This window comes from Aeromonas sp. 1805, from assembly GCF_013085525.1.
GTDB lineage: Bacteria > Pseudomonadota > Gammaproteobacteria > Enterobacterales > Aeromonadaceae > Aeromonas > Aeromonas hydrophila.
The window spans coordinates 1,069,441-1,122,500 of record NZ_CP038515.1 but is presented as its reverse complement, the minus strand read 5'-3'; the positions used below and the strand labels follow the sequence as shown (position 1 = coordinate 1,122,500).

Annotated in this window: 58 protein-coding genes, 2 rRNA genes, 1 other RNA gene and 1 riboswitch (2 of these 62 only partly in view); of the genes, 37 read left to right on the top strand and 24 right to left on the bottom strand. The window is 59.6% G+C overall.

Annotated elements, in window-relative coordinates; translation table 11 throughout:
- The 4 genes from E5E96_RS05410 to E5E96_RS05395 all read left to right on the top strand — a co-directional run.
- Nucleotides 1–1,433, top strand: a 23S ribosomal RNA gene (locus E5E96_RS05410); it begins 1,456 nt to the left of the window's first position.
- An 83-nt stretch (nt 1,434–1,516) separates the two neighbouring features.
- Nucleotides 1,517–1,631 (top strand): 5S ribosomal RNA (rrf, locus tag E5E96_RS05405).
- Between the two features lie 294 nt (nt 1,632–1,925).
- Nucleotides 1,926–2,243: a PTS system regulator TmaR gene (gene tmaR / locus E5E96_RS05400; protein WP_016352207.1), complete on the top strand. Its 318-nt coding sequence runs from the start codon at nt 1,926–1,928 to the stop codon at nt 2,241–2,243.
- Nucleotides 2,244–2,459: 216 nt separating this feature from the next.
- Nucleotides 2,460–5,543: a transglycosylase domain-containing protein gene (locus E5E96_RS05395; protein WP_171281687.1), complete on the top strand. Its 3,084-nt coding sequence runs from the start codon at nt 2,460–2,462 to the stop codon at nt 5,541–5,543.
- Between the two features lie 85 nt (nt 5,544–5,628).
- Here E5E96_RS05395 and yjgA read toward each other — a convergent pair whose 3' ends face one another.
- Entirely contained in the window at nt 5,629–6,153 is a 525-nt protein-coding gene (gene yjgA, locus E5E96_RS05390) for a ribosome biogenesis factor YjgA (protein WP_010635921.1), read from the bottom strand.
- 113 nt (nt 6,154–6,266) lie between these two features.
- On the opposite strand from yjgA, the gene pmbA reads away from it, so the two are divergent.
- Nucleotides 6,267–7,610 carry a metalloprotease PmbA gene (pmbA, locus tag E5E96_RS05385; RefSeq protein ID WP_135318854.1) on the top strand — a complete coding sequence of 448 codons (1,344 nt, stop codon included), beginning with the start codon at nt 6,267–6,269 and terminating at the stop codon, nt 7,608–7,610.
- 85 nt (nt 7,611–7,695) lie between these two features.
- Here pmbA and murA read toward each other — a convergent pair whose 3' ends face one another.
- From murA to mlaF, 7 genes are read right to left on the bottom strand one after another with little or no spacing between them, the layout of a single operon-like run.
- Nucleotides 7,696–8,952 carry a UDP-N-acetylglucosamine 1-carboxyvinyltransferase gene (gene murA / locus E5E96_RS05380; protein ID WP_011707623.1) on the bottom strand — a complete coding sequence of 419 codons (1,257 nt, stop codon included), beginning with the start codon at nt 8,950–8,952 and terminating at the stop codon, nt 7,696–7,698.
- 17 nt (nt 8,953–8,969) lie between these two features.
- On the bottom strand, nt 8,970–9,227 hold the full coding sequence (ibaG, locus tag E5E96_RS05375) for a BolA family iron metabolism protein IbaG (RefSeq protein ID WP_005306001.1): 258 nt from the start codon (nt 9,225–9,227) through the stop codon (nt 8,970–8,972).
- The gene (locus tag E5E96_RS05370; protein ID WP_017409366.1) at nt 9,227–9,499 is read right to left on the bottom strand and encodes a lipid asymmetry maintenance protein MlaB; all 273 of its coding nucleotides are present in this window, start codon (nt 9,497–9,499) and stop codon (nt 9,227–9,229) included. The genes ibaG and E5E96_RS05370 overlap by 1 nt, the downstream gene beginning before the upstream one ends.
- Entirely contained in the window at nt 9,496–10,128 is a 633-nt protein-coding gene (gene mlaC / locus E5E96_RS05365; protein WP_011707621.1) for a phospholipid-binding protein MlaC, read from the bottom strand. The genes E5E96_RS05370 and mlaC overlap by 4 nt, the downstream gene beginning before the upstream one ends.
- Before the next feature lie 9 nt (nt 10,129–10,137).
- Nucleotides 10,138–10,629 (bottom strand): outer membrane lipid asymmetry maintenance protein MlaD, encoded by a 492-nt coding sequence (mlaD, locus tag E5E96_RS05360; RefSeq protein WP_011707620.1) that lies wholly within the window; start codon nt 10,627–10,629, stop codon nt 10,138–10,140.
- A gap of 7 nt (nt 10,630–10,636) precedes the next feature.
- Nucleotides 10,637–11,416 (bottom strand): lipid asymmetry maintenance ABC transporter permease subunit MlaE, encoded by a 780-nt coding sequence (gene mlaE, locus E5E96_RS05355; protein WP_011707619.1) that lies wholly within the window; start codon nt 11,414–11,416, stop codon nt 10,637–10,639.
- Nucleotides 11,416–12,216 carry a phospholipid ABC transporter ATP-binding protein MlaF gene (mlaF, locus tag E5E96_RS05350; RefSeq protein WP_011707618.1) on the bottom strand — a complete coding sequence of 267 codons (801 nt, stop codon included), beginning with the start codon at nt 12,214–12,216 and terminating at the stop codon, nt 11,416–11,418. Before mlaF ends, mlaE begins: the two co-directional genes overlap by 1 nt.
- Nucleotides 12,217–12,423: 207 nt before the next feature.
- On the opposite strand from mlaF, the gene E5E96_RS05345 reads away from it, so the two are divergent.
- From E5E96_RS05345 to npr, 10 genes are all read left to right on the top strand, one after another.
- Nucleotides 12,424–13,419: a KpsF/GutQ family sugar-phosphate isomerase gene (locus tag E5E96_RS05345; protein ID WP_017409369.1), complete on the top strand. Its 996-nt coding sequence runs from the start codon at nt 12,424–12,426 to the stop codon at nt 13,417–13,419.
- The gene (gene kdsC, locus E5E96_RS05340; RefSeq protein WP_168754623.1) at nt 13,419–13,973 is read left to right on the top strand and encodes a 3-deoxy-manno-octulosonate-8-phosphatase KdsC; all 555 of its coding nucleotides are present in this window, start codon (nt 13,419–13,421) and stop codon (nt 13,971–13,973) included. The genes E5E96_RS05345 and kdsC overlap by 1 nt, the downstream gene beginning before the upstream one ends.
- Nucleotides 13,970–14,530, top strand: coding sequence for an LPS export ABC transporter periplasmic protein LptC (gene lptC / locus E5E96_RS05335; RefSeq protein ID WP_171281686.1), 561 nt, complete (start codon nt 13,970–13,972; stop codon nt 14,528–14,530). Before kdsC ends, lptC begins: the two co-directional genes overlap by 4 nt.
- Nucleotides 14,517–15,044, top strand: coding sequence for a lipopolysaccharide transport periplasmic protein LptA (lptA, locus tag E5E96_RS05330; protein WP_016352198.1), 528 nt, complete (start codon nt 14,517–14,519; stop codon nt 15,042–15,044). Before lptC ends, lptA begins: the two co-directional genes overlap by 14 nt.
- A 3-nt stretch (nt 15,045–15,047) precedes the next feature.
- Nucleotides 15,048–15,773, top strand: a complete 726-nt coding sequence (gene lptB, locus E5E96_RS05325; RefSeq protein WP_011707613.1) for an LPS export ABC transporter ATP-binding protein — start codon at nt 15,048–15,050, stop codon at nt 15,771–15,773.
- A gap of 65 nt (nt 15,774–15,838) precedes the next feature.
- Nucleotides 15,839–17,278 (top strand): RNA polymerase factor sigma-54, encoded by a 1,440-nt coding sequence (locus E5E96_RS05320; RefSeq protein WP_011707612.1) that lies wholly within the window; start codon nt 15,839–15,841, stop codon nt 17,276–17,278.
- Nucleotides 17,279–17,299: 21 nt separating this feature from the next.
- Entirely contained in the window at nt 17,300–17,587 is a 288-nt protein-coding gene (gene hpf, locus E5E96_RS05315) for a ribosome hibernation promoting factor (RefSeq protein WP_005305957.1), read from the top strand.
- 2 nt (nt 17,588–17,589) lie between these two features.
- Nucleotides 17,590–18,036, top strand: a complete 447-nt coding sequence (gene ptsN, locus E5E96_RS05310; RefSeq protein WP_005305951.1) for a PTS IIA-like nitrogen regulatory protein PtsN — start codon at nt 17,590–17,592, stop codon at nt 18,034–18,036.
- A gap of 42 nt (nt 18,037–18,078) precedes the next feature.
- Complete coding sequence (gene rapZ / locus E5E96_RS05305) at nt 18,079–18,945, top strand: RNase adapter RapZ (RefSeq protein WP_011707611.1); 867 nt, start codon at nt 18,079–18,081, stop codon at nt 18,943–18,945.
- A gap of 20 nt (nt 18,946–18,965) precedes the next feature.
- Nucleotides 18,966–19,238: a PTS phosphocarrier protein NPr gene (gene npr / locus E5E96_RS05300; protein ID WP_005305943.1), complete on the top strand. Its 273-nt coding sequence runs from the start codon at nt 18,966–18,968 to the stop codon at nt 19,236–19,238.
- A 15-nt stretch (nt 19,239–19,253) separates the two neighbouring features.
- Here npr and E5E96_RS05295 read toward each other — a convergent pair whose 3' ends face one another.
- The 12 genes from E5E96_RS05295 to E5E96_RS05240 form a co-directional block, all read right to left on the bottom strand.
- A complete protein-coding gene (locus E5E96_RS05295) occupies nt 19,254–21,158 on the bottom strand; it encodes a transcription antiterminator (RefSeq protein ID WP_171281685.1) in 1,905 nt (634 codons plus the stop codon).
- A gap of 104 nt (nt 21,159–21,262) precedes the next feature.
- On the bottom strand, nt 21,263–22,003 hold the full coding sequence (locus E5E96_RS05290) for a KDGP aldolase family protein (protein WP_171281684.1): 741 nt from the start codon (nt 22,001–22,003) through the stop codon (nt 21,263–21,265).
- The gene (locus tag E5E96_RS05285; protein WP_171281683.1) at nt 22,003–23,118 is read right to left on the bottom strand and encodes a DgaE family pyridoxal phosphate-dependent ammonia lyase; all 1,116 of its coding nucleotides are present in this window, start codon (nt 23,116–23,118) and stop codon (nt 22,003–22,005) included. The genes E5E96_RS05290 and E5E96_RS05285 overlap by 1 nt, the downstream gene beginning before the upstream one ends.
- A complete protein-coding gene (locus E5E96_RS05280) occupies nt 23,102–24,241 on the bottom strand; it encodes an amidohydrolase/deacetylase family metallohydrolase (protein WP_171281682.1) in 1,140 nt (379 codons plus the stop codon). Before E5E96_RS05280 ends, E5E96_RS05285 begins: the two co-directional genes overlap by 17 nt.
- A 43-nt stretch (nt 24,242–24,284) precedes the next feature.
- Nucleotides 24,285–24,935, bottom strand: coding sequence for a DUF4310 family protein (locus E5E96_RS05275; RefSeq protein WP_011707606.1), 651 nt, complete (start codon nt 24,933–24,935; stop codon nt 24,285–24,287).
- A gap of 11 nt (nt 24,936–24,946) precedes the next feature.
- Entirely contained in the window at nt 24,947–25,723 is a 777-nt protein-coding gene (locus E5E96_RS05270; RefSeq protein ID WP_016352193.1) for a DUF4311 domain-containing protein, read from the bottom strand.
- A gap of 40 nt (nt 25,724–25,763) precedes the next feature.
- Nucleotides 25,764–26,060, bottom strand: coding sequence for a DUF4312 family protein (locus E5E96_RS05265; RefSeq protein ID WP_017409376.1), 297 nt, complete (start codon nt 26,058–26,060; stop codon nt 25,764–25,766).
- On the bottom strand, nt 26,060–26,425 hold the full coding sequence (locus E5E96_RS05260) for a glycine-rich SFCGS family protein (RefSeq protein ID WP_102987861.1): 366 nt from the start codon (nt 26,423–26,425) through the stop codon (nt 26,060–26,062). Before E5E96_RS05260 ends, E5E96_RS05265 begins: the two co-directional genes overlap by 1 nt.
- Nucleotides 26,426–26,788 carry a transcriptional regulator gene (locus E5E96_RS05255; RefSeq protein WP_017409378.1) on the bottom strand — a complete coding sequence of 121 codons (363 nt, stop codon included), beginning with the start codon at nt 26,786–26,788 and terminating at the stop codon, nt 26,426–26,428.
- Between the two features lie 308 nt (nt 26,789–27,096).
- A complete protein-coding gene (gene degS, locus E5E96_RS05250; RefSeq protein WP_043160650.1) occupies nt 27,097–28,218 on the bottom strand; it encodes an outer membrane-stress sensor serine endopeptidase DegS in 1,122 nt (373 codons plus the stop codon).
- A gap of 89 nt (nt 28,219–28,307) precedes the next feature.
- Entirely contained in the window at nt 28,308–29,669 is a 1,362-nt protein-coding gene (locus tag E5E96_RS05245) for a Do family serine endopeptidase (protein ID WP_011707600.1), read from the bottom strand.
- 81 nt (nt 29,670–29,750) lie between these two features.
- The gene (locus tag E5E96_RS05240; RefSeq protein ID WP_139388349.1) at nt 29,751–30,131 is read right to left on the bottom strand and encodes a YhcB family protein; all 381 of its coding nucleotides are present in this window, start codon (nt 30,129–30,131) and stop codon (nt 29,751–29,753) included.
- A 140-nt stretch (nt 30,132–30,271) separates the two neighbouring features.
- Here E5E96_RS05240 and zapE point away from each other — a divergent pair, with 140 nt between their 5' ends.
- The 8 genes from zapE (at nt 30,272) to E5E96_RS05200 (ending at nt 36,445) form a co-directional block, all read left to right on the top strand.
- Complete coding sequence (zapE, locus tag E5E96_RS05235; protein ID WP_029304681.1) at nt 30,272–31,366, top strand: cell division protein ZapE; 1,095 nt, start codon at nt 30,272–30,274, stop codon at nt 31,364–31,366.
- A 266-nt stretch (nt 31,367–31,632) separates the two neighbouring features.
- The gene (gene rplM / locus E5E96_RS05230) at nt 31,633–32,061 is read left to right on the top strand and encodes a 50S ribosomal protein L13 (protein WP_005336289.1); all 429 of its coding nucleotides are present in this window, start codon (nt 31,633–31,635) and stop codon (nt 32,059–32,061) included.
- A gap of 15 nt (nt 32,062–32,076) precedes the next feature.
- Complete coding sequence (rpsI, locus tag E5E96_RS05225) at nt 32,077–32,469, top strand: 30S ribosomal protein S9 (RefSeq protein ID WP_005336286.1); 393 nt, start codon at nt 32,077–32,079, stop codon at nt 32,467–32,469.
- Between the two features lie 295 nt (nt 32,470–32,764).
- On the top strand, nt 32,765–33,355 hold the full coding sequence (petA, locus tag E5E96_RS05220) for a ubiquinol-cytochrome c reductase iron-sulfur subunit (RefSeq protein WP_011707597.1): 591 nt from the start codon (nt 32,765–32,767) through the stop codon (nt 33,353–33,355).
- 2 nt (nt 33,356–33,357) lie between these two features.
- Nucleotides 33,358–34,575, top strand: a complete 1,218-nt coding sequence (locus tag E5E96_RS05215; protein WP_011707596.1) for a cytochrome bc complex cytochrome b subunit — start codon at nt 33,358–33,360, stop codon at nt 34,573–34,575.
- Nucleotides 34,572–35,306: a cytochrome c1 gene (locus E5E96_RS05210; protein ID WP_158196548.1), complete on the top strand. Its 735-nt coding sequence runs from the start codon at nt 34,572–34,574 to the stop codon at nt 35,304–35,306. Before E5E96_RS05215 ends, E5E96_RS05210 begins: the two co-directional genes overlap by 4 nt.
- Nucleotides 35,307–35,393: 87 nt before the next feature.
- Nucleotides 35,394–36,023 carry a stringent starvation protein SspA gene (sspA, locus tag E5E96_RS05205; protein ID WP_171281681.1) on the top strand — a complete coding sequence of 210 codons (630 nt, stop codon included), beginning with the start codon at nt 35,394–35,396 and terminating at the stop codon, nt 36,021–36,023.
- A complete protein-coding gene (locus E5E96_RS05200) occupies nt 36,020–36,445 on the top strand; it encodes a ClpXP protease specificity-enhancing factor (protein WP_171281680.1) in 426 nt (141 codons plus the stop codon). The genes sspA and E5E96_RS05200 overlap by 4 nt, the downstream gene beginning before the upstream one ends.
- 52 nt (nt 36,446–36,497) lie before the next feature.
- On the opposite strand, the gene dolP is transcribed toward E5E96_RS05200, so the two are convergent.
- Genes dolP through E5E96_RS05180 form a run of 4 tightly spaced genes read right to left on the bottom strand, consistent with a single transcriptional unit; the run spans nt 36,498 to nt 39,781 of the window.
- Nucleotides 36,498–37,076 carry a division/outer membrane stress-associated lipid-binding lipoprotein gene (dolP, locus tag E5E96_RS05195; RefSeq protein WP_024945441.1) on the bottom strand — a complete coding sequence of 193 codons (579 nt, stop codon included), beginning with the start codon at nt 37,074–37,076 and terminating at the stop codon, nt 36,498–36,500.
- A gap of 4 nt (nt 37,077–37,080) precedes the next feature.
- A complete protein-coding gene (locus E5E96_RS05190; protein ID WP_005305871.1) occupies nt 37,081–37,671 on the bottom strand; it encodes an SIS domain-containing protein in 591 nt (196 codons plus the stop codon).
- 9 nt (nt 37,672–37,680) lie between these two features.
- Complete coding sequence (locus E5E96_RS05185) at nt 37,681–38,073, bottom strand: YraN family protein (protein WP_073351968.1); 393 nt, start codon at nt 38,071–38,073, stop codon at nt 37,681–37,683.
- Complete coding sequence (locus tag E5E96_RS05180; protein WP_016352185.1) at nt 37,994–39,781, bottom strand: penicillin-binding protein activator; 1,788 nt, start codon at nt 39,779–39,781, stop codon at nt 37,994–37,996. Before E5E96_RS05180 ends, E5E96_RS05185 begins: the two co-directional genes overlap by 80 nt.
- Before the next feature lie 199 nt (nt 39,782–39,980).
- Between E5E96_RS05180 and rsmI the strand changes: the two genes are divergently transcribed.
- The 14 genes from rsmI to lfiH form a co-directional block, all read left to right on the top strand.
- On the top strand, nt 39,981–40,814 hold the full coding sequence (rsmI, locus tag E5E96_RS05175; RefSeq protein ID WP_171281679.1) for a 16S rRNA (cytidine(1402)-2'-O)-methyltransferase: 834 nt from the start codon (nt 39,981–39,983) through the stop codon (nt 40,812–40,814).
- Between the two features lie 114 nt (nt 40,815–40,928).
- An RNA gene (gene rnpB / locus E5E96_RS05170) (RNase P RNA component class A) lies at nt 40,929–41,315 on the top strand.
- A gap of 227 nt (nt 41,316–41,542) precedes the next feature.
- On the top strand, nt 41,543–42,418 hold the full coding sequence (gene lfiM / locus E5E96_RS05165) for a lateral flagellar motor switch protein LfiM (protein ID WP_171281678.1): 876 nt from the start codon (nt 41,543–41,545) through the stop codon (nt 42,416–42,418).
- Between the two features lie 7 nt (nt 42,419–42,425).
- Complete coding sequence (gene lfiN / locus E5E96_RS05160; RefSeq protein ID WP_017409386.1) at nt 42,426–42,803, top strand: lateral flagellar motor switch protein LfiN; 378 nt, start codon at nt 42,426–42,428, stop codon at nt 42,801–42,803.
- Nucleotides 42,803–43,537, top strand: a complete 735-nt coding sequence (gene fliP / locus E5E96_RS05155) for a flagellar type III secretion system pore protein FliP (protein WP_171281677.1) — start codon at nt 42,803–42,805, stop codon at nt 43,535–43,537. The genes lfiN and fliP overlap by 1 nt, the downstream gene beginning before the upstream one ends.
- Before the next feature lies 1 nt (nt 43,538).
- Nucleotides 43,539–43,808, top strand: coding sequence for a flagellar biosynthetic protein FliQ (locus E5E96_RS05150; RefSeq protein ID WP_146061452.1), 270 nt, complete (start codon nt 43,539–43,541; stop codon nt 43,806–43,808).
- Nucleotides 43,805–44,587 (top strand): lateral flagellar biosynthetic protein LfiR, encoded by a 783-nt coding sequence (gene lfiR / locus E5E96_RS05145; protein WP_017409389.1) that lies wholly within the window; start codon nt 43,805–43,807, stop codon nt 44,585–44,587. The genes E5E96_RS05150 and lfiR overlap by 4 nt, the downstream gene beginning before the upstream one ends.
- Nucleotides 44,584–45,720 (top strand): flagellar biosynthesis protein FlhB, encoded by a 1,137-nt coding sequence (flhB, locus tag E5E96_RS05140; RefSeq protein ID WP_171281676.1) that lies wholly within the window; start codon nt 44,584–44,586, stop codon nt 45,718–45,720. The genes lfiR and flhB overlap by 4 nt, the downstream gene beginning before the upstream one ends.
- Nucleotides 45,721–45,723: 3 nt before the next feature.
- Complete coding sequence (gene lfhA, locus E5E96_RS05135; RefSeq protein WP_029304685.1) at nt 45,724–47,799, top strand: lateral flagellar biosynthesis protein LfhA; 2,076 nt, start codon at nt 45,724–45,726, stop codon at nt 47,797–47,799.
- Nucleotides 47,800–47,995: 196 nt separating this feature from the next.
- Nucleotides 47,996–48,083, top strand: a riboswitch (cyclic di-GMP riboswitch).
- Between the two features lie 138 nt (nt 48,084–48,221).
- The gene (lafK, locus tag E5E96_RS05130; protein ID WP_171281675.1) at nt 48,222–49,598 is read left to right on the top strand and encodes a lateral flagellar response regulator transcription factor LafK; all 1,377 of its coding nucleotides are present in this window, start codon (nt 48,222–48,224) and stop codon (nt 49,596–49,598) included.
- 12 nt (nt 49,599–49,610) lie between these two features.
- Nucleotides 49,611–49,937 (top strand): lateral flagellar hook-basal body complex protein LfiE, encoded by a 327-nt coding sequence (gene lfiE / locus E5E96_RS05125; RefSeq protein WP_017409393.1) that lies wholly within the window; start codon nt 49,611–49,613, stop codon nt 49,935–49,937.
- Between the two features lie 17 nt (nt 49,938–49,954).
- Nucleotides 49,955–51,697 (top strand): lateral flagellar M-ring protein FliFL, encoded by a 1,743-nt coding sequence (gene fliFL, locus E5E96_RS05120; RefSeq protein ID WP_171283205.1) that lies wholly within the window; start codon nt 49,955–49,957, stop codon nt 51,695–51,697.
- On the top strand, nt 51,684–52,712 hold the full coding sequence (gene fliGL, locus E5E96_RS05115) for a lateral flagellar motor switch protein FliGL (RefSeq protein WP_017409395.1): 1,029 nt from the start codon (nt 51,684–51,686) through the stop codon (nt 52,710–52,712). Before fliFL ends, fliGL begins: the two co-directional genes overlap by 14 nt.
- Nucleotides 52,713–52,724: 12 nt before the next feature.
- Nucleotides 52,725–53,060, top strand: the beginning of a protein-coding gene (lfiH, locus tag E5E96_RS05110) for a lateral flagellar assembly protein FliH (protein WP_043163919.1). 357 nt of this gene lie beyond the right edge of the window; the window shows 336 of its 693 coding nt (coding positions 1–336); its start codon is at nt 52,725–52,727; its stop codon lies beyond the right edge, outside the window.

Sequence of the window (53,060 nt, the reverse complement as noted above, 5' to 3'; positions counted from 1 at the left end):
GTGCGTAGGTGGTGTTTCTAGGCAAATCCGGAGACACAACACTGAGACACGAGACGAACGCACTACGGTGCGGAAGCCATTGATGCCCTGCTTCCAGGAAAAGCCTCTAAGCTTCAGATTACAAGTCATCGTACCCCAAACCGACACAGGTGGTCGGGTAGAGAATACCAAGGCGCTTGAGAGAACTCGGGTGAAGGAACTAGGCAAAATAGAACCGTAACTTCGGGAGAAGGTTCGCTCTTGACAGTGAAGTCCCTTGCGGATGGAGCAGTTGGGAGTCGCAGTGACCAGATGGCTGGGACTGTTTATCAAAAACACAGCACTCTGCAAACACGAAAGTGGACGTATAGGGTGTGACACCTGCCCGGTGCCGGAAGGTTAATTGATGGGGTTAGCGCAAGCGAAGCTCTTGATCGAAGCCCCGGTAAACGGCGGCCGTAACTATAACGGTCCTAAGGTAGCGAAATTCCTTGTCGGGTAAGTTCCGACCTGCACGAATGGTGTAACCATGGCCATGCTGTCTCCACCCGAGACTCAGTGAAATCGAATTCGCCGTGAAGATGCGGTGTACCCGCGGCTAGACGGAAAGACCCCGTGAACCTTTACTACAGCTTGGCACTGAACATTGAACCTACATGTGTAGGATAGGTGGGAGGCTTTGAAGGCGTGACGCCAGTTGCGCTGGAGCCGTCCTTGAAATACCACCCTTGTATGTTTGATGTTCTAACGCAGGCCCGTGAATCCGGGTCGCGGACAGTGCCTGGTGGGTAGTTTGACTGGGGCGGTCTCCTCCCAAAGAGTAACGGAGGAGCACGAAGGTTGGCTAATCCTGGTCGGACATCAGGAGGTTAGTGCAATGGCATAAGCCAGCTTAACTGCGAGACGGACAGGTCGAGCAGGTACGAAAGTAGGTCATAGTGATCCGGTGGTTCTGAATGGAAGGGCCATCGCTCAACGGATAAAAGGTACTCCGGGGATAACAGGCTGATACCGCCCAAGAGTTCATATCGACGGCGGTGTTTGGCACCTCGATGTCGGCTCATCACATCCTGGGGCTGAAGTCGGTCCCAAGGGTATGGCTGTTCGCCATTTAAAGTGGTACGCGAGCTGGGTTCAGAACGTCGTGAGACAGTTCGGTCCCTATCTGCCGTGGGCGTTGGATGATTGAAGGGAGTTGCTCCTAGTACGAGAGGACCGGAGTGAACGAACCTCTGGTGTTCGGGTTGTCACGCCAGTGGCACTGCCCGGTAGCTAAGTTCGGAATCGATAACCGCTGAAAGCATCTAAGCGGGAAGCGAGCCCTGAGATGAGTCATCCCTGACCCCTTGAGGGTCCTAAAGGGCCGTTGGAGACCACAACGTTGATAGGTGGGGTGTGTAAGCGCGGCGACGTGTTGAGCTAACCCATACTAATTACCCGTGAGGCTTAACCATACAACACCCAAGAAGTGTTCTAAGGCTTGTAGCAGATACCGAGAACGAACAACAAAATCAGCTTTCTTAGATTGAAGAATTTGCCTGGCGGCCATAGCGCCGTGGAACCACCTGAACCCATGCCGAACTCAGAAGTGAAACGCGGTAGCGCCGATGGTAGTGTGGCATTCGCCATGCGAGAGTAGGACACTGCCAGGCACCCAACACGAGAAACCCCGCTCAGACGAGCGGGGTTTTTTATTGCCTGAAATTCGTCTTATCTCACCCCTGATATGCGCCTTCGGATGGAGAGTCTGCACTGCTTTCCACCCTGTTGTTCACTCGGCTCTCTCGTGCCGAAACCCGGCGTCAGCCCTGCAATTAGGGTTGTATCTGCCTCATAACTCGGTAGAGTAAAGGCATCTTGGGTTGGCCCGTACTCTCTCATGCAGGTTTCTTTAGTACGGATGCAACTTGGCCTGCTTTTATCAACCTTACGTCAGTGGTATCGATATGGAACAAGTAAACAAGTCCACCTTCAGCGATGTACTGGAATATGTGCGTATGTCCCGTCGTCAGAACAAGCTCAAGCGTGAAATTGCGGACAACGAGAAGAAGGTCCGTGACAACCAGAAGCGGGTGCTGCTGCTCGACAACCTGAGCGACTACATCAAACCGGGTATGAGCATCGATGAGGTGCAAGCCATCATCGCCAACATGCGGGCTGATTATGAAGAGCGTGTGGACGACCACATCATCAAGAATGCCGAGCTGTCCAAAGAGCGTAAAGAGCTGAGCACCAAACTCAAGGCAATGAGCTCCAGCAAATAAGCCTGCTCACTGTCTTCTCAAAACACCGGCCATAGGCCGGTGTTTTGCTTTCAGTCATCAGCTCGGATCTCTCACCGCGCTGCAACAATCGGCTCCCCTTTTTATGATCGCCCTGTTACCATCACTACAAAGCGGTCAATAGTTTTCAAGCCATTGACTTGAAACGACTAAGCTTGAGTGAAACACAATAAATTGCGCAACCATGGTGGGGCTGATATGGGCGCATCAGAACAGACGGATTTGAACAAAGTGGCATCTCAGGATTCATCTGTCCCAAGCGCGGACGGCAAGTACAAGCGCAAGCGTCGTTCCTGGTGGCGCTGGTTGTTCTGCTTTTTCTTTTTGCTGTGCCTGGCTGCGGTGATTGCTCTGGTCGGTTATGAGATGCAGACTTCCCGCCTGCAGTCGCAGGAGATCTCCCGCTATGCGGCCAAGCTGACCTATCAGGTCGAACCGGGCCCCAGCAAGCAGATTGCCTTCCCCGAAGACGGTCCCTTCGACAAGCGACTCGGTTATGTGCTGTTGCCCATGATGCAGGAGCGCTTGCTGCAACGGGGTTATCAGGTCAGCGAGCAGGTACATTTCTCCGACGCCTTGTATGACTACGCCAGTCGCGGCTTTTTCGTGCCTTATACCGAGAAGGTGCAAGCCGGCCTGACCCTGCACGACTGTCGGGCGGAACCCTTCTATCAATTCAAGTATCCGACCCACTATTACCCGGATTTTGCCTCCATCCCGCCGCTGGTGATCCAGTCGCTCCTGTTCATCGAGAACCGCGACCTGCTCAGCAATGAGCAGCCGCTGGCCAACCCTGCCGTGGATTGGCCCCGTTTTGCCAAGGCGGCCATGTCCCAGGTCGGCAAGGCGCTCGATATGCAGGATCAATCGGCCGGCGGCAGTACGCTGGCGACTCAGGTCGAGAAGTATCGCCACTCGCCGGATGGCCTGACGCTGTCCCCCACCGAGAAGATCCGCCAGATGGCATCCGCCAGTGTGCGGGCCTACCGGCTGGGACCCAAGACGCTGGAGGCGCGCAAGCTGGTAGCCTGGGCCTATCTCAACTCGGTCCCGCTCTCTGCGGCTCCCGGCTATGGGGAGGTGCACGGCCTGGGGGATGGTCTCTGGGTATGGTTTGGGGCCAATGTGGACGAGGTAAACCGGCTGCTGGACCCTGCGCGCAACCAGGATGCCTCGCTGGCGGAGCAGGGCCTGGCGCTGCGCCAAGTGGTTTCGCTGATGATTGCCCATCGCCGTCCCTCCTACTATCTGGCGCAGGGGCGCGATGCACTGGCGACCCTGACCGACAGCTATCTGCGGCTGTTCGTACAGGAGGGGATGATCACGCCGCCGCTGATGGAAGCCGCGCTGAAGGCCAAGATCTCGTTCCGTGATTTCCTGCAGTCCCCGGCGGTGACCAAGGTCAACAACAACAAGGGCCTGCAAGTTGCCCGCACCCGTCTCAGCCGTCAGCTCGGGGTGCAGCTCTACGATCTGGACCGGCTCGATCTGACGGCCGACACCAGCCTCAACATGCCGCTGCAAAACGAGGTCTCTCGCTACCTGCAGCAGCTGGCCGATCCGACGTTTGCAGCCCAGGTTGGGTTGTTTGGTGAGCGCCTGCTCTCGCCGGAGAAGACAGGAGACGTGAAGTACAGCTTCACGCTGTTCGAGAAGTCCCCGCAGGGCTTCAAGGTGCGGGTGCAGACCGACAACACGGATCAGCCGTTCGACATCAACGAGGGCAGCAAGCTGGAGCTGGGGTCAACCGCCAAGCTGCGGGTGCTGACTACCTACCTGGAGATCGTCTCCGAGCTGCACGACAACTACGCGGACATGTCGACCGAGAGCCTGCGCAAGATAGAGGTATCGGAGCAGGACAACATCAGCCGCTGGGCCGTCTCTTACCTGATGACCGCCAAGGACAAGAGCCTGCCCCCCATGCTGGAGGCGGCGCTCGATCGCAAATACTCCGCCAGCCCGAACGAGGGATTCTTCACTGGCGGTGGCATGCACACCTTCAACAACTTCCGGCGTGAGGACAATGGCCGCATCCCGGCCATTCGCGACGCGCTGCGCGAGTCCATCAACCTGCCGTTCGTGCGTCTGATGCGTGACATCGTCCGCTACAGCCTCTACCGGGAGGGCAACCGTGCCCAGTTGCTCAAGGATGACAAGGATCCGCGCCGTACCGAGTATCTGGCCAAGTTTGCGGATAAAGAGGGGCAGACCTATCTGCTGCGCTTCTGGCGCAAGTACCGTGGCAAGACTGCGGATGAACAGCTCGATACCTTCCTGGATGGTCTCAAGCCCAGCGCCGTGCGCCTGGCAGCCGTACACCGCTACCTGATGCCGGATGCGTCGCAGGAGACTTTCGCTGCCTTCCTGGCGAAGCGCCTGCCGCGGGAGAAGCTGAGCGATCGTCGTATCGAGCAGCTCTATACCAGCTATGGTCCCGGCAAGTATTCGCTGCCGGATCAAGGCTATATCGCCCGGGTGCACCCGCTGGAGCTGTGGCTGCTCTCCTATCTCAAGGAGTTCGACAAGGCGACCTTCGCCGATGCCGTCGAGGCGAGCCGGGACGAGCGGCAGGAGGTCTACAGCTGGCTGTTCAAGACCCGCCACCGTAGCGCCCGCGACAGCCGGATCCGCACCATGCTGGAGGTCGAGGCCTTCCTCGACATCCATCAACGCTGGGCCAGACTGGGCTACCCGTTCGATCATCTGGTGCCATCGCTGGCAACGGCCCTGGGCAGCTCGGGCGATCGCCCTGCTGCGTTGGCCGAGCTGATGGGGATCATCCAGAACGGCGGCATTCGTGCGCCGACCCTGCGCATCGAGCATCTGTCGTTTGCCAAGGGCACGCCGTTCGAAACCGAGTTCCAACCGGCGCAGACCGAGGGGACCCGGGTACTGCCGGTCGAGGTGGCCACCGCGCTGCGCAACGCACTGTCGAAGGTAGTGGAAGGGGGCACGGCCAGACGCATTGCCGGTGCCTTCGCCCTGCCGGACGGTACCGTGCTGCAGATGGGAGGCAAGACGGGGACGGGCGACAACCGGATTGAAACGGTCGGCCGCTACGGCAACGTGACCAGCTCGCTGGCTCGCAACCGGACCGCCACCTTCGTCTTCTATCTGGGAGAGGATCACTTCGGCACCCTGACGGCCTATGTGCCGGGTAGCCAGTCCGACAAGTTCCGCTTCACCTCGGCCCTGCCGGTGCAGGTGCTCAAGGGGATGGCTCCGCTGCTGATGCCGTATTTGCAGCCTGGCACTCATACCCAGTGCATGGCGGGCAGCTGACAGTTGCAGCGACACGAAAACGGGGCCATATCGGCCCCGTTTTATTTGTACTGTTCATCGCCGGTCGGCGAAGGTGAGTCATCACTTACAGCAGATCTTCGATCTCGCCGCGCAGATACTGGTACATCTCGCGATAGGCCACCGGCGGCTTGTTCAGCTCCCGCTCCTTGTTGGCGGTGCGGATCAGCTGGCGCAGCTTCTGGCGGTCCAGTTCGTGGAACTGGGACATCAGCTCGTTGAGGGCGCTGTCACCTTCATTGATCAGCCGCTCACGCCACTGTTCCAGCCGGTGCAGGCGGGCGTTCACGGTGGAGTGGCGATTCTTGATGATGGAGAGCGCCTCGACGATGGGCTCCACATCGCGGCTGCGCATCAACCGGCCGATGAACTGCAGGTGGCGACGGAAAGACTCGTCTTTCTTCGGCTTGAGCTTGCGGCCCAGCTCGACCGCTTCGGCCAGCTCTTCATCCAGCGGGATCTTCTCCAGCTCGCTGTGGCTGAGGGAGACGATCTCTTCCCCCATCTTCTGCAAGGCTTCGGCATCGCGCTTGAGCTGGCTTTTGCTGGGGCCCCAGTCTTCCCACTCGTTGTCGTCTTGATATTGACTCATCGGTCTCTTGATTCCTGTCATTCACGTTTGGTGGATATGTTACCAGCTTCTCCCGCTGGGCGCAGGGGTCTGATATGCTTAGCCCCTTTCCTTCCTTCATACAGATGTGAGTTATGGATCAGCAAGACCAAATCCGCCAGGATCAAGCCCATCTTGAAGCCGTAGTTGCCGAGGCCCTGGAGATTGCCAAGGGACTGGGCGCCGGGCTTGCCGAAGTCTCCATCAGCAAGCAGACCGGGTTGTCGGTGAACACCCGGGGTTGTGAACTGGAAAGCATCGAATTCAACAAGGACGGGGCGCTCGGCATCGCCGTCTATCGCGATGGCTGCAAGGGTTCCTCCTCCACCACGGATCTGAGCCCGTCGGCCATTCGTGCCGCCGTCGAAGCGGCCATGGAGATTGCCCGCCACACCTCGCCGGATGCTTGCGCCGGTCTGGCGGATGCCGAGCTGCTGGCCTGGGACGCCCCGGATCTGCAACTGTGTCATCCGATCGAGCTGGATCCGCAGCGCGGCATCGAACTGGCCATCGAGTGTGAGCGACTGGCGCTGGGCCGCGATGCCCGCATCAAGCACTCCGACGGCGCCGGTTTCTCCAGTCACCTCGGCATCAAGGTGTATGGCAACAGCCATGGCTTCGTCAAAGGCTACGCAGCATCGCGCAACTCCCTGAGCTGCGTGCTGATCGGCGAGCAGGACGGCGACATGCAGCGCGATTACGGCTACTCCTCCAGCCGTACCCTGGACGGGCTCTGGAGCCCGCAGCGCATCGCCGACGAGGCGGTGGAGCGCACCCTCTCTCGCCTGGGGGCCCGCAAGATCAGCACTCGCCACGCTCCCGTGCTGTTCCATCCCGATACGGCGGCCGGTCTGTGGGGTCATCTGGTGATGGCCATCAGCGGTGGCAATCTCTACCGCAAGTCGAGCTTTCTGCTGGACAAGCTGGGCAAGCAGATCCTGCCCGAGTGGCTCACCATCCAGGAGTTCCCCCACCTGCTGGGGGGGCTCGCCAGCACCCCGTTCGATGGCGAAGGCGTGCTGACCCGCGACATGGACATAGTGCGCAATGGCGAGCTGATGAGCTGGCTGCTTACCTCCTACTCCGCCCGCAAGCTGGGGCTCACCACCACGGGCCACGCCGGCGGCATCCACAACTGGCAGGTCTCCAGCACCGGTCAGGATTTCAATGGCATGCTCAAGGAGATGGGCACCGGCCTGCTGGTGACCGAGCTGATGGGGCAGGGGGTCAACATCGTCAATGGCGACTACTCCCGCGGTGCTGCCGGTTTCTGGGTGGAGAACGGCGAGATAGCCTATCCGGTCGAAGAGATCACCATCGCCGGCAATCTGGCCGAGATGTTCAGCCATATCGTGGCGGTGGGCAGCGACGAAGATGAGCGCTCCAGCCTCAAGACCGGCTCGGTGCTGGTCGAGAGCATGAAGCTGGCCGGCCACTGATCCCGGCATCAGCGGATTGCAGCCATGAAAAAGGCCCCACGCAGTGCGAGGGGCCTTTTTGTATCGGCGTGCTCAGGGGCGGCAATCAGCCCTTGATGCGCTCGATGCGACCGCCGAGGCCTTGCAGCTTGTGTTCGATGTCTTCGTAGCCACGGTCGATGTGGTAGATGCGATCGACGATGGTGGAGCCTTCGGCGACGAAGCCGGCCAGCACCAGACTGGCGGAGGCGCGCAGGTCGGTCGCCATCACCTGGGCACCTTTGAGCTGCTGGGTGTCGCGGCAGATGGCCACATTGCCCTGCAGTTCGATGTCGGCGCCCATCCGCACCAGCTCGGGTACGTGCATGAAGCGGTTCTCGAAGATGGTCTCGGTGACCATGCCGGTGCCCTTGGCCACCGCGTTCAGCACGGTGAACTGGGCCTGCATGTCGGTCGGGAAGGCCGGGTAGGGGGCGGTCTTGATGGTGACCGGCTTGAGGGTACGACCGGTCATGTCGAGGGTGATCCAGTCTTCCCCTTTCTCAATCAGGGCGCCAGCCTCTTCCAGCTTGACCAGTACCGCTTCCAGCAGGGTCGGGTCGGTCTTGCGGCAGGTGATCTTGCCGCCGGTGACCGCTGCGCCCACCAGGAAGGTACCGGTTTCGATACGGTCGGGCTGGACGCTGTAGCTGCCGCCATGCAGACGCTCGACACCGTCGATGGTCAGGGTGTCGGTGCCCGCACCCTGGATCTTGGCGCCCAGCGCGTTGAGGAAGTTGGCCAGATCGACCACTTCCGGCTCGCGCGCGGCGTTTTCGATCACGGTGCGGCCATCAGCCAGGGTGGCGGCCATCATCAGGTTTTCGGTACCGGTGACGGAGACCATGTCCATCAGGATGTGGGCACCTTTCAGGCGGCCGTCGACACGAGCCTTGATGTAACCATCCTCGATGGCAATCTTGGCACCCATCAGCTCCAGACCGTGCACGTGCAGGTTGACCGGACGGGCACCGATGGCGCAACCGCCGGGCAGGGAGACGTCAGCCGCGCCAAAACGGGCAGCCAGCGGGCCCAGCGCCAGGATGGAGGCGCGCATGGTCTTCACCAGCTCGTAGGGGGCGACATGGTTGTTCACCGCACCGGTCAGCACGGTGACGTTGCCGTTCACCTTGGTGGTGGCGCCCAGCATCTCCAGCAGCTTGATGGTGGTGCCCACGTCTTTCAGACGCGGCACGTTGGAGAGGTGGATCTCCTCATCACACAGCAGGGTGGCGAACAGGATCGGCAGAGCGGCGTTCTTGGCGCCAGAGATGGTCACTTCGCCGTTGAGAGTACAACGACCATCGATCTTGAATTTGTCCATTTACGTTTGATACCAAATCAGGAGGGCAGTAGGAATTTACGTTCGCGTTTCCACTCGGCATCGGTAAAAGCCTTGATGGAGAGTGCGTGAATGGCGTTGCTGGCGATCTTGTCCATCAGTGGGGCATAGATGGCCTGTTGCTTCTTGACCCGGCTCATGCCGTCAAACATGTCGCCGACGGCGATCACTTGGTAGTGACTGCCGTCCCCTTTGACATGGACTTCGGACAATGGCAGAGCCTCGAGGAGTATCGCTTCAATTTCAGAGACTTGCATTATGCGTCCTCAGTTGTGAGCGGGGTTGACTGAAACAATCCGGCCACCCCGTAGAGGTTGGCCAGGGTATAAAAATCAGTGGAGGCGCCCACCAGTTGCGGTGTGGCGCCTCGTGCCAGAGCGGCTTTGGCCCATTTGACCAGCAGGGCAAGCCCTGCCGAATCCAGGGTGCTGACATCGCTAAGCTCGATCTGGTCTTCTTGCCACCAGTCGGCTCGCCGTTGCCACAACTCAACGACCTGGGCCGCCTGCAGCTCGCCGCTCAGTCTCATTTCTTGAGTACCAGCGGCTTGGCATTGTGGGCGCGCAGCTGGGCGATCACCGCATCGATGCCGTTCTGGCGGATGAGGCCGCCCAGCTCGTTCTGCTTGGCAGAGAGCAGGCTGATCCCTTCGGCGACCATGTCGAAGGCTTTCCATTCGCCGGTCTTGTTGTTCTTGCGCAGCTTGAACTCGAGGAAGATGTCCGGCTTGCCGGCCTCTTTCACGCTGACGTTGACGGCGGTGATGTTGCTGTCACCGGCGGCCTTGCCCGGCTCGACCTTGACGGTCTGCTTGTCGAAGTGGGCCAGGGCGTCGGCGTAGGAACTCACCATGTACTCGGTGAACACCTCGACGAAGGCGTCACGTTGGGCCGGGGTAGTCTGCTTGATCTGGTTGCCGAGCACCTTGTAGGCGGCGAAGCGGTTGTCCACGTAGGGCAGCAGCTCTTCGCGGATGATTACCCTCAGGTGGTCCGGATTGCTCTTCACCTGGGCCTGATCGGCCTTCAGGCGGGCGAAGGTCTGCTTGGCCGCCTGATCCACCAGGGCATAGGGATCGGTGGCATCGGTGGCTTGCGCGGTCAGGGAAAACAGCATGCTGGTCATCAGGCCCAGCAGCAGGGCGATCTTCTTGAACATGGTTACTCCTTACTTGCTGTCTGATTTGGTGTCGGAAGACTGGCTGTAGAGGAACTTGCCAATCAGGTCTTCCAGCACAATGGCGGATTTGGTGTCTTCAATCATGTCGCCATCCTTGAGCATGCTGGTGCCCATCTCCTCATCGGTAAAGCCGGGCATCAGGCCTATATATTGCTCGCCGAGCAGCCCCGAAGTCAGGATGGAGAGGGTACTGGTCTCGGAGAACTCACCGGCGCTCTTCTGCATCTGCAGAGAGACGATCGGCACCTGGCTCTTGGCGTCCAGAGTGATGTCGCTGACCCGACCGACCACCACGCCGCCCACCTTGACCGGTGAGCGCACTTTCAGGCCGCCGATATTATCGAAATGGGCGCGCAGGGTATAGGTTTCTCCTTCCGGTTTGAAACTCAAACCTGCCACTTGCAGTGCCAACGCCAGAATGGCACCGATGCCGGCCAGCATGAAAGCGCCAACCAGGAATTCTACTTTGCTGAACTTCATCTTTACCTTATCCAAACATGACTGCGGTGAGTATAAAATCCAGGCCGAGCACGGCCAGGGAGGAGTGGACCACGGTACGGGTCGTGGCCTGACTAATCCCGGCCGAGGTCGGCTTGGCATCATAACCGTTAAAGAGCGCAATCCAGGTGACCACCAGGGCAAAGATCAGGCTCTTGATGGCGCCCTGCATGATGTCATCCTGCCAGTCGACGGAGGCCTGCATGGCGGACCAGAAGCTGCCTTCATCCACCCCCAGCCAGTCCACACCGACCAGCTTGCCGCCGAAGATGCCGATCAGGCTGAACATGAAGGCCAGCAGCGGCATGCTGATGACCCCGGCCCAGAAGCGCGGCGCGACCACCCGGCGCAGCGGATCCACCGCCATCATCTCCAGGCTGGAGAGCTGTTCGGTGGCCTTCATCAGGCCGATCTCGGCGGTGAGGGCCGAGCCGGCGCGGCCGGCAAACAGCAGCGCGGTCACCACGGGGCCCAGCTCCCGCAGCAGAGAGAGGGAGACCAGCGGCCCCAGACTCTGCTCGGCACCGAAGTCTTTCAGTACGTTGTAGCCCTGCAACGAGAGCACCATGCCGATGAACAGGCCCGACACCAGAATGATGGCGACCGACTGCACCCCGACCACATACAACTGCTGCACCAGCAGCGGAAAGTGCTTGCGCGGTGCGGGTTTGCCCGCCAACGCGTGAAACAACATGATGGTGGCGCGGCCGATGGCGCTGATGAATCGCACCCCGCTTCGCCCCAGTTTGCTTACCTGGCTTGTCAACATCAGAGATCCTGTAGCAGGTCGCCTGCCGGAAAATGAAACGGAACAGGACCGTCGGGCAATCCTTTCAGGAACTGCTCGACCTCGGGATTGTGCTCCTCGCGCAGCTGTGCTGGCGTGCCGTGCGCCACCACCTTGCGGTTGGCGATGATATAGGCGTAGTCGGCAATGCTGAGCACCTCTTTCACGTCGTGGGTGACGATGACGGAGGTGATGCCGAGGGCATCGTTCATATCCTTGATGAGCTTCACCAGCACCGCCATGGTGATGGGGTCCTGGCCGACGAACGGCTCGTCATACATGATGAGGTCCGGATCCAGCGCGATGGAACGGGCCAGCGCCGCGCGCCGGGCCATGCCGCCGGAGAGCTCGGACGGCATCAGTCTTGCCGCGCCGCGCAGGCCCACCGCCTGCAGCTTCATCATGACGATGGTGTGTATCAGCTCCTCGGGCAGGCCGGAGTGCTCGCGCAGCGGGAAGGCCACGTTGTCGTACACCGTCATGCCGGTAAACAGGGCGCCGCTCTGGAACAGCATGCTCATCCGCTTGCGCACCTCGTACAGGCGCGAGCGGGAGAGGGTGGGGATATCTTCCCCATCAAACAGGATATGACCGGATTCGGGCTTGAGCTGGCCGCCGATCAACCGCAGCAAGGTGGTCTTGCCGATGCCGCTGGGGCCCATGACCGCAGTGACCTTGCCACGGGGAATGGTCAGGTTTATCCCGTCGTATAACAGCCGATCTCCGTGACTGAAGGTCAGGTCGGAGATGGTGATCAGGTCATCGTTCAAACAATTGTCCATCCGGTGTAAATGAAGAGCGAATTTTATGGGCTAGTCTAGGTCTAAGCAACAGCAAGGAACAACTATTGAACAGCCTGCCTGTCCAGACGCGCGACAGTTTTTTGTAACCAATTGTCTCTCTTTTCAGGTCGGGAAGTATCCGATTCGCTTATCTCGACAGACTTTTTTATAATCCCGCAGCAAATTTCAGCCCGGAGCTGTGCCTTTATGTCTGTAAAGTCTGAAAAAGTGTCTGAACTGTTCGATTTTCGTCGCAGCGCCCGTACCGTGCTGGACATCGAGAAACAAGCGATTGATGGACTCTACCAGTACCTGAACGATGCCTTCGATCAGGCGTGCGAGATGATACTGCGCTGCAGTGGCAAGATAGTGGTCACCGGCATGGGCAAGTCAGGTCATGTCGGAAGCAAGATTGCGGCCACCCTGGCCAGCACCGGCACTCCCGCCTTCTTCCTCCATCCGGGTGAAGCCAGCCACGGCGATCTGGGGATGATCTCCGGCGGCGATCTCATCATCGCCATCTCCAACTCCGGCGAGAGCGACGAGATCCTGGCCCTGTTGCCGGTCCTCAAGCGCCGCGGCATCCCGCTCATCTGCATGACCGGCAACCCGGCCTCCACCATGGCGAAAGAAGCCAATGTGCACCTGTGCATCAAGGTAGAGAAAGAAGCCTGCCCGCTGGGGCTGGCGCCTACGTCCAGTACCACAGCGACCCTGGTGATGGGCGATGCGCTGGCGGTGGCCCTGCTGGAAGCCCGCGGCTTTACCGCCGACGATTTTGCCCTCTCTCACCCGGGCGGTTCCCTTGGCAAGCGACTGCTGCTGCGGGTCGGTGATCTGATGCACAGCGGTGAGCTGTTGCCCCAGGTGGGGATAGATGCCACCATCAGCCAGGCACTGCTGGAAGTGAGCCGCAAGGGGCTCGGCATGACGGCCGTTGCCGATGCCGATGGCCGCCTGGCCGGCCTGTTCACCGATGGCGACCTGCGCCGCATTCTGGACCTGCAGGTGGATATCCACCACACCCCGATCAGCCGCGTGATGACGGTCAACTGTGTTACCGTGGGACCAGAGATGATGGCAGCCGAGGCCGTCAAACTGATGGAAACCAGAAAGATCAACGGATTACTGGTTGTGGATGGCGACAAGCGCCCGCTGGGTGCCTTCAACATGCATGACCTGCTGAAAGCCGGAGTAATTTGATGCAAAACGTACCGACCCTCTATGGTCCGGTGACGCGCAGCCAGTTTGAGAAGGCGGCGCAGATCCGCCTGCTGGTGTGCGATGTGGACGGGGTGCTCTCCAACGGCCTCATCTACATGGGAAATGACGGCGAAGAGCTGAAGACCTTCTGTACCCGCGACGGTGCCGGCATGCGGGCGCTGCTCAACGCCGGGATCGAGATTGCCATCATCACCGGGCGCAACTCCCGCATCGTCAGCGATCGGATGAAGAGCCTGGGGGTGCAGCATCTGGTGCAGGGGGCGGATCAGAAGCTGCCTCACTTCGAGGCGCTGCTGGCCAAGCTGGCACTGACCCCCGAGCAGGCGGCCTATATCGGCGATGACACCATCGATCTGCCGGTGATGCAGGTCTGTGGTCTCGGCATCGCCGTGGCCGATGCCCATCCGCTGGTGCTGGCGCGGGCCGACATGGTGACCCGGCTGGCCGGCGGTGTTGGCGCGGTGCGCGAGGTGTGCGATCTCATTTTGCAGGCCCAGGGGCTGGGTGACTATCAGCCAGAGGCCTCGGTATGAGCAGACAGACCCTGTTGTTCGCCCTGCTGTTCCTGGTTGCGTTGACCGCCTGGCAGCTCGGCGACATCGAACTGGCGCCGGAGCCGACCACCAAGGTGGAGAATTATCAGCCGGACTTCACCGCCAAGAATCTGGTGACGACCCGCTTCGATGTCGAAGGCCGTCGCACCGAGCGGCTGGAGTCCCGCTACGCGGAGTACTACCAGATCCTCGAGCAGGCCACCTTTGACAAGCCGGTGGTCTATATGTTCGACAAGCAGGGCGAGCCCGAGTGGAAGGTTACTGCCGATACCGGCGTGCTCAACACCGATGACAACGTGATCCTGCGGGACAAGGTGCATCTGGACGGCTTGTTGCCCACCTCTTTCATCTCCACGCTGGATACCCCCTATCTGGAGCTGGATCTGGTGACCCAGAACGTGAGAAGCAATCAGCAGGTCAGCATAGTGGGTAAGGATTTCCAGACCGAGGGCGTCGGCCTGAAGGGTCATCTGGAACGCAAATATTTTGAATTACTGGATCAGGGCCATGCCATCTATTTCAATGAAAAACGCTAATCTGGCCCTCGCGGCCCTGCTGCTGTGCGGCACCGTGAGCGCCAAAGAGTCCGACTTTGCCGAGAAGGTCTATGTGGATGCGGTCAAGCAGGTGGCCGAGATGCAGGACAACCGCATCACCTTCGAACAGGATGTGACCATCACTCAGGGCACCATCAAGATCAAGGCGGACAAGGTGGTGGTGATCCGCTCCGGCGAGAAGGGTGCCGAGGTGATGACGGCCTATGGCAAGCCCGCCACCTTCTTCCAGATCCTGGACAACGGCAAGCCGGTCAATGCCCATGGCAACAGCATCCGCTATGAGCTGAAGAACCGGCTGGTGACCATCACCGGCAACGGTCAGCTCAAGCAGGAAGACAGCCAGGTCAATGGCGACCTGATCCGTTACGACATCGTCAAACAGAAGATGATTGCCGAGAGCAAGACCCCGAACCAGCGGGTCAAGACGGTGTTCCTGCCGGATCAGGTAGAGAATTTCGACAAGCCGGCCGATCAGAAGAAGCAGGGAAAATAAACCATGGCAGTGTTGAAAGCAGCCGGCCTGCAAAAAAGTTACAAGCGCCGCATGGTAGTGAGCGATGTGAGTCTGGAAGTGGGGACCGGCCAGATCGTCGGGCTGTTAGGTCCGAACGGAGCCGGCAAGACCACCTCCTTCTACATGATCGTGGGGCTGGTGCAGAGCGATGCCGGCCTCATCACCATCGATGATCAGGACATCAGCCTGCAGCCCATGCATATCCGTGCCCGCAACGGTATCGGCTATCTGCCGCAGGAGGCCTCCATCTTCCGTCGCCTGTCGGTGTTCGACAACCTGATGGGGGTCATGCAGACCCGCAAGGGGCTGAGTCGCGAAGAGCGGGAGGACAAGGTCCAGCAACTGCTGGAAGAGTTCAACATCACCCATATCCGTGACAGCCTGGGTCAGAGCCTGTCGGGCGGGGAGCGGCGCCGGGTCGAGATCGCCCGGGCACTGGCTGCCGAGCCGCGTTTTATCCTGCTGGATGAACCCTTTGCCGGGGTCGACCCCATTTCTGTGATAGACATCAAGAAGATCATCCAGCATCTCAAAGATAGAGGCCTGGGCGTCTTGATCACCGACCACAACGTCAGAGAGACTCTGGACGTATGTGAGAAGGCCTATATCGTCAGCCACGGCAAGATGATTGCCGAAGGTGCACCGGCCGACATACTGGCCGACGAACAGGTCAAGCGCGTCTATTTGGGCGATCAATTCAGTCTATAGTAAGGGGGCATCTCTTCATTTCCTGTGACGACTGCCTCGCTGAACATAAGGATATCCCGACGTAGATGAAGCCGACATTACAGTTGCGTCTCGGCCAGTCCCTGACCATGACGCCGCAATTACAACAAGCGATTCGTCTGCTCCAGCTCTCCACTCTGGAACTCCAGCAGGAAATTCAGCAAGCGCTCGACAACAACCCCTTGCTGGAGCAAGAGGAAAATGATGTGCAGGAGACCAGCCCGGAAGAGCCGGTCGATGCCAGCCAACTCGACTCCAGCGATGCCATGTCCCAGGACAACATGCCGGACGAACTGCCGGTAGATACCACCTGGGAAGAGGTCTACTCGGCCGGCACGGCCCAGAGTGCGGGCCCGATCCACGATGGTGAAGACAGCATCTATCAGGGCGAAACCACCGAAAACCTGCAGGATTACCTGCTATGGCAGATGCGCCTGACCCCGTTCAGCGACGTGGATGCCGCCATCGCCCTCGCCATCATTGATGCCATCGACGAATCCGGTTATCTGACGGTGTCGCTGGAGGATATTCAGACTGCGGTAAGCAGCGAGGATGTCGAGGTGGAGCTCGATGAGGTGGAGGCGGTGCTCAAGCGGGTGCAGCATTTCGACCCGGTCGGCATCGCCGCCCGCTCGGTACAGGAGTGCCTGCTGATCCAGCTGGGCCAATACTCCCCGGACCTGCCCTGGCTCAACGAGGCCAAGGAGGTGATCCTCGAGCACATGGACTTGCTCGGCAATCGCGACTACCGCACCCTGGCACGCAAGACCCGGCTCAAGGAGAGCGACCTCAAGGAGGTGCTGGATTTGATCCAGCAGCTGGAGCCGAGACCCGGCAACGGCGTCATTCAGAGCGAATCCCAGTACGTGATCCCGGATGTTTCCGTGGTCAAGAAGGGCAACAAGTGGGTGGTCGAGCTCAATCCGGACTCGGCCCCGCGCATCCGGGTCAACGAGACCTATGCCGCCATGGCCCGTCAGGCGCGCACCAGCCAGGATACCCAGTTCATCCGTTCCCACCTGCAGGAAGCCAAGTGGTTCATCAAGAGCCTGGAGAGCCGCAACGACACCCTGCTCAAGGTGGCCAGCTGTATCGTCGAGCAGCAGCAGGGCTTTTTCGAATACGGTGAAGAGGCCATGAAACCCATGGTGCTCAACGACATCGCAGAAGCGGTGGAGATGCATGAGTCGACCATTTCGCGGGTCACGACCCAGAAGTACATGCATACGCCGCGCGGCATCTTCGAACTGAAGTTTTTTTTCTCCAGTCATGTCAACACGGAGGGAGGAGGAGAGTGCTCATCGACCGCAATTCGCGCGCTGATCAAGAAGCTGGTCACGGCGGAGAATCCCGCCAAGCCGCTAAGTGATAGCAAGATCGCGGATTTGCTGGCCGAACAGGGTATTATGGTGGCGAGACGCACGATCGCAAAGTACCGTGAATCCTTGTTGATCCCGCCATCCAATCAGCGCAAACGCCTGGTTTAGGCAAAACAAAAGGAAGACGTTATGCAAATTAACCTGACCGGACACCATGTCGAGATCACCGAAGCTCTGCGTGATTATGTGAACAACAAATTTGCCAAACTCGAGCGTCACTTTGACCACATCAACAATGTTCATGTGGTGTTGAGCGTAGAAAAACTGAACCAGATCGCCGAAGCCAAGCTGCATGTCAGCGGGGGTGAGGTGTTCGCCAATTCGCAGCATGCCGACATGTACGCTGCGATTGATACCCTGCTGGACAAGCTGGATCGGCAGATCATCAAGCACAAAGATAAGTTAAATCAAAAATAACCATGCAACTTGAACACATACTGAGTCGGGACTGCACCAAAAGTGCGGTCCCTTGTACCAGCAAGAAACGCGCCCTGGAGATCATCAGCGAGTTAGCCGCTGAGCGCCTGGGGACCTCTCGTCAGGTGCTCTTCGAGTGCCTGCTGGCGCGAGAAAAAATGGGCAGTACCGGGATCGGTGCCGGTATCGCCATTCCCCACGGCCGGATTGGCGACGAGTTTCCGCCGACCGCCATCCTGATGACCTTCGCAGAGCCGATCCCCTTCGATTCCATCGACAATCAACCGGTTGACCTGCTGTTCGCCCTGCTGGTGCCGGAAAGCGAGTGCAAGCAGCACCTCAAGACCCTTTCCCTGATGGCATCCAAACTGGGCGACAAGGCGGTATGCCGCCAGTTGCGCCAGGCAACCAGCGACGAAGAACTCTATCAGATCATGACATCGGCCTGAGATGCAGGCCCTTGCAATGACGCCAAGCGGTGAGGGAACAAGATGCAATTAATAGTGGTGAGTGGGCGCTCCGGCTCGGGCAAGACAGTTGCCCTGCGTGTGCTGGAGGATCTCGGTTATTACTGCGTGGATAACCTGCCGGTCAACCTGCTGCCTCAGCTGATCGTCTCGGTCGAGAGCCAGTATGACAAGCTGGCGGTTAGCATCGACGTGCGCAACCTGCCGGCGAGCCCGGACAAGCTGGAAACCCTGCTGGCCCAGGTTCGCAACGAGGGGCGGGTGGAGTTCTCGAGCTTCTTCTTCGATGCGGAAAATTCCACCCTGCTCAAGCGCTACGGCGAGAGCCGCCGGTTGCACCCCTTGTCACGCAATCAGTTGTCGCTGGACGAGGCGATTCGGGAGGAGACCCACCTGCTGGCACCGCTCTCCTCGACGGCCGACCTGCGCATCGATACCACCAACCTCAGCATTCACGACCTGAGCGAGCTCATCAAGACCCGGGTGCTCGGCAAGAAGGAGAACGAGCTGGTGCTGGTGTTCGAGTCGTTCGGTTTCAAGTACGGCATTCCCAAGGATGCCGACTTCGTGTTCGACGCCCGCTTCCTGCCCAATCCGCACTGGATCCCCGAGCTCAAGCCCTTCACCGGCAAGGATGAACCGGTGGCCCGCTACCTCTCCAGTCAGCCCGACGTGATGCAGTTCATCCTTCAGATCGAGAACATGCTGGCGACCTGGTTGCCCCATCTGGAGCGCAACAATCGCAGCTATGTGACGGTTGGCATCGGTTGTACCGGCGGCCAGCACAGATCGGTATTCATTGCCGAGCAGCTGGCCGGTGCCTTCCGCCTGCTGGGCAAGAACGTCCAGATCCGCCACCGCACCCTCGACAAGAGTGCACCGCAATTTTGATGGACCAATAGGAAGATCAGATGACCGTCTCAGCCTCGGTGGAAGTGAAAAACAAACTAGGCATGCATGCCAGACCGGCCATGATGCTGTTCGAGCTGGTGCAGGGGTTCGATGCCCACGTGTTGCTGCGCAACGAAGAGGGGGTCGAGGCCGACGCGGACAGCGTGATCGGCCTGTTGATGCTGGACTCCGCCCAGGGCAAGCAGGTGGAAGTCCAGGTGGAGGGGCCCGAGGAAGTGGAGGCCCTGGCCGCCGTGGTGGCGCTGTTCACCTCGGGCTTCAACGAGGAGTAACGCACCTCGGCATGCTCAAGGTGCGCTGCGTGCCAGCGCCTTGAAGGCGGCAAAATCCCGACAAGCCAGCAGACTCCTGCTGGCTTTTTCGTTCATCAGCGCCAGGAACAGGTCGTAGAGCCCCATTGCCTCTTCGTAGTCGGCCTTGGCGATGGCCAGTACGAAGACGAGGGTGGCGCTCTCGCCGTTGCCCCAGTCGATCCCCTGCGGGGCCAGCACGGTATAGACCAGGGTGCGGCGCGCCAGCAGGCCGAGGGAGTGGGGCAGGGCGATGCCATCCCCCAGCATGGTGGAGACGATCCGCTCCCGTTCCTGCAACGATCCCCGAAAGCCGCTCTCCACCAGATCCTCCGCCTCCAGCTGGCTGCAGATGCGATCAAACAGCGCCGCCTGGCTGAGCGGTTCGGTGGCCACCATGAAGTGGTCGGCATCGAAGTACTTGTCGAGCAGGTAGGGGCGGGTGCGATCGACCAGCACCAGCTTGCCGAGCTGCTCCAGCTGGTACTGGGTCGGGAAGGGGGCGACCTGCACCACGGGCACGTTCTTCTCGCCGGCCTTGACGGTGCTGATGACGAAGTCCTGCTCGATCCGCGCCAGCCCTTCGTAATCCCGCACCGACTCCAGCATGGTCAGCTGCAGCTGGGGATACTCCCGCTTGATGCGGGCCTCCAGCACCCGGAAGGTGGCATTGCCCGCATCGCATAGCAGCAGCGCCTGGGGGCGGCGGGTGTAACCGATGTCGTAGTGCCGCTCCAGTCCGACCCCGATGTGGATCACCAGATAGCCTATCTCGTGGTGGGTCAGCCGATAGGGAGTCTGCCTGATCCACTCCGAGATGGCCGCCAGCGTGATGTCGTAGGCGAGGGGGTAGTACTGCTTGATGTGGTCCGCCAGCGGATTGTGGCTGCCGATCTGGTATTTGACCCGCAGCAGCATGGCGCTGATATGGGTCTGCAGGTCGGCCCGCAGTTGCAGATCGCCGCGCAGGTCATAGGGGTAGTGCTGGTGGATGTAGGCCAGCAGATGCTCCACCAGCTGTTCGCTCTCGGCCGCCATGGCCGGGCTGAGCTGGGGGGCATCGGCGGTGAGGCGGGCCTGGATCTGGATGGCGAGGCAGGCTATCTCCTCCTCCCCCGGCGGGGTCAGGGTCGGCAGCTCGCCATAGATGTCGCGGGCGACCGCCAGCAGAGGTGCCGTGAGATCCTCGCTGGTGAATTGGCGCAGCTCGTGGCCGGCCGCCTGGCGCAGCAGGGCGACGGCGCAGTAGATGGCGAGCTGCTGCAGGCTCTCATCGGCCAGGCGCAGCTGATGACGGCCGAGCTGCTCGTGGATGTGATTGCCCACTACCTCCAGCGTCTTGCTGGGACAGAGGTTGGGCAGCAGGCTCTGCAGCGGGTTGCTGTGCAGCAGCTCTTGGTAAAGCAACTGGGTGAGGCAGGCGCGGATGGCCGTCTCGCCCCCCTGGATCCGCATCCCCTGTCTGGGTTTGCTGTCGATGGCGAGTCCGAAGTGGGCGAGCCGCTCCCGTACTTCCGCCATGTCCCCCTGCAGTGCCGCCCGGCTCAAATACCAGGTGTCCGCCAGCTCGTCGAGCTTGATGCCCTGCTCCGCCGTCAGCAGCAGGATCTGCAGGTGCAGCACCCGCTCGCGGCTGGTGCGGGGTAGCCCGCTCTCCTGTTCCTGGGCCGCCAGCAGCGCCTCGAACAGCTCCTGATTGTAGATCTTGAGCTGATAGCCGCTGCCGCGCTGGTGGATCAGGTGGGCGCCCCGGGTGGCGATGAGCTCGTTCAGGGTCGCCACGTCGGTGCGCACGGTGCGGGTGGAGACATTGAGGCGGCGGGCCAGCTCCTCCTGCGGCAGCGGCTCGGCGTGGAGCAGGGTGAGCAGTTGATGGAGTCTGGGGTGGGGCAGCTTGATCATGAGGGGGGAACGGACTCCTGTCGCGGAATGAAAAATCGATGTTAACAAGCGGGTCATTAACAAGCCAGGCACCGGTCAGTGATCGGACCGGTGCCTGAGGGCCGTCAGGCCAGCAGCCGCTTCACCGTGGCCAGCAGGGTACGCACGTCTTCGGGACGGGTTTGACCGCTCGCGCTGTCGATGATGGAGCTGTAGATGTGGGGGATCACCTTCTCGACCCCGGCATCCAGTGCAATCCGCACTATCTCCTCGAAGTTGTCGAGATCGATGCCGCCGGTGGGCTCCAGCCAGAAGCCGTGGCGAGCACAGGCCTCGGCCACCGCCTGATACTCGGCGCGGCAGGTGAGCCCGCCCATGGGGAAGAACTTGACCGAGCTGCCGCCCATGTCCTTGAGCAGGGCGATGGCGGTGTCGATGGGAACGATGCCGTCGGGCTGCTGGCTACTCAGGGGGCCGGTGGAGATCTTCACCATCCCCGGGGTACCGGTGGGAGAAACAAGGCCATTGACGAGGGTGTCAGACTGGCCGAGCAGTGCCCGGCTGGCGCCGACCCCGGTGAACACCTGGTTGACGTGCTGGGGCTGCAGCTGGCGAGCCAGCTCGGCCACCATGGCAGACTGGCGCGGATCGCCGGCTCCCAGCCCGATGGAGAGGGCGTTGTCGATAAGCTTGGCGTAGGCCTGCATGTCAGCGATGGCGGAGGGTACATCCGGGTAGTTTTTGGAGAGTACGCCGACCAGCACGTGGCCCTCGGCGGCCTCATAAATGTCGACGGCATTCTGTCGGGAGCCGGCCAGCACGTTGAGGCAGACCCGATCGCGGTAGTAATTGGGAGTCAAAGACATCAGTTGTTCTCCTGAACGAGGTGGGCAATGGCGGCATGGATCTGGTCGAGCTGGGGCAGGGTGACGCTGCGCACGTCTATCTCGATGTGCCCCTCGTTGGCCTTGTAGCCACGGCAGTAGATGGCAGGTGTGCCCTGTTGCAGGCGTGCGACGACCTGCACTGTGGTCATGCCGATCTGCTGGTGGTCGAAGGCGATATCGGTGCGGGCAATGTCGCGCCCCGCGCTGTCCCACACCACCTTGGCGCTGACGCCGGGCAGCTGATTGAGGCGCTCGATGAAGGGGGTCATCTTGGCGACCATGGCGGCGCCGCTCTCCTTCTCTTTGGCCAGGTAGCGCTCGATGGCGTGGGTGAGGCCGAGGATCCCCTCTTTGCCCACCTTCATGGCACGGCCGATGCCGTTGGCCTGCTGCTTGACCCACTCCACGTACTGGCGCTTGCCGAGTACCAGCCCGCTGGTGGGCCCTTCGATGGCCTTGGCGCCGCTGTAGATGACCAGATCTGCCCCCTGTTTGTAGTAGAGACGCAGATCTTCCTCGGCCGCCGCATCGACGATGAGAGGAAGCCCGTGGGCCTTGGCCACCTCGGCTGTCTCGGCCACCGACAGAATGCTCTTCTGCACGCAGTGGTGGGACTTGATGTAGAGGATGGCGGCTGTGTTGGCATTGATGGCGGCCGCCAGCTGGGCAGGGGAGCACTCGTTGGCGTAGCCGGCCTCCACCACCTTGCCGCCACCCAGGTTGACCATGGTGCCGACCGGGGCGCCGAAGTTGACGTTGTGCCCCTTGGGCAGCACGATTTCGCTCGGCACATGGTGGGCATGGGCGTGCAACTGCTCGAGGCGGTAGGGGTCGCCGCGCACGATCACCGCGGCCACCGACTGGGCGATGCCGGCGCTGGCGCAGGAGACCACCACTGCATCTTCCACGTCCAGCAAGCCGGCCAGGTAGGCGCCGGTCTTGTTGACCAGCTCCTTCACCTCGAAGTAGTGGCCGAGGCCGAAGTTGACCGCGTCGACCACCTCCTGTTCGGGGGTGGAGACGCCGAGAATGGTCATGCGCCCGGAGGCGTTGATCACCGGTTTGAGCTGATATTTCTCATACACAGAAGGCATGGTGTGATTTCCCATAGTGAGTCAGAACCAGTTCGCCACCGACCAGGGCGGCGAGGGGCAGCAACTGCCGGTCGCCATTGCGGGCGCCGGCTTCGGTATCGGTAAAGAGGGTGGGGCCGCTCATCACCTCGAACAGGGTCAGGTCGGCAGCGGCGCCCACCTCGAGTCGCCCCTTGCCGGGCAGGCGCAGGGCATCGGCGGCATGGTGGGTGACGCAGGCGATCACCTGCTCCAGGGTCATGCCGATGGCGAGAAACTTCGACATCACGTGGGCCAGGCTGTAGACCGGCCCCTTGATGCGGTTTTTGCAGTAGATGTCGGAGCTGATGGTGCGGGGCAGGATCCCCTGGGCAATGGCCAGCTCCGCCACCTCGAAGCTGAAGCTGGCGCCGCCGTGGCCGATGTCGAGCAAGAGGCCCCGTTGCATCGCCTCGCGCACCGCCTGGCGCAGTTCGCCGGCAGGGGTCAGGATGCGGTTGGGCTTGCCGTTGAAGCAGTGGGTCAGCAGATCGCCATCGCCCAGCAGGGCGACGATCTCGTCCAGATCCGGCGGCGTGTTGCCCACGTGTACCATCAGCGGCAGCCGACCGTGGGCCTGTTGCAGTGCCTTGGCCATGCGCAGCGGCTGCAGGCCGTTCTCACCCACCACGCTGCCGCTCATCCGCGCCTTGATGCCGACGATGAAACCGGGGTGGCGGGCAATGGCTGCCGAGGCGAGATCCATGTCGAGGTCCCGGCTGTCGGCCAGCTCGTTCTGGCGCAGCAGGCCGATGCGGGAGATGTTGAGCAGGGCGTGCACCCGGGTCTTGCAGCCGGCGACGAGACGCTGGAAGTCATCCACGTCGTCGGCCCCGGTGCTGCCGGCGTCGATGACGGTGGTGACGCCGGACTCCACGCCCACCTTGTCCGGCTCATCGTGATAGATGGGGGAAGCGGGGTAGCAGTGGGTGTGGCCGTCGATCCAGCCGGCGCTCACATGTACCCGGCCGCCGAGATCCAGGGTCTGCTGCGCCGCTACCGTCTCCGGCAGGGTGCCGATGGCGGCTATCTTGCCCTCCCTGATGGCGATATCGACGAGCTGGCCATCTCCCTGGCGCCCCGCTCTGATGATGATGTCGTACATACTAGATGGCCTCTCGAGAGCCGCCCCGCAGGGCGGCGGATGGTTATGCAAGCGCAACCGGGAAGAAGGTACCGAGCAGCATGGCCCCCAGGATGGCGCCGCCGGTGATGGGCTTGCCCCACACGTAGAACAGCAGCGCACCCAGCAGGGAACCGATACCGATCGGGATCGAGGCGCCCATGGCGGAGAGGATGATGAGCGGGCCGAGGAAGCGGCCCGAGCTGTTGCCAGCCCCCATCATGACGTCTGCGCCGTAGGTGGAGTTGCTCTGGTTGATGGTGAACTTGCGCGCCAGGATGATCACGTAGCCGATGGCCAGACCAATCCCCATGCCGGTCGCCAGCGAGGCACCGAAGTTCTCCACCGGATAGACGATGCCGGCCCCCAGCAGCAGGGCAGGCACGCCGAGACCGACCCCGGTCTGGATGGCGCCGCCGATATCCAGGATCCCCACCAGGGAGCCCTCGATGATGCGGGCAAACAGGAAGCTGGCGCCGAAGGCCGCCACCGCGCCATAGGCACCGGTATCCATGCCGGCCTTGAGCATGGCGACGAAGGCCACCTCGTTGAAGGCGCCGACCCCGTACAGGTAGAACATGTGGGTACCGGCAAAGACCCCGGCCGAGAGCAGGCCGACAAAGATGGGGAAGGACCAGTCGGCGTACCAGAAGTTGTTTTTCAGTTTCTCATCCACGGTGTGACCCCTTATTTGCCGCTCAGCAGGTTATGGACGTTTTCCAGCCACAGGGGAACACCCAGATGGAAGGACTCGATGAGTTTCATGTCGAAGCCGCGGAAGAAACCGCTCAGCACGAACAGCAGGACGATGGCCGCCATCATCACCTTGGTGACATGGTTCCAGCCGCTCTCTTCCACGCCCTTGCCAATCAGGATGCCGAGCACCAGGCCCGGTACCGCGTTGCCCATGATGAGCTGGGCCAGACCGCCGAAGATGGTGGCCCAGAAACCGGACTTCTTGCCCGCCTCGATGGCGGCCAGCCAGAAGATCACCGGCATGACGGTGTTGACCAGCAGGTTGGCGGCCGGTACCAGCACCTTGACCGCGGTGACCTGCAGGGCGGCCGGTACGGCGGCTGCCGTGCTGTTGAGGAAGGCGACCACGATGGCACCTATGATGCCGCCGGCAATGGCCATCTTCTTCGGGTCGTGCAGGGTGGTGGCGAGATCCCGGTTCTTGAACAGCAGTGCCGCCGTGGCCCAGTGCGGAATGATGCGGTGATCCACATCCTGGGTGAAGGCGCCGGCTGCCACGGTGGAGGCCCAGGCGTTGAAGAAGAAGCCGAGACCGAACGAGAAGTGGGAGGCGGGGTCCCCTTCACAGGAGTTGAGCTCGCCCAGGGTACGGAAGGCGCCCATGCCCTGTACGGTCGGCGCATGGAACATCCGTGCCGCGCCAGCCCCCACCCCGACGCCTACCAGGCCGCCGATGATGAGTGACTTGATAAATATGATTAGAAACATCCAACGTATCCTTCTTGTGGGGTGGTACCCGCGGGCGGCGTCACACCAGGGTGAACGTCACTTGCTCGGCATCCAGGCTGGTGACCTTGACCGTGATCGCCAGCTGGACCCGGAATTCACGGCGCTGGCGCGGCAGGAAGAAGAACAGGAACTTCTCCACCCGAACCGACTCTTCGGCCTTGAGCACCTGCACCTCGAGCGGCTCGATGCGCAGCATCACCCGCGGGTTGTCCTTGAGCAGCGTTGGCTGCACCTGGCTGAGGGCGGCGGCGAACGCCTGCTGGCGAGTCGGCCCCTTGCCGCTGACCATGACCTGGGTGGTGAAGTCCTCTTTCATCAGGCGCGTCCGTGTTTCTTGGCGAAGGCTTCGATCAGCTTCTGACCCAGCTCTTCCTTGTCCATGAAGCCGAAGCCCAGCACCACGCACCCTTCGTTGATGGCGGTCACACCCTCTTCGATGGAGCGCATGCCGTAGCGGCACTTGTAGCCGTACTTGGTCTGCGCCGTGATGGCACCGGCGCCGCCGCTGCCGCAGAAGGAGATGCCGAGATCCGCCTGCTCCTTGTTCATCACGTCACCGAGCTTCATGTCGGCGGCCATGCCGGGGATGATGGTCACGCTGGCGCCGGCGGTTTCCGCGCCAGCTCCCACTTTCTGGCCCTTGCCGAGTCGATCACCGATCACGAGTTTGATGGTTGTCATTTAGCTTTCTCCTTTCACTGAGCTGAGTTCGTTTTCTTTGGCAACTTCGAAATGGACGGACAGCAGATGGGCCTCTTCATAGGCCAGCTTGTCCAGCCAGGCGACGACCTGTTCGGCCAGGCGCAGGGAGAGGGGGGAGATCTCCTCGAACAGGCTAAGATCGACCTCCGGCAGCGATTCACCGCTGTAGGAGCGCCACACCATGGCTTTGACGTGGGAGGCCAGCATCTGCCGCTGTACCTCGTTGGGGCGGATGCCCTGTTCGCCGAGCAGGGTGTGGATGCGCGCCAGCGTGTGGTCGGTCTGGCGTAGCAACGCCGGGCTGTCCGGGGTCAGGTTCTGGTCATGGGTCTCTGTGTGCAAGGTCTGCTCTCCAAGGCTGGCAGAAGGGATAGCGCTACCCTAAGCCGGCAGTAGAGGAGAGAGGAGGCACTGTTTTTCCGATTCGAAGCGGAAATTCCCGCACGCCTGGGCTGAAAACGGTGATTTTTGTGGGGTGGAGGGGCAAAGGGCTGCTATCGGGGCCGACTTTGTGTGATCGAGGGCGCACTTGGCCCGTCGAGCTAGGCCGAGCAGGCTTGCTGGAAACTGTGAGTCGTCTCACGGATGGGGGAGTGCGGGGGAAGCAAACAGGGGCGGTTGACCGCCCCTGTTAAAGAGTATTGGCGGGATCAGCTGGCGGTGGCGGCGCTCGGGCTGGCCCGGTTCTGGTAGCGCAGATCCTCTTCGATGGTGACCTCCACCTCCAGCGGCTTGCCGTCACGGATCACCGAGATGGTGAGCTTGGTGCCCGGCCGGCTCTCGACGATCTTGTCCATGGCGGTACGCACGCCGCTGATGGCCTCGCCGTTGATCTTGAGCAGCACGTCGCCCCGCTTCAACCCGCCTCTGGTGGCCGGGCCGTTGGGATCCAGGCTCTCCACCACCAGGCCGCGCAGATCGCCCAGGTTCATCATGCGGGCGACGATGGGGTTGATCTCGACGCTGGAGATGCCGAGGTAGCCGCGGATCACCCGACCGTTGGCGATCAGCTCATCCATGATGCGCTTGGCCAGCTTGTAGGGGATGGCGAAGCTGATGCCGTAGCTCTCCTGATTGCCGTTGAGGTGGTAGGCGGCGGTGTTGATGCCCACCAGATCGCCGCGGGCATTGACCAGGGCGCCCCCCGAGTTGCCCTCGTTGATGGCGGCGTCGGTCTGCAGCAGATCCTGCCGACCGTTGCTGTCCGGGCCCATGCTGGAGAGGCCGATGCGGCCGGTGGCGCTGATGATGCCCTGGGTGATGGTCTGGCCGACGTTGTAGGGGTTGCCGATGGCGAGCACCACGTCGCCCACGTCGGGCAGGCGCTCCGGATCCTGCGGGATCACCGGCAGATTGTCCGACTCGATGTAGAGCACCGCCAGATCGGTCAGCTGATCGGAGCCGACCAGCTCGGCGCTGAATACCCGCCCATCCTGCAGCGCAACGATGATCTGGTCCGCATCGGCGATGACGTGATAGTTGGTCAGCACGTGGCCACGCTGGCTCATGATGACGCCGGAGCCGAGCCCCTGCGGCCTGAGTTCGGCCTGATTGCCCTGGTTGCGGGCGAAGCTGCGGGTATAGATGTTGACGACTGCCGGCCCGGCGCGGTGGGCGGCGTAGGAGAAACTCAGTTCACGGGCATTGGTGATGAGGCCGGGCAACTGGGCCCCGCCACGGAAATTGGGAAACAGCAGCAACAGAAGAGCCGCCACGGTGAGACCGAAGCCGACAGACTTGCCCAAGTAACTGACTAGAGGGGGAATTTTCATGTCATTCTCATCCGTACATACAGCGCGCAGAGAATAACACTATCGGTGGATAAAAATCACCCGCGGCGAGGGCCGCGGGTGAGAGGGGGTTAACGGATCACCAGATAGAGGGAGGATTCCCCGCGCTGGATGTTCAGCGCCAGCACATCCGGCTTGTTCTTCAACGCCTTGCTCAGCTCTTCCAGCGAGTTGATGCGCAGGCGGTTGACCCCGATGATGATGTCACCCTTCTGCAGGCCTGAGGCGGCGGCAGGCGAGCGCGGATCGATGTCGGCCACGGCCACGCCGGTTACTGGCTCGGCGGTGGTGCTCAGCTTAGCCCCTTCCAGTGCCGGGTGCAGGGCGCTGGCCAGGATCTCGCTGTCATCCGCCTTCTTCAGTGTGACCTTGACGGTCTGCTCCTTGCCATCGCGGATGAGGCCAAGGGCAACCTGCTTGTCAGCCCCCATGGTGGCGATCTTGGCGCGCAGTTCACCAAACGAGCGGATGGCCTTGCCATCGATGCTGATGATGATGTCGCCGGCCTTGATGCCCGCCTTGGCGGCGGCGGAGTCAGGCATGACCTGGTTGACGAAGGCGCCATCTTTTTTGTTGTAGCCGAAGGTCTTGGCGATTTCGGAGGTGAGCTCGGTACCGGTGATGCCCAGCTGGCCGCGGCGCACTTCACCGTATTTCACGATCTGCTCGGACAGGTCGCGCACCATGTTGGACGGAATGGCGAAGCCGATGCCGATGTTGCCGCCGTTCGGGCCCAGGATGGCGGTGTTGATGCCGATCAGCTCACCGCGCAGGTTGAGCAGGGCGCCACCTGAGTTGCCGGAGTTGATGGCGGCATCGGTCTGGATGAAGTTTTCCAGATTTTCGATGTTGAGGCCGCTGCGGCCGAGCGCACTGACGATGCCGGAGGTGACGGTCTGGCCGAGGCCGAACGGGTTGCCGATGGCCAACGCATAGTCACCGACCCGCAGCTCGTCGGAGTCGGCAAACTTGATCTGCACCAGATCCTCGGCCTTGATTTGCAGCAGCGCGATGTCGGACTGCTTGTCCTCGCCGATCTTCTTGGCGGCGTATTCACGGCCATCCTTCAGGTTGACCTTGATCTCGTCCGCCTCGTGCACGACGTGGGCGTTGGTGATCACGTAGCCCTTCTTGGCATCGATGATGACGCCGGAGCCGAGCGCCTGGAAGGGCTGCTCGCTCACCTGTTCGTCGGGCATGTTGGGGCCGAAGAAGAAACGGAACTGTTCCGGCAGACGCTGGCGGGTGATCTTCTTGCCGGAGACTGAAATGTTGACCACGGCAGGGGTGACCTGCTCGAGCACCGGCGCCAGGCTCGGCATCTCCTGATTGTTCGCCAGCAGAGAGGGCAGTGCAGCCTGTACAGGGGCCGCAGACATGGCGATACCGACACTGAGGGCTAACACACTGAGCACAGAAAGAGGTTTACGCATATGAAAAACAGCTCCCAGAAAAAGTTGCAATGCAATCGTCAAGGTCTGACCACGCTACCGCGCAATTAGTTCCGCAGGGAACTAACTGGACTGCTTGAGCAGACCGGAGGCCCCTGCATAGTCACGGGGTGGTATGCCCGGTTCTTCATTGGCCGGGACATCGCTGCTCTCGTCGAGCAGGGTTTCACGGAACAGCGGCTCCTGAGCCTTGGCCAGGAATTTGCTCTGCTCCGCCATATGGCGATAAAGGGTCTGGTACTGCTCGGCCAGCTGTTCCATCAGGGCGGCGCTGTCGGCGAAGTGGGTATTGATCTGGCCCTGGTAGCTTTCAAGTTCCTTGTGAGCCTTCTTCAGTTCTTGTTCCAGACGGCCGGCATCCCGGCTGCGCACTGTGAAGCGGCCGATGATGACACCAATAATCAAGGCGGCGACAGCCAGCAGGATCCCGTTTAACAGACTCATAGATGCTCCTTGTTACAGCTAAATCAATGTGGGTTGATGCGGCCAAAGCGGCCGCTACGCCTTGATGGCACTATACCGTGCACCCCGAGAGCGTGATACCATTTTGTCCTTCATTCAGGGACTTGAAGGCAATCGACAGGATGACCCCGCAGCAAAAGTATCAGCAGGATTTGCAGCGCCCCGGCTTCGTGGCCGACCCCGCCCAGGCGATGGCAGTGGCCCGTCTGGAGCGACTCTATCAGGATTTGTGCCAAACCCCGACTCCGACCAGATCCCGCGGCCTGCTGGGCTGGCTGCAAAAGCCGAAGCCTCGCGCGCCCATCCTGGGTCTATATATGTGGGGCGGAGTGGGCAGAGGCAAGACCTGGCTGATGGATACTTTTTTCGACAGCCTGCCGGGAGAGCGCAAGCTGCGCATTCACTTCCACCGTTTCATGCACCGGGTGCACGATGAGCTCAAGGGGCTGACCGGTCAGGCAGACCCGCTCAAGCTGATCGCCAGCAAGCTGGCCGGCGAAACCGACGTCATCTGCTTCGACGAGTTTTTTGTCTCCGACATCACCGACGCCATGCTGTTGGGAACGCTGTTTCAGGAGTTGTTCGGCCACGGGGTGGTGCTGGTGGCGACCTCGAACATACCGCCGCAGGATTTGTATCGAAATGGTCTGCAGCGGGCCCGTTTTCTACCGGCGATTGCGCTCATCGAGCGCCATTGCGAGATACTTAATGTGGACGGCGGCACCGACTATCGCCTGCGTACGCTGGAGCAGGCGGAGATTTATCATTTCCCGCTGGATCAGCAGGCAAAATCCAATCTGGATCGTTATTTTCGGCAGTTAACCGGGCTGGAAGAGGCCCGGGCGGGCAGTGTCGAGATCAATCACCGTCAACTGGCGTCGCTGGGGATGGGAGAAGGTGTGCTCTATATGGAGTTTGAGCAACTTTGCTGTACTCCCCGCTCACAGGGCGATTACATCGAGCTGGCCCGGCTGTTTCACACCGTCCTGCTGGCCAATGTGCAGCCAATGGGGGCGGGCACGGATGACGCGGCGCGCCGCTTCATCGCCATGGTGGACGAGTTCTATGAGCGGCACGTCAAGCTGATCATATCGGCGGCGGTGCCCATGCAGGAACTCTATGGCAACGGGCTGCTGAATTTCGAGTTCAAACGTTGTCTTTCACGGCTTCAGGAAATGCAATCGCACGAATACCTTGCCAGAGTGCACCTTCCTTAGTCACAATACCGCGCCTGCCAGTCGGATGGGCATCTGCGGCAGGTAGGGCCGGGCGACATTTGCTAGCTTCATGGCAGTGAAATTAGCAGGTGATATTTAAGGCAACTTCACTTATAATCGCCCGGCCCACGTTACAGCTGTCGATAAGACAGCAACACTTTAAGCTTTACTTGTATTCGAAGGGGTACAGGTAGGCCATCGTTTGTTGTTTGTGGGAGAGCCCCCATAAGCAATTGGGTCTGTAACAGGTAATTGGGTTTAACTTAATGAAAACTTTCGTTGCCAAGCCAGAAACCGTAAAACGTGACTGGTACATTGTGGACGCAGAAGGTAAAACTCTGGGTCGTATCGCAACCGAGATCGCTGCTCGTCTGCGTGGTAAGCACAAAGCTGAGTACACTCCGCACGTTGACACCGGTGATTACATCATCGTTGTAAACGCTGAGAAGGTACACGTAACCGGTAAGAAATTTACCGACAAAATGTACCATGCTCACTCCGGTTTCCCGGGTGGTATCAAGTCCATCAGCTTCGACAAGCTGATTCAGCGTAAACCGGAAATGGTAATCGAAGCTGCCGTCAAAGGCATGCTGCCGAAGGGTCCGCTGGGCCGTGCCATGTTCCGTAAGCTGAAAGTTTACGCAGGCGCCGAGCACGCTCATGCTGCTCAGCAACCTCAAGTACTGGATATCTAACGGGAACTGGCAACAATGGCAGAAAATCAATACTACGGTACCGGCCGTCGCAAAAGCTCCACTGCTCGCGTATTTATCAAAGCGGGTAGCGGTAAAATCGTAATCAACCAGCGCTCCCTGGAGCAGTACTTCGGCCGTCCGACTGCCCGCATGGTAGTTCGTCAGCCGCTGGAACTGGTTGAGATGACCGAGAAACTGGACCTGTACATCACCGTTAATGGTGGTGGCATCTCCGGTCAAGCTGGTGCGATCCGCCACGGTATCACTCGTGCTCTGATGCAGTACGATGAAACCCTGCGTTCCGAACTGCGTAAAGCAGGCTTTGTTACTCGCGATGCCCGTAAGGTTGAGCGTAAGAAAGTCGGTCTGCACAAAGCTCGTAAGCGTCCGCAGTACTCCAAGCGTTAATTCGCTTTTGGTACGCACTCTCGCGAGTGTCAAAAAAGCCTGGCCATGTGCCAGGCTTTTTTTATTGGTAATATTACCAACGGTATTGCTAACACCACGTCACAAAAGACAAAAAATTGTGTATTTATTGTTTTTGACCTTCGCTTCTCTTTCTTGTCAAGTTGTTATCTTTTCTTTAAAATTCCCTCGGTTTTTCTGTGACAATTGTAACTCCGCTTCCGCCGCTGTTGTCACGGAAGAAAGGAGAACAGGGACACAATAAGAATGTGCGGAGTCCACATGGGAGAGTTTTTGGATGAGCAATGCGCCAGTTGATACCGGTCGCCGCAGATTTCTTACCTGGTCAACGGTCGCCGTTGGTGGGGTAGGAGCTGCTTTTACCGCAGTGCCGTTTATTAAGTCATGGAACCCGAGTGCCAAAGCCAAAGCGGCGGGTGCTCCGGTAGAAGTGGATATCAGTAAGTTGGAACCAGGCCAGCTCATCCGTGTTGAGTGGCGAGGCAAGCCGGTCTGGGTGGTGAAACGCACCAAGCAGACGCTGGATGCCCTGGCCGCGCACGACGACAAGTTGCGCGATCCGGCTTCCGACGAGCCCCAGCAACCCGACTATGCCCACAACGGTTACAGATCCATCAAGCCGGAGATCTTCGTGGCCGTCGGTATCTGCACTCATCTGGGCTGCTCCCCCTCCTATCTGCCGGACAGCTTTGGCGAGCAGGTACAGGGCGTGACCTCTGGCTTCTTCTGCCCCTGTCATGGCTCCAAGTTCGACATGGCTGGTCGAGTGTTCCAGGGGGTGCCAGCACCCTTGAACCTGGTCATTCCGCCGTACAAATATCTTAGCGACACCACCATCCTGGTCGGTGCCGATGGCAAGGAGGCCTGACCATGTTTGCCAAACTGATGGGCTGGATTGACTATCGCTTTCCGCTCACTGCCATGTACAACGATCACATGGCTAAGTACCCGGCGCCCAAGAACCTGAACTTCTGGTACTTCTTTGGCTCGCTCGCCATGCTGGTGCTGGTCAACCAGATCATCACGGGTATCTGGCTGACCATGAACTACAACCCCTCCGCCGAAGGTGCCTTTGCCTCCGTGGAGTACATCATGCGGGATGTGGACTACGGCTGGTTGCTGCGCTACATGCACTCCACCGGCGCGTCTGCGTTCTTCATCGTGGTTTATCTGCACATGTTCCGCGGCATGATCTACGGCTCCTACCAGAAGCCGCGCGAGTTGCTGTGGATCTTCGGCATGTTGATCTTCCTCTGCCTGATGGCGGAAGCCTTCATGGGCTATCTGTTGCCGTGGGGCCAGATGTCGTTCTGGGGTGCCCAGGTCATCATCTCGCTGTTTGGCGCCATTCCGGTCATCGGTGACGATCTGACCCTGTGGATCCGCGGTGACTACGTCATCTCCGGCGCTACCCTGAACCGCTTCTTCGCACTGCACGTCATCGCCCTGCCGCTGGTACTGGTGATGCTGGTTGCCATGCACATCCTGGCGTTGCATGAAGTGGGTTCCAACAACCCGGACGGTATCGACATCAAGAAGCACAAGGACGAGAACGGCTGGCCGCTGGATGCGGTGGCATTCCACCCCTACTTCACAGTCAAGGACATGATCGGGGTCGCAGGCTTCCTGTTCCTGTTCTGCGCCATCATCTTCTTCAAGCCGGACATGTGGGGTTATTTCCTCGAGAAACCGAACTTTGAAGTAGCCAATGGTCTGAAGACCCCAGCACACATTGCGCCTGTGTGGTACTTCACCCCCTTCTACGCCATTTTGCGGGCGGTGCCTGACAAGCTGCTGGGCGTCATCATGATGGGGCTTTCCATCGTGGTGCTGTTCCTGTTGCCCTGGCTGGATCGCTGCAAGGTACGTTCGGTGCGCTATCGCAGTACCCTGCACAAGCTGAACATCGCCCAGTTTGTGGTCTGCTTCATCATTCTCGGGGTGCTCGGCGTCTTGCCATCGACTCCGACCCTGACGCTGATCGCCCAGATCTGTACCCTGGGTTATTTCGGGTTCTTCGTCCTGTTGTTCTTCTACAGCAAGAATGAAAGCACCAAGCCGCTGCCGGAGAGGGTGACATTTAAATGAAAAGAATAATTTTTGCAGTGCTGACCCTGCTGCCGTCGCTGGTGTTTGCCAACACCGGGGCTGTGCACCTGGACAAGGCCAACTATGACCTGAACGACAAGGCGTCGTTGCAGCGTGGTGCGGCCACCTTCATGAACTACTGCTTTGGCTGTCACAGCACCCAGTACCAGCGTTACAACCGGGTGGCGGCAGACATCGGTATTCCGGAAGATCTGATGGCGGCCAACCTGATCGTCAATGGTGCCAAGATCGGTGATCTGATGGAAAACTCGGTGCCGGACAAGGATGCGGCCAAATGGTTTGGCGCACCGCCCCCCGATCTGACCTTGGTTGCCCGGGTACGTGGTGCCGACTGGATTTACACCTACCTGCGCTCTTTCTACGTGGATGAGACCCGTCCGTTTGGCGTGAACAACGTGGTATTCCCGTCCGTGGGCATGCCCCATGTGCTGGAGCCGCTGCAAGGCACGCCCCGCGCCGAGTTCGCGACCCACACCATCGACGGAGTGGAAGTTCAGCAGGTTGTCAGTGTCAAATCTGACGGCAACGGTGAAATGAATAACGAAGAGTATGATCAGACGGTACTGGATCTGGTAAACTTCTTGGTCTACTCGGCTGAACCGGTACAACAGGAGCGCGAACGCATGGGCTTCTGGGTACTTGGCTTCATCGTGATCTTCTTCATCTTCACTGTGCTGTTGAAGAAGGAATTCTGGCGCGACGTTCACTAAGCGACCAGATCCGGGTAATATAATGCACGGCAATGAAGACCAAGAGGCTTCATTGCCGTTTCTGCTTTTTAATGACGGGAGGGTTCAATGGCTGTAGCTGCCAATAAGCGTTCGGTAATGACGCTGTTTTCCGGTGCCAACGATATGTTCAGCCATCAGGTGCGTATTGTCCTGGCGGAGAAGGGTGTTAGCGTAGATATCTGCCAGGTTGACCCAAGCAACCTGCCGGATGAGCTGGCCGAGCTGAACCCCTACAACACCGTACCGACCCTGGTCGATCGCGAGCTGGCGTTGTACACCTCACGCATCATCATGGAGTATCTGGACGAGCGCTTCCCGCACCCGCCCCTGATGCCGGTCTACCCTGTGGCCCGCGGCAACAGCCGTCTGATGATGCATCGCATCGAGCTGGACTGGTATTCTCTGGCCGACAAGATCATGGCGGGTAGCGACGTGGATGCGGCGCGTGCCGAACTGCGGGACAACCTGCTGGCCATCGCGCCGATCTTCGGTGAAATGCCCTATTTCATGAGCGAAGAGTTTGGTCTGGTCGATTGCTACATGGCCCCGCTGCTGTGGCGTCTGCCGAGCCTTGGCATCGACTTCACCGGTCGTGGCGCCAAAGAGCTGAAGGCCTACATGGTTCGTCTGTTCGAGCGCGAGTCTTTCCAGGCTTCCCTGACTGAAGCCGAGCGCGAGATCCGTGCCGGCGTATGAGCATGGAACCGACAATGACACCCAGTCGCCCGTACCTGCTGCGGGCGTTCTTCGACTGGTTGCTGGACAATGACCTGACTCCGCATCTGGTGGTCAACGTCAACATCCCTCACGTGATGGTGCCGATGCAGTTTGTCCAGGATGGACAGATAGTGCTGAACATCGCCCCCCGTGCGGTAGGGCAGTTCCACATGGACAATGAAGCCATCAGCTTCAGCGCCCGTTTTGGTGGTGTCTCCCAGCAGGTTTACATCCCGATGGCAGCCGTATTGGCCATCCATGCCCGGGAAAACGGCGTGGGGACCCTGTTCCCGCCCGAGGCGGGTTATGACCTCTGGCTGGAGCAAGCCGAAGCGCCGGTGGAACCCGAGCCGGAACCACCGCGTCCGAGCGGTCGTCCGACCCTGAAGGTTATCAAATAAAAAACGCAGCCAACAGGCTGCGTTTTTTTATGCCGAGAGTCGGCGGTCAGTGCTAGTTCTGGGCAAACTCGAAGGCCTTGATCACGCGCTTCACGCCGCTGACGTGGCGGGCGATCTCGACGGCGTGATCCCCTTCCTGGCGGGTCACCAGGCCAATCAGGAATACCTCGCCATTTTCGGTGACCACCTTGACCTTGGCACTGTCAAAATTCTTGGCGCCCAGCATGTCTGCCCGCACCTTGGAGGTGATCCAGGAGTCGTTGCTGCGAACCCCTATGCTGACCGGCTGGCCGAGGCGCAATTCGTTGTAGACGTGGCGCACCCCCTCGATGCGGGCCACTATCTTGCCAGCTTCGAGCTTGTAAGCGTCAGAAGGTGTCTGGCCGACCAGCAGCACGCGGCCGTTATTGCTGTAGACGCTGATCTTGCTGGCTGCGCTGAGCGGCTTGTTGTCAGCCAGCAGGTTGGCCGCTTTCAGCTCGATGGCCTGATCGTCCCACTGGGCGCCCAGGGTGCGACGATCGCCGGAGGCTTTGGCGGTGCCGGCGGCACCGCCTACCACTACGGCCGCGCAGCCTTGCAGCAGCAGGGTGCCGGCCAGCAGGCCGAGCAGGAGCATTTGCTTGTTCATGGTTTCAATCTTCCTGTTGCGGGAAAAGAGTCTGGTCGATGAGATCACACAGGCAGTGCAGGGTCAACAGGTTCACTTCCAGAATGCGGGGTCGACGAGCCGACGGCACCCGGATCTCCACGTCGTTGGGACCGAGCAGGCCGGCGATCTCGCCACCGTCACCACCACCCAGCACCACTATGGTCATGTCGCGGGAGAGGGCGGCCTCGGCAGCCTTGATCAGGCTGCGGCTGTTGCCGGTGGTGGTGATGACCACCAAGATGTCGCCGGGCTGACCGAGCGCCCGGATCTGCTTGGCATACACCTCTTCAAAACCGTGATCGGTGGCGATGGCGCTGATGGTGGCCATGTCAGGGGTCAGCGCCATGCCGGGCAGGGAAGGGCGCTCGGTTTCGTAGCAGTTGACCAATTCCGAGATGAACAGCTGGGCCAGCGCTGCGGAAGGACCGTTGCCGCATGCCATCACCTTGTGGCCATTGAGCAGGCAGATGGTCAGCATCTGGGCTGCGGTATGGATGGCATCCGGCAGCGCCTCGGCGGCGGCTATCTTGGTCTGGATGCTCTCGGTGTAGTTCTCTTTGATGCGGTCAGTCATGGGGTCCTCTTAAAATGCGTTCTGGATCCAGTCTGGCTGGTCGCCCTCGAACGCGATCACATCGAATCGGCAGGCCTGGCTGGCCTCGTTGATGGCATGTTGCTTGAAATAGTGGCGCGCTGCCAGCACGATCTTGTGCTGCTTGCGCCGGGTGACCGAGGCGGCGGCGCCGCCATGGCTGGTCTGGGCGCGGTAGCGGACCTCAACAAACACCAGGGTCTCCCCCTGGCGCATGATGAGATCGATCTCGCCGCCCCGGCAGCGGTAGTTGCGGGTCACGGGTTGCAGGCCGCGGGCCTGCAACCAGCGTTCCGCTAGCTGCTCAAAGTGCTGTCCCTTGCTCGGTGCTGACGGGAACAGGTTCTGCCACTGCTGGTGCATCCGTGCCAATAGACCCTTCATGGGGGGCTCCCTCGAGCTGAGGCATGGCACTGTCGCTGACCAGCTTGCCGTTCTGGTAGGTGGCCCAGTCCAGTACCCGCACTATGTTGCCGCTGGCATCCACGCTCAGCTGGCCGCTCATGCCCGGCTGCTGCATGGCATTGACCTTGCGCATCTGCTGCAGGTTTTCCGCCAGTGCCACGGCATCGTAGCCCAGCGCGAACAGTCGCAGCAGGTCACCCTGAGTTTGCGGCCAGAGCAGGGCAATCTGTTCGCGCTGCTTCTCGTAACCGCCCAGCAGCAGCGGCATATCGGAGATATGCATGCCGTTGAGCTCGGAAGCCACTTCGGTGGTGGCGCTGTCATAGCTGCGCGAGCTGCTGTAGATCGGCAGGCTGCCCATCGGATTGACCGAGATGTCCACATACGGCTTGATCATCCGGGTCTCCAGGCTGTTGGCGACCACATAGACCACGTCGATGCTGCGCGGCGCCGTGTCAGCAAGCTGCACCACTTCGCCGGCCCGGGCGGTGGAGCGACCGCTCAGAGCATTCTTGACCATGCCCTGCACTTCGTTGCGAGCGCCGAAGGTGGCGACGACCGGCTTGTCCTGGCTCACGGTGGCCCAGGCCTGTTCGAACGCCTTGATGCTGCCATAACCGATCCGCCCCTGGGCGGCGATCAGCAGCGGCTTGCGATAGCCCTGACCGTAGAGGTACTGGGCGGCCTGTGCTGCATCGGCGGCGGCGGAAAGGGAGAAGTAGAAGGTATTGTCATTGACGATCGGCTTGTCCAGCTCGTTGAGAGCCAGCACCGGCACGGTCGGATTTGACTTGAGCAGCTCCTCGACCCGGTCTTTGAGCAGCGGGCCGATGATCATGTTGGCCCCTTCCTGAATCGCCTGTTTGTAGAGCTCGCCCATCGCCTTGGTCTGGGTGTCGTAGAAGTTCAGGGTGAACTGGCCCTGATTCTCCTTGTAAGACATCAGCATGCCGTTGCGGATGGCGGCGCCCTGAGGCTCCAGATTGCCGGAGAGCGGCAGGAATACGGCAATCTGCTGCAGGGTATTGATGTTGCTGGTCGCCAGATCGCCCAGACCCGCCGGCATATCTTTCTGGGCCGGGTGGTTCGGGAAGGCCTGCTTCCAGCCAGCGAGCTGGCGTGCCAGCTGATTGGGCTGGGCGCCAAACTCGTTCACCAGCGCCGCCAGCCGTAGCCAGCCGGTAGTCACGTCGGGAGCCGGCGCCTCTTCCAGTGCCTGCAGGGTGGAGGGAGTCATGCTTTTGAGCAGTGACCAGATTTGCTGGTGATTGGTGGCCAGCTCATTCTGGGCCAGATAGGGCTCCAGCAGGATCAGCGACTTGGCGGCACCGAACTTGTTGTTGATGTCCAGTTGCAGCACCACCCGCTGGCGATACCAGTCCTTCTGGGTATCGGCATCCAGCGCCACCTCTGGCTTGCCCTCCAGCAGGATCAGCGCCTGATTGGCGTTGCCCTGGGCGAGCAGCAGGTGAGCCTGCAACAGTTGCAGCTGGGCCTTTTGCTCGGCGCTCTGGCCCTGCTTCTGCAGTTGCTGGAACAGGGCCGCGGCCGGCTTGGCCTGACCGAGCGCCAGATAGCTGCGCGCCGCCATCACCTGCCAGGTGAAGGCTTCGGCCGGTTTAGCCGGATCCACCTGCGCCAGATACCACTGGGCATTCTTGGTCAAATCCGAGAAGGCCGACGGCATGCCGGATTGTCCGGCTGATTGATTGGGCTCCGACGCACAGGCGGCAAGCAGTACTGCCGCGAGTAGGATGCCGAAGAGTCGTGATACACTTAGCTGCTTTGTAACCCGGTTCAAGTTCATTCCCCGACCAGTGTTGAAATTCTCCATAGTGTAAACGGGCCAATATGGCGACACAATTGTCGGGACACTCGGAGCTCCCATGAGTGACATCCCAACCCTGTACATAGTCCCCACCCCGATCGGCAATCTGGCTGACATTACCCAGCGTGCATTGGACATTTTACGCAGTGTCGATCTGGTGGCTGCCGAGGATACCCGCCATACCGGCATCCTGCTCAGCCACTATCAAATCTCGGTGCCCACCTTCGCCCTGCACGATCACAACGAACAGCAGAAGGCTGACGTGCTGATCGGCCGGATAAAAGAGGGCAAGAGCGTGGCCCTTGTCTCCGATGCCGGTACGCCACTCATCAGCGACCCCGGTTATCACCTGGTCACCCGTTGTCGCGAAGCCGGGGTCAAGGTAGTGCCGCTGCCCGGCCCCTGTGCTGCCATCACGGCGCTGTCAGCGGCCGGGTTGCCCACCGACCGGTTTGCCTTCGAAGGATTTCTGCCGGCAAAAGCCAAGGGCCGTGACGACCGTTTGCAGGCAGTGATCGAAGACAGTCGCTCACTGGTGTTCTACGAATCCCCGCGTCGGGTGCAGGACACGGTGGAAGCTATCGCCCGCATTCTCGGCGAACGCCAGGTCGTGGTGTGCCGCGAGCTGACCAAGACCTTCGAGTCGATCCACGGTCTGCCTGCTTCCGAGATGCTGGTCTGGCTGGGCGAGGACGAAAATCGCTGCCGCGGCGAGATCGTGCTGGTGGTCGCGGGCGCCAATAAAACGGAAGAGGAGCTGCCGGCCGAGGCGATCCGTACCCTGGGACTGCTGGTGACCGAACTGCCGCTCAAGAAAGCGGCGGCGCTCACCGCCGAGATCCATGGGGTGAAGAAGAATGCGCTCTACAAGTACGGCCTTGAACATTACTGAGGCGGATAAATGCAGGCCGGAGGCCAGCCTTGGCGTTCTCTCGAGTGCGATTAACTCGGTCAAACTCAATTGCAGGTTTACCCGAGGTGCCGGACAAGGCTATAATCCGCGCCCGGAGTTGGCTGGGCAATCGCTGCTTCGTCGTTGTGTCCCTCGGGACAGACGGGCGGAGGGGAGGAAAGTCCGGGCTTCATAGGGCAGGGTGCCAGGTAACGCCTGGGGGGCGTGAGCCTACGACCAGTGCAACAGAGAGCAAACCGCCGATGGCCCGCAAGGGATCAGGTAAGGGTGAAAGGGTGCGGTAAGAGCGCACCGCGCGACTGGCAACAGTTCGTGGCACGGTAAACTCCACCCGAAGCAAGACCAAATAGGCCCCTATTGGCGCGGCCCGCGTTGGGGGCGGGTAGGTTGCTTGAGCCAGCGAGCGATTGCTGGCCTAGAGGAATGATTGCTACCCGGGGCAACCCGGTACAGAACCCGGCTTACAGGCCGACTCCGACCTATTCAAGGTATGCAAATACCAACCAATCCCGGCACCTTCTGGTGCCGGGATTTTTATTATGGAGTTGCGGGCCTGGTGCGTGGCGCCTTTTAGGGTTTTGTAATAAAGTTCTCGCCCATTCTGGTCGCTCTAAGTCGGCTGGACTATCTGTACCGATCACATGGCTGGCCTGATAGACGCCTTTGTGGCTGTAAGGTGAAATAAGAATGGCTAAGGTGGATTTTGAATGTCATCAAGCGGCGTAATGCTCACACCTTCCCGGTTGCTCTGTGCACAGCGGGGCAAAACTCTTCCCCATTACGATCTTCTTGGTATTGAACGTGCCGACCAGGAACGACTCAAACAAATCAATGCCCTGTTGGGAACCTTTTCTCTGCAAGCGGCAGGGTGTATGGCCCAACTTTTCAATAGTGCAGATTGTGAGCTGAATTATCAGGAGTTCACCGTGCTGGCATCCCCGGAGCATGACGACGGTCTGATCTGGGTTGAAGCTCGCAGTGCACTCGATGCGCATCGGGTTGCCTATTTTTCTATCTCGCCGGCCGTCATATATCGCCTGGCCGTGCTCTTTTTTGGTGGTGCATTGCGCGACCAGAGCGAGGCTCCCTCCCATGGTAAAGGGCTGACCGATACCGAGCAGCGGCTGATGCTGCGTCTTTGCCAATATCAGGTCGACATCTGGTCTTCATGTCTGGGATTGGGCGATCTTGATTGGCAGCTGACCTTGATTACCCGCGATGCATTACCGCAATCACGGTTGTGGATGGCAGAGGCCAACCTGACCGTGGGCAGTTTTGCCCATGATTGGCGGCTCTGGCTGGTACCACCTGCCGAGAGTAACGGTTGCTCTGTGGGACATGATTTGCAGGATGGAGCATTGGAGCAGGCATTGACACATGTGCCAGTGCGGTTGCGCGTGGTCATGGGGCAACTCTCCATGACACTGGCCGATCTGGAGTGTCTCAAGGTAGGCGATGTGCTCTCGCTGGATCTACCGGAGGTAGTTCCGGCCCTGATTGGCAATCGTTCCTGTTTCAGCGGACGAGTCGCCGAATATAAAGGCAACCTGGTCTATCAGGTCGCGACAGTTGTAGAGGAATAATCACATCATGAACGAGCACAATATGAACGACCCGCTGGACCTGGATGGACTGGATCAACTGTTTGGTGATGATATCAGCATGCCGAGTGCCGCCGATTACATGTCCCCCACCAGTAGCAGCAAACAGCGTGATCTCTCCTTTTTTCGCCAGATTCCGGTCAAGGTGACATTGGAAGTGGCCAGCACCGAAGTACCTCTCGGTGATTTGATGCGTGTTGAAGAGGGGGCCGTGATCGAGCTCGACAAGTTGGCTGGTGAACCGCTGGATGTTCGAGTCAACGGTCGACTGCTTGCCAAGGGCGAAGTGGTCGTGGTCAACGGCAAGTATGGCCTGCGTCTGGTGGATGTGATCGACACCAATCTGCTGGGTGGCATGGACGACTGATGCGCCATCTGCTGTTTGCTCTGCTGTTGTTTTCGCTGCCCGGCTGGGGGGCGGATATGACGCTGTTTTCAGTACTGCCTGGGGCTGGCGGCGGCGAGGACTACAACATCAAGTTGCAGATCCTCTTCTTCATGACCCTGTTGGGATTGTTGCCGACTCTATTGCTGATGATGACGAGTTTTACTCGTATTATCATAGTGTTGGCGATTTTACGGCAGGCGATGGGATTGCAGCAAAGCCCGCCCAATAGGGTGTTGATCGGTATCAGCTTGATCCTGACGTTGGTGATCATGCGCCCGGTCTGGACCGATATGTATCAGAACGCGTTTGTTCCCTACGATCAGAATGAAATTACCTTGTCGGAAGGGCTGGATCGGGCTGAAAAACCGCTGCGCCACTTTATGCTGGCCCAGACCCGGGAGCCGGATCTGGAGCAGATGCTGCGGATCTCCGGTGAACCCACCACCCTCAGCAAGGCCGACGTCCCGTTTGGTGTCTTGTTGCCGGCGTTTGTGCTGAGCGAGCTGAATACGGCATTCCAGATCGGATTCATGTTGTTTATCCCCTTTCTGGTGATCGACCTAGTAGTGGCTAGCGTGCTGATGGCGATGGGGATGATGATGTTGTCCCCTCTTATCATTTCATTGCCATTCAAGCTGATGGTGTTCGTGCTGGTAGATGGCTGGTCGATGACGGTCGGTACGCTGGCGGCCAGTTTTGGCGGGAGAGGCTGACATGACGCCGGAGCAGAGTGTTGCGCTGGTTGGCGGTGCCGTCAACCTGGTCGTGGTGATGGTGTCGGTGCTGATAATTCCTGGCCTCGTCATCGGCCTCATCGTCAGCGTGTTCCAGGCCGCAACACAGATCCAGGAGCAGACCCTCAGCTTTCTGCCTCGCTTTTTGGTAACCCTGATGACGCTCATCTTTACCGGAAACTGGCTGCTCTCCCAAATCACTACCCTGTTCCACGATCTGTTTTTGAAGATACCCGGACTGATCGGATGAATTCTCTGCTGTCCCTCAGCGCAGCCGACCTGACGGCCTGGTTGGGGCAGTGGTGGTGGCCGTTTATCCGGATCGCCACCGCCTTCTGGGTGATGCCCATCTTCGGTGATGGCCGGTTGCCGCCCCAGGTTCGTCTATTTCTTGCCTTCATCATCAGCCTGCTGCTGGCGCCCATGCTCAAGGGCATGCCCGTGGTCGACCCTTTCAGCACGGGCGCGCTGGTGCTGACCATAGAGCAGTTATTGTTTGGACTGCTGTTCGGGCTTTGTGTCCAGATGCTGTTCATGATCATGACCATGGCCGGTCAGATCCTCTCCATGCAGATGGGTCTGGCGATGGCGGTGATGAATGATCCCAGCAACGGAGATACGGCCCCCATCGTCAGCCAGCTGATGCTTATCTTCTGCTCATTGTTGTTTCTCGGCCTGAACGGGCACTTGGTTACACTGGACGTGCTGGTGCAGAGCCTGCGGAGCTGGCCACCCGGCTCCTCGCTCGATCTGCTGGATATGAAGGGCGTCATCGGTCTGTTTGGCTGGAGTATCGGGGCCGCCCTGATCCTGACTCTGCCGGCCGTGGTTGCCATGTTGATGGTCAACCTTACCTTCGGGGTGATGAACAGAACTGCCCCTTCCCTGAATATCTTCTCGCTGGGCTTTCCCATGACACTGATGCTGGGCCTGCTGACCATGGCCATTTCCATCAGCGGCGTACCGGCTCGTTACCTTGATCTGGTGACCTATGTGCTGGAACAGCTCAGGGCATTGACACCTTCATGAGCCAGAACAGCGCTCAGGACAGAACCGAAGAGGCCTCCTCCCAGAAACTGCGCAAGGCACGGGAAGAGGGGCAAATTGCGCGCTCAAAGGAGCTGAGCTCGGCCGGGCTGCTGTTGCTGGGGGGGCTAGCCATGCAATGGATGGTGCCCAGCTTCGGCAACTTCTTTGCCGAGTTGATGAAACGCCCCCAGCGTTTCGACTGGCAGGGGGCCCGGGATCCCCAGATGATGCTTCACTGGACGGCAGAAGCCTTGCTCAGCATGTTGTGGGTATTGCTGCCTCTGTTCGGTTTTCTGGCCTTGCTGCTGGTGATGCTCAGCATTGTTCCGGGCGGCATGGTACTGACCTGGAAGAAACTCCTGCCCAGTGCGGAAAAAATCAATCCGCTCAAAGGGCTTAAACGGATGTTCTCGTCTCACAGCATGATGGAACTGCTCAAGTCGGTACTCAAAATCCTGCTCATTGGTTCGACGCTGGCCTTGATGTTGCAGCACCAGTGGCCCTTGCTGATGATGATGAACCGTATGCCTCCCCAGGCTGCGATGGAGCAGGCGCTGCGCATTCTTTCGCAGGCATTTATTTTGCTTGGTTCCGTGCAGATGCTGATTGCCGTGCTGGACGTGCCCTATCAGCGCTGGTCGTTGAACAAGCAGTTGCGCATGACCAAGCAGGAGGTCAAGGATGAGCACAAGAATAGCGAAGGCCGACCCGAGATAAAGGCCAAGATCCGCCAGGTTCAGGGGATGCTTGCCAGGGCGCGCATTGAACAGCGTGTGCCGCAGGCTGATGTGATCATCGTCAACCCGACCCATTATGCGGTGGCCATCAAGTATGACCCTGCCCGGGCCAATGCACCTTATGTTATTGCCAAAGGGGTCGACGGCATGGCGGAACGTATCCGCCAGGTCGCAAAGCAGCATGACAAGATGGTCATGAGTCTGCCTGAGCTGACCCGGGCCATTTACTACTCCACCCGGGTGGACCAGGAGGTGCCGGCAGGCCTCTATACCGCGGTCGCCTATGTGCTGAACCATGTATTGCAGTTACGGGCCTATGCGGCTGGCAAGGGGAAAAAACCCAATCCTCTTGCACCTTTGCATGTGCCGCCCGAGTTACGTCAACCTGAGAGGTAAGTTGTGAACTGGCGTGTATTGACCAAATCCTATACCGCGATCCCCATGATGCTCCTGGCCATTCTGGCCATGATGATCCTGCCTCTGCCGGGTTGGCTGCTGGATGCTCTGTTTACATTCAACATAGTGTTGGCAGTGCTGGTGTTGCTGGTTTCTGTCTCGGCTCGTCGACCGCTCGATTTTTCCGTGTTTCCAACCGTTTTGCTGGTTGCCACCTTGATGCGACTGTCGCTGAACGTCGCTTCTACCCGGGTGGTGTTGCTGCATGGTCATGAAGGGCATGAGGCCGCAGGCAAGGTCATTCAAGCCTTTGGTGAGGTGGTGATCGGTGGCAACTATGTTGTCGGTCTGGTGGTCTTCGTGATCCTGATGATCATCAACTTCGTGGTGATCACCAAGGGGGGAGAGCGGATCTCCGAGGTGTCGGCGCGTTTCACTCTGGATGCCATGCCGGGCAAACAGATGGCGATCGATGCCGATCTCAATGCCGGCACCATGGATCAGCATCAGGCGCGAGCAAGGCGTGATGAGATCGCGAGGGAAGCCGATTTCTACGGTGCGATGGATGGCGCGTCCAAATTCGTGCGTGGTGATGCCATTGCCGGTCTGCTGGTACTCATCATCAACCTGGTTGGCGGTTTGGCCATCGGTATCTTCCAGCACTCTCTGCCAGTTGCTGAGGCGTTCCAGAGCTATGCATTGCTCACTATCGGTGATGGTCTGGTTGCCCAGATCCCCTCCCTGCTGATGTCCACTGCAGCGGCCATCATAGTGACCCGGGTCAGTGATGAAGGAGAGATGTCTGATCAGGTGGGTCAGCAGATCCTGGCATCGCCCCGGGTAATCTACACTGCGGCTGCCATCATGCTGATCCTGGGTCTGGTACCCGGTATGCCCATGCTGGCATTCCTCAGCTTTGCGGCCGTACTGGCCTGGGCTGGCTGGAGCGTGAGCAAGCGTCGGGCCAATGAACCGGATCTGGATGCCGCGCAAGAATTGACTCGTCAGCTGGTTCAACCGGAACCGCAGGGGCTGGAGTGGCAGGATTTGCTGCCGGTCGATGCGGTTGCCATTGAACTGGGTTATCGGCTGGTACCACTGGCTGAGGCTGACAAGGGGGCTGAATTGCTGGCTCGGGTGCGGGGCATTCGTAAAACCTTGTCAGAGCAGTATGGTTTTCTGCTGCCCGAAATCCGGGTACGTGACAACCTGCAACTGCAGCCGGATCAATACCGGATCAAGCTGTCAGGTGTAGGGCTGGCGGCCGGTAACGTGGATTGCCAGCGGCTGATGGCGATCAGCAGTGGTGAAACCTATGGTGCGCTGGACGGTGAGCTGACTCAGGATCCGGCCTATGGCATGAGTGCAGTCTGGATCTCGCCTGAGAACAAGGCCAAGGCGCTGAACCTGGGCTACTCGGTGGTTGATTCTGCGACCGTCATCGCCACTCATGCAAGCAAGCTGCTCAGGGAGCAGCTGGATGGATTGTTCGGTCATGACGAGGTCGGCAAGCTTGGCCAGCACCTGGCTACCCAGTCTCCTCGGCTGGCGGAAGAACTGAATCTGGCGCTGACCCAAATGCAGCAATTGCGAGTTTTTCGTCAACTGCTCAAGGAGCAGATCAGTCTGACCGATATCCGCACTATTGCCACTACCTTGCTGGATGCGAGTGAGTTGACCAAGGATCCGGTTCTGCTGGCCTCCGATGTGCGTTGTGCACTCAAGCGCCAGATTGTCAGACAGGCCATCGGCAACCGGGATGTACTGGCCACTTTTACGCTGGATGATCGGCTGGAGCAAACCTTGCTGGCGGCCATGAACCAGTCCCAGCAGCAAGGCAAGATCCAGCTGGACAGTTTTCCGGTTGATCCCCAGTTGCTGGCGCAATTGCAGCAAAACATGCCGCTGGTGAAGGAGCAATTGCAACAGCAGGGACATGCTCCCGTGTTGGTGGTGATGCCTCAACTTCGTCCCCTGATGGCACGCTATGCCCGTTCATTTTCAAAAGGCCTCAAAGTGCTCTCTTATAATGAAATTCCGGAGGATTTACGGGTGGAAGTTATTGGCACCTTGGGCTGAAGCGGAACTGCCATGTTAATGAACTGACGGGAAGATGATATTCCGCATATCTACTTGAATTGTCATTGGAAGCCGTTATGATGTGACTGTTTTTGACGCAGTTGATGTTAACGATAAATAACAAATATAACAATTCACATGTGCCATGCAGCTCCCACCGAATAGGTGGTGCCGCATTGTCCCAATACGGACAGTCGCATGATAAAGGCAAACTGAACTGAAAAGTCAGGACGCAAAGCCTCCGGTCTAATAGCAGGAATGCTAATGATAGCGGGGTTACCAAGGCCATTGTCACCGCCTTGATATCACTTCTCACCCAATAGATGACGTCTTTTTTGGCGCCTTTTGGGGATGGTGCGCTTTTATTTTTGACACATCAGTTCTGTTGATTGGTTTGTCCACAATCACGGGTTCGGGTTCCTATGCTTTCGGATTTATCTACTAAAAAAAACTCAAGGCCAACCGCTATTGAGAGTGCTCCCCATTTGTTATTGATTGGCTCTTCGTTATCAAATGGAAACGATATTGCAGGAATATTGTTGGCCCATGGCTATAACATTTCCTGTGTCGATTCCATCAGCAAATCAAAATTAATTCTCGCTGATAATTCAGTTAATCTGATCCTGCTCGATATGGATGCCATGACCGAAGCTGGTCCGCAATTGGTACATGATTTCAGTGGTACTGATTGCATGGTGCTGGTCAACGAACATCAAGCCTATCTTGCAGCGGAAGCGATGCGGGCGGGGGCCATCGACTACATCATCAAACCCTTCAGTGGCCAGCAGATGGTTGATGCGGTGAAGGGGGCGCTGCGTTTGCGTCAATCCATTCCCAATCTGATCGCTGTCTCCGCCATGAGCCTGCAGGTACTGCAACTGGCCCGCCGCGCGGCCAAGACCCCTGCCACCATTCTGATTGGTGGTGAGTCCGGTACCGGCAAGGAGCGATTGGCCCGTTATATCCACGATATGTCCAGCCGGTCCGGTCGACCATTCGTTGCCATCAACTGCGCAGCTATCCCCGAATCCATGCTCGAGTCCATTCTGTTTGGTCACAACAAGGGCGCGTTTACCGGTGCAACGGGAGCCCAGGCCGGGAAATTCGAGCAGGCCCAGGGAGGCACGCTGCTGCTCGACGAAATCTCCGAACTGCCGTTGACGCTGCAGGCAAAATTGCTGCGGGTCTTGCAGGAGAAAGAAGTTGAACGGCTCGGCAGCCACCAAACCATTGCGCTGGATGTCCGGATCATCGCCGCCAGCAACAAGGATCTACGCACCCTCGTCACGGCAGGTCAGTTTCGGGAGGATCTGTTTTACCGCCTCGATGTGCTGCCCATGAGCTGGCCTGCATTGCGCGAGCGCCCCGACGACATATTACCGCTGGCGGAATACTTCATTGAACTGCATGCCCCGCAGCAGGGCTATCGCCTCAGTGAAAATGCACGCAAGCAACTGCTGACATACGGCTGGCCCGGCAATGTCAGGGAGTTGGACAATGTCATACAACGTTCATTAATCATGGCTCGCGGATTGCATATTCAGGCCGTCGATTTGATGCTGCCCAGTTACACCATTGAATCCGACGATGCGTTGCCGGAAGTGCTTTCCGCCCCGGAAGGGCTGAGTGAGACTCGCCGCTACGCAGAATTTCAATTTGTACTAGAGACCTTGCGCCGCTTTCGCGGCCATCGGACCCGCACGGCTGAAGCCCTTGGGATGACGACCCGGGCACTGAGATACAAGCTGGCGGCCATGCGTGAGCAGGGCATAGATATTGAGCAGCAGCTTCAAAACTAAGGGATAAACCGAGTGAAGATTGAAATGATGTCATCACAGGTGACGCTCTTGCAGCAGATGCAGGAGATGCAGCGAGTCGCCAGCCAAACCCCTGTTATCGAATCAAATGATGTCTCGAACGTATCATTCGGCGACGCCATGCGCGATGTGGTTGGCCGGGTCAACGAACAACAAAATATCGCCTCACGGTTGATGACTGCCGTGGATGCGGGTCAGAGCGATGATCTGGTTGGTGCCATGGTTGCCAGCCAGAAAGCGGGCCTCAGTTTCTCCGCCCTCATGCAGGTGCGAAACAAACTGATGACCGGTTTCGACGACATTATGCGTATGCCACTCTGAGGTAAGTGATGACTGAACTGGTAACGTCCCCGCAAGGGGCTTCGGATTCCTTCAGAACACGCGTCCAGGAGGGGTTGCGCAACTGGCGCAGTCTGTCCCGCGACAACAAATCCATCCTGACCATAGCGCTGCTCGCCGCCATCGTGGCGGGCACCATAGTGGTGATCCTGTGGACCTCCAGCAAGAACTACGTCCCTCTTTACGGCAAGCAGGAGTTGTATGACACGGCCAACATCATGGAGATGTTGGAGAAAGAACAGGTGCCATTCAGGCTGGAGAAGAGCTCCGGCCAGATCCTGGTGCCGGAAAATCAGCTGGCCCATGTGCGTATGGCGCTGGCGGCCAGAGGGGTGAGAGCCGCCATGCCCGCCGGCCTGGAAGGGCTGGACAATGTGACAGGCCTCGGGACCAGCGAGTTCATGGAGGGAGCCCGTTACCGGCATGCGCTGGAAGGGGAGCTGGCGAGAACCATTATTTCACTGGATGCAGTGCGCAGCGCCCGCGTGCATCTGGCGATCCCCAAGCGGACACTGTTCGTTGGCCGGGATGAAGAGAAGCCCAGTGCGTCCGTCATGCTGGACCTGCAGCCTGGTCAGGCCATGGAGCCTGGACAGGTTGAAGCGATCGCCAATCTGGTCGCTGGCAGCATCTCCGGCATGAAGCCGGGGGCGGTGACCATAGTGGATCAGGCTGGTCAGCTGCTCAGCGCCGAACTGGGGGACAAGGCTGGCTTTGGCAAGCAGAGCGTGCAGCAGATGGAGTATGTACGCAAGCTGGAGCAGTACATCCGTCAGCGCGCCAACGACATGCTCTATCCCATGCTGGGTACCGGCAACTTTAGGGTACAGATTGCTGCCGACGTGAACTTCAATGCGGTAGAGGAGACCCAGCAACAGCTGGATCCACAGGGCGTGGTCACCAAGGAGTCCAGCAAGTCAGATAAAACCATCGATGCGTTGGCATTGGGGATCCCCGGCGCCTTGTCCAATCGCCCGCCCGAAACGACACCCAAGACTGAACAACCAGCCCAGAATCAGGGGGCTGCCAGTGCAGAAGCCCAGAAGAACGATTCTCGTACCGAGCGCCAAGAGGTCAACAAGCAGTACGAAAACAGCCGCACCATAGTGCACACCCGCTACCAGCAAGGTCGTTTGGAGAAGATGAATGTCTCCATCTTGCTGAACCTGCAGAGTGCCCCCAAGGGTGGCTGGAATGAGCTGCAGCTGGAGCAGATCCGGCAGATGGTGGAACGTTCGGTAGGGTTTGACGATACCCGTGGCGATCAGATCAGCCTGCAGGTATTCGATTTTACCGGTGCCGTGCCGATCGCCCCGCCCGAGTCGAGCTGGTGGGAAACCCCGTACTGGCAAGACTCTCTGCGTTACCTGGTGGGCGGCCTGCTTGGCCTGACGTTGGTGTTCTTCGGCATCAGACCGTTGGTCAAACATCTGGTGCGTACCCAGCAGTTGCCGGAGGAAACCGCGACCGAGGAGCAGGATGAGCAGCTGGAACCGACAGTGGGTCTTTCCATGCGCCGGGATGATGATGCGGCTCTGGCTGCCCCCGCGATGGGCAATGGTTTGATCCGCTCTGACAACCAGATGGAACCGCAGTTCTCCTCGCTGGATCTGGAGGCTTTGCCAGAGCCTGGCTCCGAACTTGAAGTACAGCTCAAACACCTGCAACTGCTGGTGGAAAAAGACACGGCGCGCGTCGCGGAAGTGGTCAGATCATGGGTGAGTGGCAATGAACAACGTTAACCTGAACCAAAACGCCGTCGATATCGACATCGACAATCTGGAGAAGGCCGCGATTCTGCTGCTGAGCATGGGGACCGAGGCCGCCGCCAAGGTGATGCAAAAGCTGTCCCGTGATGAGGTACAACGGCTTATCTCCAAGATGGCTGGCCTGTCTGGGGTCAGTTCGATGGAAGCCAAGTGGACGCTGCAGCAGTTCTTCAATCAGTACCGTGAACAGAGCGGCATCGGCAGCGCCTCACGCGAGTATCTGGAACAGACGCTGGATCTGGCGCTGGGTCAGCGTCTCTCCCGCAGCCTGCTCGACAGCCTGTATGGCGACGTGATGAGCCAGGACATCCAGCGTTTGCAGTGGGTGCCTGCCGAGGTGCTTGCCCGCTTCTTCCGCAATGAACATCCACAGATGCAGGCAGTGTTGCTGGCCTTCCTGCCCCCGCAGACGGCATCCGCCGTGCTGGATGCTCTGCCGGGTTCGGTGCACGACGATCTGCTGGTTCGTGTCGCCAGTCTCAACAGTGTCAGCGAACACGTGCTGGGAGAATTGCGTCTGACCCTGGACCGTTGTCTGGCTTATGTTGCCGATCAGTCGGGAGCCAAGGTCAACGGGGTGCGCCAGGTTGCGGACATTCTGAACCGCTATCAGGGTGACAAGGAGCAGATGCTCTCTCTGCTGCGCGAACACGATGGCGACATGGCGCTGGAAATCGAGAAAAACATGTTCGACTTCATGGCGCTGCGCCGTCAGACCGACGAAACCCTGCAGCGTCTGGTGCAGGAACTGCCAGGCGATCTGCTGGCACTGGCACTGAAAAATACCGAGGCCAGCTTCCGCAAGGTGGTGCTGGGAGCCATGCCGAAGCGGATGGCACAGGCGCTGGAAGCCCAGATCCAGGGACAGGGCAGCGTCTCTCTGCGCAAGGTCGAACAGGCCCGCGAAGAGGTGATGCAGCTGGTCCGCGAATTGGTGGAGCAGGGTGAAGTCGAATTCCAGCTATTCGAAGAACCCACCGTCAATTAACAGGAGGCGTCCATGAGCCACAGTGTGCGCAAGTTGGCGGCGGGAGCCACCCGCCTCTACCGTTTCCCATCCTTGGGACAGAGTGGAGAAGAGGCACAGAGCCAGCAGGAACAATTCGAATTCGGCTATCAGCAGGGGCTGGAACAAGGGCACGATGAAGGGTATCAGTCAGGATACCAGCAGGGCCTGACCAGCGGGCTGGTGGAAGGGGAGGCGAAGGGGCTACAACAAGGGCAAACCCGCGGGTTTGCCCAGGGACTGGCGGAAGGGCGAGCCTCTTTCGATCAGGCCATGGTGCCGTTTGCCAAATTGCAGGCGCAGTGGGAATCCCTGACCCGCAGTCGAATG

Bases quoted from the DNA above. Each gene is read 5' to 3' on its own strand.
- rapZ (WP_011707611.1), top strand. From the start codon at position 18,079: ATGCAATTAATAGTGGTGAGTGGGCGCTCCGGCTCGGGCAAGACAGTT.
- E5E96_RS05270 (WP_016352193.1), bottom strand. From the start codon at position 25,723: ATGTTTCTAATCATATTTATCAAGTCACTCATCATCGGCGGCCTGGTA.
- petA (WP_011707597.1), top strand. From the start codon at position 32,765: ATGAGCAATGCGCCAGTTGATACCGGTCGCCGCAGATTTCTTACCTGG.
- lfiM (WP_171281678.1), top strand. From the start codon at position 41,543: ATGTCATCAAGCGGCGTAATGCTCACACCTTCCCGGTTGCTCTGTGCA.
- E5E96_RS05240 (WP_139388349.1), bottom strand. From the start codon at position 30,131: ATGAGTCTGTTAAACGGGATCCTGCTGGCTGTCGCCGCCTTGATTATT.
- mlaF (WP_011707618.1), bottom strand. From the start codon at position 12,216: ATGGACAATTGTTTGAACGATGACCTGATCACCATCTCCGACCTGACC.
- fliGL (WP_017409395.1), top strand. From the start codon at position 51,684: ATGAACAACGTTAACCTGAACCAAAACGCCGTCGATATCGACATCGAC.
- E5E96_RS05370 (WP_017409366.1), bottom strand. From the start codon at position 9,499: ATGAGACTGAGCGGCGAGCTGCAGGCGGCCCAGGTCGTTGAGTTGTGG.
- yjgA (WP_010635921.1), bottom strand. From the start codon at position 6,153: ATGAGTCAATATCAAGACGACAACGAGTGGGAAGACTGGGGCCCCAGC.
- degS (WP_043160650.1), bottom strand. From the start codon at position 28,218: ATGAAAATTCCCCCTCTAGTCAGTTACTTGGGCAAGTCTGTCGGCTTC.
- E5E96_RS05150 (WP_146061452.1), top strand. From the start codon at position 43,539: ATGACGCCGGAGCAGAGTGTTGCGCTGGTTGGCGGTGCCGTCAACCTG.
- lafK (WP_171281675.1), top strand. From the start codon at position 48,222: ATGCTTTCGGATTTATCTACTAAAAAAAACTCAAGGCCAACCGCTATT.
- rplM (WP_005336289.1), top strand. From the start codon at position 31,633: ATGAAAACTTTCGTTGCCAAGCCAGAAACCGTAAAACGTGACTGGTAC.
- E5E96_RS05210 (WP_158196548.1), top strand. From the start codon at position 34,572: ATGAAAAGAATAATTTTTGCAGTGCTGACCCTGCTGCCGTCGCTGGTG.
- sspA (WP_171281681.1), top strand. From the start codon at position 35,394: ATGGCTGTAGCTGCCAATAAGCGTTCGGTAATGACGCTGTTTTCCGGT.
- kdsC (WP_168754623.1), top strand. From the start codon at position 13,419: ATGCAAAACGTACCGACCCTCTATGGTCCGGTGACGCGCAGCCAGTTT.
- ibaG (WP_005306001.1), bottom strand. From the start codon at position 9,227: ATGCAAGTCTCTGAAATTGAAGCGATACTCCTCGAGGCTCTGCCATTG.
- pmbA (WP_135318854.1), top strand. From the start codon at position 6,267: ATGGATCAGCAAGACCAAATCCGCCAGGATCAAGCCCATCTTGAAGCC.
- mlaE (WP_011707619.1), bottom strand. From the start codon at position 11,416: ATGTTGACAAGCCAGGTAAGCAAACTGGGGCGAAGCGGGGTGCGATTC.
- E5E96_RS05345 (WP_017409369.1), top strand. From the start codon at position 12,424: ATGTCTGTAAAGTCTGAAAAAGTGTCTGAACTGTTCGATTTTCGTCGC.
- hpf (WP_005305957.1), top strand. From the start codon at position 17,300: ATGCAAATTAACCTGACCGGACACCATGTCGAGATCACCGAAGCTCTG.
- E5E96_RS05395 (WP_171281687.1), top strand. From the start codon at position 2,460: ATGGGCGCATCAGAACAGACGGATTTGAACAAAGTGGCATCTCAGGAT.
- ptsN (WP_005305951.1), top strand. From the start codon at position 17,590: ATGCAACTTGAACACATACTGAGTCGGGACTGCACCAAAAGTGCGGTC.
- rpsI (WP_005336286.1), top strand. From the start codon at position 32,077: ATGGCAGAAAATCAATACTACGGTACCGGCCGTCGCAAAAGCTCCACT.
- E5E96_RS05285 (WP_171281683.1), bottom strand. From the start codon at position 23,118: ATGCCTTCTGTGTATGAGAAATATCAGCTCAAACCGGTGATCAACGCC.
- murA (WP_011707623.1), bottom strand. From the start codon at position 8,952: ATGGACAAATTCAAGATCGATGGTCGTTGTACTCTCAACGGCGAAGTG.
- E5E96_RS05245 (WP_011707600.1), bottom strand. From the start codon at position 29,669: ATGCGTAAACCTCTTTCTGTGCTCAGTGTGTTAGCCCTCAGTGTCGGT.
- lptC (WP_171281686.1), top strand. From the start codon at position 13,970: ATGAGCAGACAGACCCTGTTGTTCGCCCTGCTGTTCCTGGTTGCGTTG.
- dolP (WP_024945441.1), bottom strand. From the start codon at position 37,076: ATGAACAAGCAAATGCTCCTGCTCGGCCTGCTGGCCGGCACCCTGCTG.
- mlaD (WP_011707620.1), bottom strand. From the start codon at position 10,629: ATGAAGTTCAGCAAAGTAGAATTCCTGGTTGGCGCTTTCATGCTGGCC.
- E5E96_RS05280 (WP_171281682.1), bottom strand. From the start codon at position 24,241: ATGTACGACATCATCATCAGAGCGGGGCGCCAGGGAGATGGCCAGCTC.
- E5E96_RS05265 (WP_017409376.1), bottom strand. From the start codon at position 26,060: ATGAAAGAGGACTTCACCACCCAGGTCATGGTCAGCGGCAAGGGGCCG.
- lptA (WP_016352198.1), top strand. From the start codon at position 14,517: ATGAAAAACGCTAATCTGGCCCTCGCGGCCCTGCTGCTGTGCGGCACC.
- flhB (WP_171281676.1), top strand. From the start codon at position 44,584: ATGAGCCAGAACAGCGCTCAGGACAGAACCGAAGAGGCCTCCTCCCAG.
- E5E96_RS05295 (WP_171281685.1), bottom strand. From the start codon at position 21,158: ATGATCAAGCTGCCCCACCCCAGACTCCATCAACTGCTCACCCTGCTC.
- E5E96_RS05200 (WP_171281680.1), top strand. From the start codon at position 36,020: ATGAGCATGGAACCGACAATGACACCCAGTCGCCCGTACCTGCTGCGG.
- rsmI (WP_171281679.1), top strand. From the start codon at position 39,981: ATGAGTGACATCCCAACCCTGTACATAGTCCCCACCCCGATCGGCAAT.
- lptB (WP_011707613.1), top strand. From the start codon at position 15,048: ATGGCAGTGTTGAAAGCAGCCGGCCTGCAAAAAAGTTACAAGCGCCGC.
- fliP (WP_171281677.1), top strand. From the start codon at position 42,803: ATGCGCCATCTGCTGTTTGCTCTGCTGTTGTTTTCGCTGCCCGGCTGG.
- zapE (WP_029304681.1), top strand. From the start codon at position 30,272: ATGACCCCGCAGCAAAAGTATCAGCAGGATTTGCAGCGCCCCGGCTTC.
- E5E96_RS05290 (WP_171281684.1), bottom strand. From the start codon at position 22,003: ATGTCTTTGACTCCCAATTACTACCGCGATCGGGTCTGCCTCAACGTG.
- lfiN (WP_017409386.1), top strand. From the start codon at position 42,426: ATGAACGAGCACAATATGAACGACCCGCTGGACCTGGATGGACTGGAT.
- E5E96_RS05180 (WP_016352185.1), bottom strand. From the start codon at position 39,781: ATGCCGTCGGCCTTCTCGGATTTGACCAAGAATGCCCAGTGGTATCTG.
- tmaR (WP_016352207.1), top strand. From the start codon at position 1,926: ATGGAACAAGTAAACAAGTCCACCTTCAGCGATGTACTGGAATATGTG.
- mlaC (WP_011707621.1), bottom strand. From the start codon at position 10,128: ATGTTCAAGAAGATCGCCCTGCTGCTGGGCCTGATGACCAGCATGCTG.
- E5E96_RS05185 (WP_073351968.1), bottom strand. From the start codon at position 38,073: ATGAAGGGTCTATTGGCACGGATGCACCAGCAGTGGCAGAACCTGTTC.
- E5E96_RS05215 (WP_011707596.1), top strand. From the start codon at position 33,358: ATGTTTGCCAAACTGATGGGCTGGATTGACTATCGCTTTCCGCTCACT.
- E5E96_RS05190 (WP_005305871.1), bottom strand. From the start codon at position 37,671: ATGACTGACCGCATCAAAGAGAACTACACCGAGAGCATCCAGACCAAG.
- npr (WP_005305943.1), top strand. From the start codon at position 18,966: ATGACCGTCTCAGCCTCGGTGGAAGTGAAAAACAAACTAGGCATGCAT.
- E5E96_RS05320 (WP_011707612.1), top strand. From the start codon at position 15,839: ATGAAGCCGACATTACAGTTGCGTCTCGGCCAGTCCCTGACCATGACG.
- E5E96_RS05260 (WP_102987861.1), bottom strand. From the start codon at position 26,425: ATGACAACCATCAAACTCGTGATCGGTGATCGACTCGGCAAGGGCCAG.
- lfiR (WP_017409389.1), top strand. From the start codon at position 43,805: ATGAATTCTCTGCTGTCCCTCAGCGCAGCCGACCTGACGGCCTGGTTG.